This is a genomic window from Faecalibacterium sp. OM04-11BH (assembly GCF_003482185.1).
GTDB lineage: Bacteria > Bacillota > Clostridia > Oscillospirales > Ruminococcaceae > Faecalibacterium > Faecalibacterium tardum.
The window spans coordinates 57,351-115,021 of sequence record NZ_QULS01000007.1 but is presented as its reverse complement, the minus strand read 5'-3'; the positions used below and the strand labels follow the sequence as shown (position 1 = coordinate 115,021).

At 58.4% G+C, this 57,671-nt stretch carries 48 protein-coding genes and 1 tRNA gene (2 of these 49 cut by a window edge); 30 read left to right on the top strand and 19 right to left on the bottom strand.

The window, feature by feature from the left end; all coding sequences use genetic code 11:
• The 3 genes from DXB44_RS08115 to DXB44_RS08105 form a co-directional block, all read left to right on the top strand.
• A protein-coding gene (locus DXB44_RS08115; protein ID WP_118658363.1) for an amino acid permease crosses the window boundary here: on the top strand, positions 1 to 928 show its 3' portion. Its footprint begins 515 nt before the window's first position; only the last 928 of its 1,443 coding nucleotides appear in the window; its start codon lies off the left edge, out of view; it ends in the stop codon at positions 926 to 928.
• 71 nt (positions 929 to 999) lie between these two features.
• Entirely contained in the window at positions 1,000 to 2,316 is a 1,317-nt protein-coding gene (locus DXB44_RS08110) for a M18 family aminopeptidase (protein WP_015537756.1), read from the top strand.
• 180 nt (positions 2,317 to 2,496) lie between these two features.
• Positions 2,497 to 2,967, top strand: a complete 471-nt coding sequence (locus tag DXB44_RS08105) for a hypothetical protein (RefSeq protein ID WP_118658362.1) — start codon at positions 2,497 to 2,499, stop codon at positions 2,965 to 2,967.
• 82 nt (positions 2,968 to 3,049) lie between these two features.
• Here DXB44_RS08105 and DXB44_RS08100 read toward each other — a convergent pair whose 3' ends face one another.
• From DXB44_RS08100 to DXB44_RS08090, 3 genes are all read right to left on the bottom strand, one after another.
• Positions 3,050 to 5,362 (bottom strand): ATP-binding protein, encoded by a 2,313-nt coding sequence (locus DXB44_RS08100; protein WP_243111088.1) that lies wholly within the window; start codon positions 5,360 to 5,362, stop codon positions 3,050 to 3,052.
• Positions 5,363 to 5,387: 25 nt separating this feature from the next.
• Positions 5,388 to 7,175: an extracellular solute-binding protein gene (locus DXB44_RS08095; protein WP_118658361.1), complete on the bottom strand. Its 1,788-nt coding sequence runs from the start codon at positions 7,173 to 7,175 to the stop codon at positions 5,388 to 5,390.
• A gap of 313 nt (positions 7,176 to 7,488) precedes the next feature.
• Positions 7,489 to 8,610 carry an AI-2E family transporter gene (locus DXB44_RS08090; protein ID WP_118658360.1) on the bottom strand — a complete coding sequence of 374 codons (1,122 nt, stop codon included), beginning with the start codon at positions 8,608 to 8,610 and terminating at the stop codon, positions 7,489 to 7,491.
• 241 nt (positions 8,611 to 8,851) lie between these two features.
• Between DXB44_RS08090 and DXB44_RS08085 the strand changes: the two genes are divergently transcribed.
• Positions 8,852 to 10,195, top strand: coding sequence for an MATE family efflux transporter (locus DXB44_RS08085; protein ID WP_118658359.1), 1,344 nt, complete (start codon positions 8,852 to 8,854; stop codon positions 10,193 to 10,195).
• A 113-nt stretch (positions 10,196 to 10,308) separates the two neighbouring features.
• Entirely contained in the window at positions 10,309 to 11,346 is a 1,038-nt protein-coding gene (locus tag DXB44_RS08080) for a P1 family peptidase (RefSeq protein ID WP_055185400.1), read from the top strand.
• 102 nt (positions 11,347 to 11,448) lie between these two features.
• Here DXB44_RS08080 and DXB44_RS08075 read toward each other — a convergent pair whose 3' ends face one another.
• A complete protein-coding gene (locus tag DXB44_RS08075; RefSeq protein WP_118658358.1) occupies positions 11,449 to 12,792 on the bottom strand; it encodes a D-alanyl-D-alanine carboxypeptidase in 1,344 nt (447 codons plus the stop codon).
• Positions 12,793 to 12,972: 180 nt separating this feature from the next.
• On the opposite strand from DXB44_RS08075, the gene DXB44_RS08070 reads away from it, so the two are divergent.
• The 3 genes from DXB44_RS08070 to DXB44_RS08060 are packed head-to-tail and all read left to right on the top strand — an operon-like array spanning position 12,973 to position 15,833.
• Positions 12,973 to 13,662, top strand: coding sequence for a metallophosphoesterase (locus tag DXB44_RS08070; RefSeq protein ID WP_118658357.1), 690 nt, complete (start codon positions 12,973 to 12,975; stop codon positions 13,660 to 13,662).
• 11 nt (positions 13,663 to 13,673) lie between these two features.
• Positions 13,674 to 14,708, top strand: coding sequence for a glycosyltransferase (locus tag DXB44_RS08065; protein WP_118658356.1), 1,035 nt, complete (start codon positions 13,674 to 13,676; stop codon positions 14,706 to 14,708).
• A gap of 15 nt (positions 14,709 to 14,723) precedes the next feature.
• Positions 14,724 to 15,833: an acyltransferase gene (locus tag DXB44_RS08060; protein ID WP_118658355.1), complete on the top strand. Its 1,110-nt coding sequence runs from the start codon at positions 14,724 to 14,726 to the stop codon at positions 15,831 to 15,833.
• A 204-nt stretch (positions 15,834 to 16,037) separates the two neighbouring features.
• On the opposite strand, the gene recG is transcribed toward DXB44_RS08060, so the two are convergent.
• Positions 16,038 to 18,098: an ATP-dependent DNA helicase RecG gene (gene recG, locus DXB44_RS08055; protein ID WP_118658354.1), complete on the bottom strand. Its 2,061-nt coding sequence runs from the start codon at positions 18,096 to 18,098 to the stop codon at positions 16,038 to 16,040.
• 125 nt (positions 18,099 to 18,223) lie between these two features.
• On the opposite strand from recG, the gene DXB44_RS08050 reads away from it, so the two are divergent.
• Complete coding sequence (locus tag DXB44_RS08050) at positions 18,224 to 18,742, top strand: GNAT family N-acetyltransferase (protein WP_118658353.1); 519 nt, start codon at positions 18,224 to 18,226, stop codon at positions 18,740 to 18,742.
• Positions 18,743 to 18,943: 201 nt separating this feature from the next.
• On the opposite strand, the gene DXB44_RS08045 is transcribed toward DXB44_RS08050, so the two are convergent.
• Together DXB44_RS08045 and DXB44_RS08040 are read right to left on the bottom strand one after the other, a co-directional pair.
• The gene (locus DXB44_RS08045; RefSeq protein WP_118658352.1) at positions 18,944 to 19,792 is read right to left on the bottom strand and encodes a sugar phosphate isomerase/epimerase family protein; all 849 of its coding nucleotides are present in this window, start codon (positions 19,790 to 19,792) and stop codon (positions 18,944 to 18,946) included.
• Between the two features lie 171 nt (positions 19,793 to 19,963).
• Positions 19,964 to 20,038, bottom strand: a tRNA-Thr gene (locus DXB44_RS08040).
• 235 nt (positions 20,039 to 20,273) lie between these two features.
• Here DXB44_RS08040 and fucO point away from each other — a divergent pair.
• The 3 genes from fucO to DXB44_RS08025 all read left to right on the top strand — a co-directional run bounded on the left by fucO (position 20,274) and on the right by DXB44_RS08025 (position 24,159).
• Complete coding sequence (gene fucO / locus DXB44_RS08035) at positions 20,274 to 21,422, top strand: lactaldehyde reductase (RefSeq protein ID WP_005922374.1); 1,149 nt, start codon at positions 20,274 to 20,276, stop codon at positions 21,420 to 21,422.
• 228 nt (positions 21,423 to 21,650) lie between these two features.
• Entirely contained in the window at positions 21,651 to 22,958 is a 1,308-nt protein-coding gene (locus DXB44_RS08030) for a putative ABC transporter permease (RefSeq protein ID WP_118658351.1), read from the top strand.
• 241 nt (positions 22,959 to 23,199) lie between these two features.
• Positions 23,200 to 24,159, top strand: a complete 960-nt coding sequence (locus DXB44_RS08025; protein WP_118658350.1) for a calcium/sodium antiporter — start codon at positions 23,200 to 23,202, stop codon at positions 24,157 to 24,159.
• A 459-nt stretch (positions 24,160 to 24,618) separates the two neighbouring features.
• Here DXB44_RS08025 and DXB44_RS08020 read toward each other — a convergent pair whose 3' ends face one another.
• From DXB44_RS08020 to DXB44_RS08005, 4 genes are all read right to left on the bottom strand, one after another.
• Positions 24,619 to 26,064, bottom strand: coding sequence for an alpha/beta hydrolase-fold protein (locus DXB44_RS08020; protein ID WP_158581883.1), 1,446 nt, complete (start codon positions 26,062 to 26,064; stop codon positions 24,619 to 24,621).
• 421 nt (positions 26,065 to 26,485) lie between these two features.
• On the bottom strand, positions 26,486 to 28,411 hold the full coding sequence (bilR, locus tag DXB44_RS08015; RefSeq protein ID WP_118658348.1) for a bilirubin reductase, long form: 1,926 nt from the start codon (positions 28,409 to 28,411) through the stop codon (positions 26,486 to 26,488).
• Between the two features lie 30 nt (positions 28,412 to 28,441).
• Positions 28,442 to 29,197 carry an alpha/beta fold hydrolase gene (locus tag DXB44_RS08010; RefSeq protein WP_097779899.1) on the bottom strand — a complete coding sequence of 252 codons (756 nt, stop codon included), beginning with the start codon at positions 29,195 to 29,197 and terminating at the stop codon, positions 28,442 to 28,444.
• Between the two features lie 3 nt (positions 29,198 to 29,200).
• Positions 29,201 to 30,589 (bottom strand): glycoside-pentoside-hexuronide (GPH):cation symporter, encoded by a 1,389-nt coding sequence (locus tag DXB44_RS08005; protein ID WP_118658347.1) that lies wholly within the window; start codon positions 30,587 to 30,589, stop codon positions 29,201 to 29,203.
• A gap of 214 nt (positions 30,590 to 30,803) precedes the next feature.
• Between DXB44_RS08005 and DXB44_RS08000 the strand changes: the two genes are divergently transcribed.
• A complete protein-coding gene (locus DXB44_RS08000; RefSeq protein ID WP_242983446.1) occupies positions 30,804 to 31,634 on the top strand; it encodes an AraC family transcriptional regulator in 831 nt (276 codons plus the stop codon).
• A 95-nt stretch (positions 31,635 to 31,729) separates the two neighbouring features.
• On the opposite strand, the gene DXB44_RS07995 is transcribed toward DXB44_RS08000, so the two are convergent.
• The 5 genes from DXB44_RS07995 to yfcE all read right to left on the bottom strand — a co-directional run bounded on the left by DXB44_RS07995 (position 31,730) and on the right by yfcE (position 36,333).
• Complete coding sequence (locus DXB44_RS07995) at positions 31,730 to 31,858, bottom strand: hypothetical protein (RefSeq protein ID WP_015538181.1); 129 nt, start codon at positions 31,856 to 31,858, stop codon at positions 31,730 to 31,732.
• A 13-nt stretch (positions 31,859 to 31,871) separates the two neighbouring features.
• On the bottom strand, positions 31,872 to 33,002 hold the full coding sequence (locus DXB44_RS07990) for a sodium ion-translocating decarboxylase subunit beta (protein WP_015538182.1): 1,131 nt from the start codon (positions 33,000 to 33,002) through the stop codon (positions 31,872 to 31,874).
• Between the two features lie 449 nt (positions 33,003 to 33,451).
• Positions 33,452 to 34,384, bottom strand: coding sequence for a carbohydrate kinase family protein (locus DXB44_RS07980; RefSeq protein ID WP_118658344.1), 933 nt, complete (start codon positions 34,382 to 34,384; stop codon positions 33,452 to 33,454).
• 175 nt (positions 34,385 to 34,559) lie between these two features.
• Positions 34,560 to 35,513, bottom strand: a complete 954-nt coding sequence (gene pyk / locus DXB44_RS07975) for a pyruvate kinase (RefSeq protein WP_097779905.1) — start codon at positions 35,511 to 35,513, stop codon at positions 34,560 to 34,562.
• Positions 35,514 to 35,787: 274 nt separating this feature from the next.
• Positions 35,788 to 36,333 carry a phosphodiesterase gene (yfcE, locus tag DXB44_RS07970; protein WP_118658343.1) on the bottom strand — a complete coding sequence of 182 codons (546 nt, stop codon included), beginning with the start codon at positions 36,331 to 36,333 and terminating at the stop codon, positions 35,788 to 35,790.
• A gap of 346 nt (positions 36,334 to 36,679) precedes the next feature.
• On the opposite strand from yfcE, the gene DXB44_RS07965 reads away from it, so the two are divergent.
• The 15 genes from DXB44_RS07965 to gpmI all read left to right on the top strand — a co-directional run bounded on the left by DXB44_RS07965 (position 36,680) and on the right by gpmI (position 53,353).
• Positions 36,680 to 38,014 (top strand): MATE family efflux transporter, encoded by a 1,335-nt coding sequence (locus tag DXB44_RS07965; RefSeq protein WP_118658342.1) that lies wholly within the window; start codon positions 36,680 to 36,682, stop codon positions 38,012 to 38,014.
• Between the two features lie 131 nt (positions 38,015 to 38,145).
• Positions 38,146 to 39,537, top strand: a complete 1,392-nt coding sequence (locus DXB44_RS07960) for a sodium:alanine symporter family protein (RefSeq protein ID WP_055185379.1) — start codon at positions 38,146 to 38,148, stop codon at positions 39,535 to 39,537.
• A gap of 90 nt (positions 39,538 to 39,627) precedes the next feature.
• Positions 39,628 to 40,869: an aminopeptidase gene (locus tag DXB44_RS07955; RefSeq protein ID WP_118658341.1), complete on the top strand. Its 1,242-nt coding sequence runs from the start codon at positions 39,628 to 39,630 to the stop codon at positions 40,867 to 40,869.
• Between the two features lie 147 nt (positions 40,870 to 41,016).
• Positions 41,017 to 41,502 (top strand): ribosome maturation factor RimP, encoded by a 486-nt coding sequence (gene rimP, locus DXB44_RS07950; RefSeq protein WP_005922338.1) that lies wholly within the window; start codon positions 41,017 to 41,019, stop codon positions 41,500 to 41,502.
• A 56-nt stretch (positions 41,503 to 41,558) separates the two neighbouring features.
• Positions 41,559 to 42,665 carry a transcription termination factor NusA gene (gene nusA / locus DXB44_RS07945; RefSeq protein WP_118658340.1) on the top strand — a complete coding sequence of 369 codons (1,107 nt, stop codon included), beginning with the start codon at positions 41,559 to 41,561 and terminating at the stop codon, positions 42,663 to 42,665.
• 33 nt (positions 42,666 to 42,698) lie between these two features.
• Positions 42,699 to 42,998, top strand: coding sequence for a YlxR family protein (locus tag DXB44_RS07940; protein ID WP_118658339.1), 300 nt, complete (start codon positions 42,699 to 42,701; stop codon positions 42,996 to 42,998).
• On the top strand, positions 42,982 to 43,359 hold the full coding sequence (locus DXB44_RS07935; RefSeq protein WP_005922333.1) for a hypothetical protein: 378 nt from the start codon (positions 42,982 to 42,984) through the stop codon (positions 43,357 to 43,359). Before DXB44_RS07940 ends, DXB44_RS07935 begins: the two co-directional genes overlap by 17 nt.
• Positions 43,356 to 45,833: a translation initiation factor IF-2 gene (gene infB / locus DXB44_RS07930; protein ID WP_118658338.1), complete on the top strand. Its 2,478-nt coding sequence runs from the start codon at positions 43,356 to 43,358 to the stop codon at positions 45,831 to 45,833. Before DXB44_RS07935 ends, infB begins: the two co-directional genes overlap by 4 nt.
• 205 nt (positions 45,834 to 46,038) lie before the next feature.
• Positions 46,039 to 46,431 carry a 30S ribosome-binding factor RbfA gene (gene rbfA, locus DXB44_RS07925; protein WP_015538188.1) on the top strand — a complete coding sequence of 131 codons (393 nt, stop codon included), beginning with the start codon at positions 46,039 to 46,041 and terminating at the stop codon, positions 46,429 to 46,431.
• A gap of 17 nt (positions 46,432 to 46,448) precedes the next feature.
• Positions 46,449 to 47,438: a bifunctional oligoribonuclease/PAP phosphatase NrnA gene (locus DXB44_RS07920; protein ID WP_118658337.1), complete on the top strand. Its 990-nt coding sequence runs from the start codon at positions 46,449 to 46,451 to the stop codon at positions 47,436 to 47,438.
• Complete coding sequence (truB, locus tag DXB44_RS07915; protein WP_118658336.1) at positions 47,438 to 48,322, top strand: tRNA pseudouridine(55) synthase TruB; 885 nt, start codon at positions 47,438 to 47,440, stop codon at positions 48,320 to 48,322. The genes DXB44_RS07920 and truB overlap by 1 nt, the downstream gene beginning before the upstream one ends.
• 21 nt (positions 48,323 to 48,343) lie before the next feature.
• Positions 48,344 to 49,261 (top strand): riboflavin biosynthesis protein RibF, encoded by a 918-nt coding sequence (gene ribF, locus DXB44_RS07910; RefSeq protein ID WP_118658335.1) that lies wholly within the window; start codon positions 48,344 to 48,346, stop codon positions 49,259 to 49,261.
• 299 nt (positions 49,262 to 49,560) lie between these two features.
• A complete protein-coding gene (locus DXB44_RS07905) occupies positions 49,561 to 50,769 on the top strand; it encodes a phosphoglycerate kinase (RefSeq protein ID WP_055185372.1) in 1,209 nt (402 codons plus the stop codon).
• 103 nt (positions 50,770 to 50,872) lie between these two features.
• Entirely contained in the window at positions 50,873 to 51,643 is a 771-nt protein-coding gene (gene tpiA, locus DXB44_RS07900; RefSeq protein ID WP_097779917.1) for a triose-phosphate isomerase, read from the top strand.
• Positions 51,644 to 51,826: 183 nt separating this feature from the next.
• Complete coding sequence (gene gpmI / locus DXB44_RS07895) at positions 51,827 to 53,353, top strand: 2,3-bisphosphoglycerate-independent phosphoglycerate mutase (RefSeq protein WP_118658334.1); 1,527 nt, start codon at positions 51,827 to 51,829, stop codon at positions 53,351 to 53,353.
• Between the two features lie 93 nt (positions 53,354 to 53,446).
• On the opposite strand, the gene DXB44_RS07890 is transcribed toward gpmI, so the two are convergent.
• The 3 genes from DXB44_RS07890 to aroF all read right to left on the bottom strand — a co-directional run bounded on the left by DXB44_RS07890 (position 53,447) and on the right by aroF (position 56,224).
• On the bottom strand, positions 53,447 to 54,529 hold the full coding sequence (locus DXB44_RS07890; RefSeq protein WP_118658333.1) for an FAD:protein FMN transferase: 1,083 nt from the start codon (positions 54,527 to 54,529) through the stop codon (positions 53,447 to 53,449).
• On the bottom strand, positions 54,526 to 54,948 hold the full coding sequence (locus DXB44_RS07885) for a DUF3783 domain-containing protein (protein WP_118658332.1): 423 nt from the start codon (positions 54,946 to 54,948) through the stop codon (positions 54,526 to 54,528). Before DXB44_RS07885 ends, DXB44_RS07890 begins: the two co-directional genes overlap by 4 nt.
• A 262-nt stretch (positions 54,949 to 55,210) precedes the next feature.
• Entirely contained in the window at positions 55,211 to 56,224 is a 1,014-nt protein-coding gene (aroF, locus tag DXB44_RS07880; protein ID WP_015538196.1) for a 3-deoxy-7-phosphoheptulonate synthase, read from the bottom strand.
• A 208-nt stretch (positions 56,225 to 56,432) separates the two neighbouring features.
• Here aroF and ybaK point away from each other — a divergent pair, with 208 nt between their 5' ends.
• Positions 56,433 to 56,915, top strand: a complete 483-nt coding sequence (gene ybaK / locus DXB44_RS07875) for a Cys-tRNA(Pro) deacylase (protein WP_005922304.1) — start codon at positions 56,433 to 56,435, stop codon at positions 56,913 to 56,915.
• A gap of 463 nt (positions 56,916 to 57,378) precedes the next feature.
• Positions 57,379 to 57,671, top strand: partial view of a 5-(carboxyamino)imidazole ribonucleotide mutase gene (gene purE / locus DXB44_RS07870; protein WP_097779922.1) — the 5' portion only. The gene runs 208 nt beyond the window's last position; the window shows 293 of its 501 coding nt (coding positions 1-293); it begins with the start codon at positions 57,379 to 57,381; the stop codon falls past the right edge of the window.

The following is a 57,671-nucleotide window of genomic DNA, read 5'->3' as shown; positions in this document are numbered from 1 at the left end:
CATTGTGATGATGTTTGCTGCCCCGGCCATCAACCCCACGGCAGAGTACGTCCACGCAAACCTGAGCTTCAGCAGCCTCATCCCCAACTTCAACGTCACCTACTTTACTTCTCTGTCCATTCTGGTGTTCGCTGTGGGCGGCTGCGAGAAGATCTCTCCCTACGTCAATAAGGTCGAGAACCCCAGCAAGGGCTTCCCCCGCGGCATGATTGCGCTGGCCGTCATGGTGGTCACCTGCGCCATTCTGGGCACGCTGGCCATGAGCCGTATGTTCGACCCCGCCGTCATCAACGCCAGCGCAGAGAGCTTCAACGCCTATGTCGCCAACAGTTCCTACTGGGCTTTCCAGAAGCTGGGTCAGTACTACCATGTGGGCGATCTGTTCATGGTCATCTACGCCCTGTGCAACGTCATCAGCCAGCTCGCCGTGCTGATTTTGAGCATCGACGCACCGCTGCGTATGCTGCTGGATAACGAGCACACCAAGCAGTTCATCCCGCAGGCTCTGCACAAGGTCAACGCCCACGGCGTGCACAGCAACGGCATCAAGATGGTGGCTGTGCTGTCCGGCTCCATCATTCTGGCACAGTCCTTCGTGCCCGGTGCTGCTGCCGTTCTGCGCCAGCTGACCAAGCTGAACTCTGTGTGTATGCCCATGCGCTACCTGTGGGTGTTTGCCGCCTACATTGCCCTGCGCAATGCCTACGATACCATCCCTGCCGAGTACCGCTTTGTCAAGAATCAGGCCGTGGCCAAGTTCTTCGGCGGCTGGTGCTTTGCCGTTACCGCCGTGTGCTGCGTGCTGGGTATGTATGATAAGGACCCCTTCACCTTTGCACTGAACGTTATCACCCCCGTGGTGCTGACCGTGCTGGGATTCATTCTGCCCGCCCTTGCAAAGCGCGAGCAGACCGCTGCAAAAAAGTAACCTGAATATGCTTAAAAGGGGCCGGTCAGCACTGACCGGCTCTTTTCTCAGGAAATTAGGAGGTTTATTTTATGATCGCATCCGAAGTCCGTGAAATGCTGTCCTTCATCGACGGCAACCCCACCGCATACCACACCACCGCCGCTGTGCGGGATATCCTGTTGAAGGCAGGCTTTGCCGAGCTGCTGGAAAGCCGCAAGTGGGCGCTGGAACCCGGCAAGGACTACTTTGTCTGCCGCAACGGTTCCAGCATCATCGCCTTCCGCATGGGCGACCAGCTGGAAAATTACAGCTTCAACGTTGCCGCCGCCCATACGGATTCTCCCTGCTTCCGCATCAAGGAGAACGCCGAGATCCACATGGGGCAGAACTACACCAAGCTGAACACCGAGGGCTACGGCGGTATGATCTGCGCCACATGGATGGATCGTCCGCTGTCTGTGGCGGGTCGTGTGCTGGTGCAGGAGAACGGCGCTATCGTATCCCGTCTGGTGGCACTGGACCGCGACCTGCTGATGATCCCCAGTGTAGCCATCCACATGAACCGCGAGGTCAACGATAAGGCTTCCTTCAACAAGCAGGTGGATATGCTGCCTGTGCTGGGCGGTGCCTGCGAGGAGGGCGCGCTGAAAAAGCTGATCGCAGAGGAGCTGCAGGTGTCCGAGGAGCAGATCCTTGGCAGCGATTTGTTCCTCTATGTGCGGGAAAAGGCCACCGTCTGGGGCTGCAACGAGGAGTTCATCTCCTGCGGCCGTCTGGACGACCAGCAGTGCGTCTACGGCATCCTGAAAGGTCTGCTGACTGCCAAGAACGCCCGCTCCATCGGCGTGGCAGCCTTCTTTGATAACGAGGAAGTGGGCTCCGGCACCAAGCAGGGCGCAGCTTCCACCTTTCTGTACGATGTGCTGCACCGCATTGCCCAGAGCCTTGGCGGCAACGACGAGGACTTCCACCGCGCGGTGGCTTCCAGCTTTATGGTCAGCGCCGACAACGCCCACGCCGTGCACCCCAACCACCCGGAGCACACCGATGTGAACAACTGCACCTACATGAACAAGGGCGTGGTCATCAAGACCCACGCAGGTCAGAAGTACACCAGCGACGGCATGAGCGTTGCCGCCGCCCGGGAGCTGGCTGCCCGTGCCGGTGTGCCGCTGCAATACTTTGCAAACCGCTCCGATAAGGTGGGCGGCAGCACGCTGGGCAATCTGGCCATGGCACAGGTGTCCATGAACTGTGTGGACATCGGTCTGCCGCAGCTGGCGATGCACTCCTGCTACGAGACCGCCGGCGCAGAGGATACCCTCTCGCTCATCAAACTGATGCAGGAGCTGTACAGCAGCCACTTTGAAGAGACTGCATTCGGCACCCTTTCCATCAGCAAGTAAACGGATAAAAGCCTAAAAAGGACTGCTGTGCGCTGCTATGCACGGCAGTCCTTTTTGCGTAAAAGCTGATTTTCCGTGGCTGGTTAAGCCCGGATATAGAATTCCGACAGTGGTTGTGGTAAAATAAGGCATCCGGGAGCGCCGGGCGCTCCGCTGCAACATCAAAAATGGAGGTTTTCTATGAAAAAGACCTATCGCTCGCTCTTTTGCCTGCTTGCGGTGCTGCTGCTCAGTGTCAGCGCACTGCCCACTGCTTCGGCGCTGTTTTCCAAGAAGCTCTACTATTATGGTGTAGTAGAGGGCGTCAGCCGCACCGTAGAGGGCAAGGTGGAGTCCATTGTGGTTTCTGCGGAAGAGCAGGAGAGCTATGAGATGATCATCACCGACAGCACCGTTTGGCAGGACCATGACGAAAAGACCACCTTCGACCCCGCTACCCTTGCGGTAGGCGAGCAGATCTGCGTGGTGCACGACCCGGCTGTGATGATGTCGCTGCCGCCGCAGTCGGTGGCGTATACCGTCATCCGCAACTTCCCCGCAGGTACGGATCTGGAACAGGAAGCACGGGATGCCGCCTGCCCGGTGAAAAAGTTCTTCGCCGACACCCGCAAGGCCATTTCGGACTGGTTCTACCAGACCATGCCCATCTGAGGGGAATGCTCCTTCTATAACGCAAAAAACTGCTGCCCCGTACCGGATGCCAAAGCGTCCGGGCAAAGGGGCAGCAGTTTTTTTATGCAAGGTTATGCGGTGTTTTGCGGCAAAAGCGCTGTATACCGCTATTTATTTTCGGGGGGGGGGTAACGCGGAAGCGCTTTACCACCTGTTCCAGTGCGCTGATGTCCACAGGCTTGGACAGGTGTTCGTCCATGCCGGCCTCCTTGCTCTTTTGCATATCCTCAAGGAAGGCGTTGGCGGTCATGGCAAGGATGGGGATGGTGCGTCCCAGCGGGTTTTCGCCGCTGCGGATGCGGCGGGTGGCTTCCAAGCCATCCATCACCGGCATCTGTATATCCATCAGGATCATGTCATAGTCGCCGGGCTTTACGCTGGCAAAGGCATCCACGATCTCCTGACCGTTGGGGCAGATGGTACAGCTTGCTCCTTTTGTTTCCAGCAGCATTTGCAGAATCTCGGCGTTGATGGCGTTATCCTCGGCACAGAGAAACTTCATGCCGGACAGGGGAGAAGTGGTCTCTTCTTCCTCCGGGAGCGCCTGCGCCTTTTGCACCGTGTCCGCTTCGGTGTCAATGGGGAATTCCAGCACCACCTCAAAGCGGGTGCCCTTGCCGGTGGCGCTCTCCACGCTGATGGAGCCGCCCATCAGGTCTATGACGCTTTTGGTAATAGCCATACCCAGACCCGTGCCCTGCACCTTGTTGGTGCCGGAGCGCTCCTCACGGGTAAAGGGGTCAAAGAGGGTCTTTTGGTAGTCCGCGCTCATGCCGATGCCGTCATCCTGCACCACAAAGCGGTACCGGGCGTAGTGCTCGTTCCGGGGCAGCTCTTCCACCTCGAACCGGATATGCCCGCCGGTGGGCGTATACTTGACTGCGTTGGAGAGGATGTTCATCAGCACCTGATTCAAACGGTTGGGGTCGGCCAGCACGTTTTCGTGCTGCAAATGGGTCTCCACCGTAAAGGTCTGACTGCGCTGACCTGCCTGCTGCCGGATGATGCTGTCCAGCTGACTGATCTGCTGGGGCAGGTTCATTTTTTCCATATTCAGGGTGGTCTTGCCGCTCTCGATGCGGCTCATATCCAGAATATTGTTGATGATGCCCAGCAGCAGCTGACCGGAGCTTTCCAGCTTGCCCAGATGCTCGGCCAGCTTTTCCGGCTCGTGCAGCTCGTTTTTCATCAGGGTGGTAATGCCGATGATGGCGTTCATGGGGGTGCGGATATCGTGGCTCATGTTGGAAAGGAAGTCCGTTTTGGCTTTGCTGGCACGCTCGGCGGATTGCAGCGCCTCTGCGGCAGCATCCTGCGCCCGCCGCATCTCGTCGTTTGCCTGCGTCAGCTGGATGTTATACTGCTCCAGACGGAGGTTCGTCTCTTTTTCGGCCCGCAGCTCCCGTTGCTGCTTTTCCCGCAAAAGGAACCAGCCAGCAATGACTGCCATGATCGAAAACACCGTTGCAAAGCCTACAATAACGACCATGACGATATTGACCAGCTTCTGCGTATTCACGGCCACATATTTTGCCGGAACAAGGAACGCCAGCGTCCACTGGGCGTTTTCCATCTGCTTCAGGGCGTAGTAATACTCGGTCCCGTCCAGCACGGCGTTGGAATAACAGGAGCCTGTGCGGGCAAGCCGCTCCTTTGCTGCTGCAAAGGAAGAACCGTGCAGATAGGACATCTGGGAGAGCACGGTGTATACGTTATGCCCCTTCAGCAGCTCTGTATCATTGGCGTTAAACAGCTTGAAGCCGTTGTTGTCCAGTACATAGACGCTGTTGTTATTTTCGTAGGCGTCGCAGCGGAAATAATCGTTCAGCTGGGTCATACTCTGGGCGATGCCAAAGTAGCGCAGGGTGATCTCGCCGGTCTCGCTTTGCAGTGTGATGGGGGTGGGGAGCTGTTTCAGGAACACCATCCGGGAGTCGTCCTCGGTCAGCGCGTTGGAAACATAGCTGACCCGCTCCGGTGCGCTTTCCAGATAGGTTATTCCTCGCAGCAGACCCGTGCGGCCATGCGCGGTATAATAATGTCCGGCAGAGTCCACGGCGATCAGGTCGATCTGTTTTTCATGGTAATTGGAAAGCTCCGACAGCTTTTTCAGATAGCGGTAGAGATCGGTATCAGTCTCCAGCGGAGTGTAGTACAAATAATTGCATTGTACATTCACCTCGTCCCAGTGGGTGTCGATCACATCCTCCAGACTATGGAACATCTGGTGGGTGACCTCTTCCATCTGGCTCAGCCGCTCGTGGTAGACAAGGTTCTGGATGTAGGTCTGGCTCATGACAAAAAGGGTCAGGATCAACACGATGATGACAAAGCCGAAGCCCACAAACAGCTTTTTATAGATTTTGTTGTTCACATCCAGTATCTCCTGTCCGTTTTATTCAACTCCATGCGGTGTCTGCCCGGCTGATGGTGTTGTAAGCGCCAAAGAAAGCCTTTGCGGCGTCCATGCCCACCACGCCGCTGTCTGTCACCGTTGCTTCGGCAGCCAGTCTGTCGCTCACACCGCAGATGGCAACCTGATAGGTCTTGCCCGCCTCCGGCTGCACCGGGCTTACCAGCACATAGGGGTAGCCCTTGCCGTTGCCGTAGGCATCGTAGCCCGTGGCCAGCAGTTCGTTGATCTGCTGCCCGGTCAGGGTAACGGTCTGGATGGTACGGTTCCAGCCGGTGGGCAGGATGACCGAAAGGTCATAATCCGTAATGCCCTTGGCGTACAGCTTGGCGGCTACGCCGTAGTGGTTCTGCTCGCTGGGGTTGCCGGGGATCCATGTGCTCAGCGAGACCAGCGCAAGGTCGCTGCCGGTAGCCTGTGCAAAGCAGCGCCCCACCAGCATGGCGCAGTCCTCCTGCGAAAGCTCCTCGGTGACGGTGGTGATGGTATCCGGGGTGTTGTTCACCACGCTATCCTGATCCTCGTCCAGCTGACGGATCACATCTTCCATGGTAGCATTGCCCTTGATAAAGTCCAGCATTTTAAGGCCGGTGGTCACGATGGTGTTTTCCCAGCCGGAATAGATAAAGGGCGCGGTGTTGCCCGCGTTCAGGGCGTTGGCAATATCGGCGTAGTAGGTGTCATCTGCCTTTGCGTCCTTGAAGGGCAGCAGGCTGTTTTTCCGCGAGCTTTCGGCAAGCAGGGCACTGGTGCCCGCAACGGTGGAAAGCACGCGCATCACCTTGAGCGCATCTTCCAGCTTCTGGGGGCTCTGTTTCAGCTTTTTGTTCAGACCGTAGAAGCGGTTCACCTTCAGTACAAAAACGTTCTGGGTGCCGTTCTCGGAAAGATAGGGCATCAGGCCGAATTTATCGGCGTTGTCGTCTGCCTCCACGATGCCGGTGGCACTGCCCATCAAAAACAGGGTGTTGCCCTCGGCCATCCGCTGCCGGGTCACGTTGTCGTCAAGAGCATCGCCGGAGTCGTTCAGCATCCCGATGTCCTTCCACTTTTTGACATACGCCATTGCCTGCATCATGCCGGGGGTGTTGCTGACGTTTGCCTTGCCGGACAGATAATCCTTCTGCCACAGTCTGCCGTCCAGTGTGCCAAGGAAATCGGCATCTGCAATGTTGCACAGATACTGGAAACCGTAGCCCGGGTACTGGATCTGCGGCAGGCAGAAATCGACCCCGGCTTCCTTGGCTTTTGCAGCCAGCACTTCCAGCTCAGCGAAAGAATTGGGCAGTTTCCAGCCGTGTTCCCGCAGCAGGGTCTTGTTGTAGGTGATGCCGTAGCAGGTGTAAACCGAGGGCAGCAGATAGATGGCACCGTTATCGAACACATCCTGCAAGCGGGATTCTACATAGTTGTCGGTAAAATCATAGCCGGAAAGGTCCAGCAGCTTGTTGGACACAAGGTCGGTCATGGGATTATAGACCGTAAGGGTGCAAATATCCGGCAGGTCGCCCGCCGCAAACATATTCTGCAAGCAGGTGGTGGTGTTATCGCCGCTGTACGGCACGATCTCAACATTTACTTCCGGGTAAACGCTATGCACCTGCTCAATAAAGGCTTCTACCTCCATATAGGGTGCCATAAAGGTGACGGCTTCGTGCGCATCGTCTTTTTTATCTGTTTCAGCCTTACCGCTGCCGCAGGCGGTCAGCGCTGCCGTGGCAGCTGCAACGCCGCAAGCCTGCAAAAAGGAGCGGCGGGAAATTTTCTTCATCATACAAATACCTTCCTCACATTTCGGAGGGCAGTGCTGCACAGAACCAATGGGGTGCAGTGCTGCCGTAGCTATTTTTACACACCCCACAGGATCCCCCACGCTCGCGGCCTGTCCGCACTGGGCATACGCCGATTTTCCCATAAAATGACAGTCTTATTGTACCATCGTAACAAAAGCGTTTCAAGTTGTTTTTTGAAGGATTTTGCATGGAAAAGGGCGAACAACCGCGTGCTTTGCAGCCGCACGGCATAAAAATACCCCTGATACTGGGGAAAGGGTATCAGGGGAAAGTGGTATTTCCGGGCACGCTGCTTTATTGCAACGGCTCTTTTGCGCGCAGACGCCGACAGGCGTCCTCTTTTACAAGCTCGATGACCACCGCCGTCAGGGGGATGAAGAAAATAATGCCGATGATGCCGAAAAGCTTCCCGCCGATCATGGCGGCAACAAGGGTGTACAGCGGCGAAAGCCCCACGGATTTGCCCACCACACGGGGATAGATGAACTGGTTTTCAACAAACTGCACGGCAAGGTACACGATCAGGCAGCGCACCGCCAGCACAGGGTCTACCAACAGCACAAGGAACACGCTGACCACGCAGGAGATCAGCGCACCCACATAGGGGATGATGGCGCAGATGGCGGTAAGCACCCCGACCAGACTGCCGTAGGGGATCTTGAAAACGGAAAACGCAAGAGCCATCAAAACGCCAAGGATCACCGCCTCGCTGCATTGTCCCGTTAAAAAGTTTGCGAAGGACTGCCGGAACAAGCGGCAGAATTTCAGCACCCCGGCGGCATGGGAGGGCTTCAGGTAGGCGCACACCAGCGTGCGGGCGTGGTGGCTGAGGCTCTCCGTCCCAAGGGACATATAGACGGAGATGATCAGTGCAAACGAGGCGGTGACTACGATGTTCACCGTGGCAGAGACTGCCCCTACCGCATTGACCAGCACTGTATCGATGCTTGCAGTGACCTTGTGCAGCAGCTGCTCCCAGTTGATACCCTCCAGCCAGCTCATCAGCCAGCTCATGTCGGCATCCTGTGCGTTGAGATAGGCGGTCCAGCGGGGGATATTGGCCTCGATCTGCACATACAGGCTGTGGAAGGATTGCACCAGCTCCGGAATCAGCAAAGTCAGCGCCAGCACCAGCACCAGCACAACGCCCAGCAGGGTGATGAAAAAGCTGAGAAGATGGATTACTTTCGCCGAGGGCTGCTTTTTGGCCTTGCCGAACAGGCGGTTCAGCCGCTTTTCCAGCCCGGTCATGGGTACGTTGATAAAAAGCGCCAGAATGCCGCCCGCCAGAATGGGCAGTACCAGATCTATCAGATTTGCGGCAAAGACCAGAACGTCAGAAAGCCGCAGCAGTGCTACAAAAAGCGTTACCCCTACCACGGTAACGAGCAGAGATTGTTTTGTTTTTGGTTCCATAAAAAATCCTTTCCCGGAAGGTTGTGGCAGCAGGCAGCAAAAAAACCGTCTGCGGGCTCTTTTTGGTATTGTAATCGGAAGAAAAGGGCTTGTCAAGATGAGGGGAAAGGGAAACGGGACTTTATAAAAGCAGTTTGCGAGAATGTAGGCGGAAGCTTTTCAGCAAGGGAAAAGCGTGGTATACTTGGCCAGAGCAAATTTAAAAAAGTTGAGAGAAACACAGCTTGAAAGGAAATAGATCATGTCGAAAGATGAATATCTGATCACAGATGCGCCGCTGAAAGCGCTGACGGTTTTTGCAATGCCAATGATCCTGGGCAGCTTTTTTCAGCAGGTCTATAACATGGCAGATTCCATCATAGTCGGTCAGTTTGTCGGCTCCTCGGCACTGGCGGCTGTCGGTGCCTGTGCTGCACTGACCAATGTTTTTATCTGTGTGGCGCTGGGTGCCGGTGTGGGTGCCGGTGTGCTGGTAAGCCGCTATTTTGGCGCTAAAAACTATGGAAAAATGAAAACCATCGTGTCAACGTCCCTGCTCAGCTTTCTGGTTTTGAGCGTTGTCCTTGGCGTTTTTGGCTTTAGCTTTTCCCGTGCTATGATGAGCGGCTTACAGACCCCCGCCGACATTCTGGAGGACGCGGTGCTGTATCTGCGGGTCTATTTTGTGGGTTTCCCGTTTTTGTTCATGTACAACATTCTTTCCACCATGTTTACCTCCATTGGGGAATCCCGGATCCCGCTGGGGCTGCTGATCTTTTCCTCCATCCTGAATATTTTTATGGACCTCTGGATGGTGGCGGGGCTTGGCTTGGGCGTGTTTGGCGCAGCCCTTGCCACGTTGATCGCACAGGGCATTTCTGCGGTGTTTTCGTTTTTGATCTTCCTGCACCGGATGCGGCAGTATAAAAGCCCCTTTAAAAGGTTCGACCGGCAGGAGCTGACTTCCATGCTCCGCATTGCGGTGCCATCGGTCTTGCAGCAGTCCACCGTGTCCATCGGCATGATGATCGTGCAGGCGGTGGTAAACCCCTTCGGCACACAGGCGCTTGCCGGATATGCAGCAACGATGCGGGTAGAAAATGTTTTCTCGCTGATCTTTGTCTCCATCGGCAATGCGGTCTCGCCCTATATCTCCCAGAATCTTGGTGCAAAGAAGATCGACCGCCTCAAAAAAGGCTACCATGCTGCGCTGGTGCTGGACCTGTGCTTTGCGGTCATTGCCTTTGCGGTCATTGAAACCCTGCACACCCAGATCTCCTCGCTGTTCTTGGGCAAGGACGGAACGGCGCTGGCCTATCAGGTGTCCGGTGATTATATGCGGTGGCTGGGTTACTTCTTCATCTTCATGGGCATCAAGATGGCGACTGATGGCGTCCTGCGCGGGCTTGGTATCATGCGCCCATTCCTCATTGCAAATATGGTAAACCTTGCCATTCGTCTGTCCGTTGCCCTGCTTTGTGCACCGCGCTTTGGCATTGCCTTTGTCTGGCTTGCCGTCCCGGCAGGGTGGCTTGCAAACTTTCTGGTCTCCTATGCGGCGCTCAGAAGATCGTGGCCGACGGAGAATGCAGCGGCACCTCAATAATTTTGTGCCGCGCGGCAGCCTTTTTTCTACGCCCGCCCGGGCTTGTTACAGCGGTTTACTTTTGGCAGCGGAAATGCTATGATATCCATAGAAAAAGGCAGGGAGGAGCTACAATGGGCATTGCAGGGAACGAATGGGGTTTTCAGGTGGGCACGCTGCCCAAAGGTGCACGGGATAAGATCAGCGATGTGCCGGGGGTGACGGTAGGGCACTGCACCTTGGCAGACGGCGTGGTGCAGACCGGCGTAACGGCGCTGCTGCCGCACCAAGGGGACGTGTTCCACGAAAAAGTGCTGGCGGCCAGCTATGTCATCAATGGCTTTGGCAAGACCACAGGCCTTGTGCAGATCGACGAGCTGGGCACGCTGGAAACGCCCATCCTGTTTACCAACACCCTCAGCGTGGGTACGGCACAGACCGCGCTGGTAAAGTATATGCTGGAGAAAAACCCCGACATCTGCGAGACCACCGGCAGCGTGAACCCGGTGGTCTGCGAGTGCAACGACTGTGGCCTGAACGATATCCGGGGGCTTCATGTGACCGAGCAGCACGTTTTTGCCGCGCTGGCAGACTGCAAGGCAGATTTTGCCGAGGGTGCCGTAGGTGCCGGGCGGGGAATGCGCTGCCACGGGCTGAAAGGCGGCATCGGTTCCGCCTCCCGGGTGGTGGAACTGGACGGAAAACCCTACACCATGGGCGCACTGGTACTCTCCAACCATGCGCTGTTCGATGACCTCATCGTGGCGGGCACGCCTATCCACACCCTGCTGAATAACAGCATCCCGCCCCACGAGGATAAAGGCTCCATCATCACGGTGCTGGCTACGGATATCCCCCTGAGCGAGCGGCAGCTGCGGCGGCTGTGCCGCCGGGCGCTGGTGGGGCTTTCCCGTACCGGCTCTTACTGCGGCAACGGCAGCGGCGAGATCGTCATCGCCTTCACCACCGCCAACCGGGTGCCGCACTATTCAGAGAAAGCCCTGCTGCCCATGACCCTGCTCCACGATGATGCCATCAACCCTTTGTTCCGGGCGGTGGCAGAGTGCGTGGAGGAAAGTGTTCTCAGCAGCCTGCTCCATGCCGAGACGGTTACCGGCAACCACGGCCAAACCTTCCGCAGCCTGACGGAACTTTTAAAAAATCGCGCCTGAAGCGCTGCAATACAGAAAAAAGCCCCGCATCGGACAGGCGCTTTGTGTCTTTGACCAGAACGGTCAGAGCACGGCGGTGTCCGGTGCGGGGCTTTATCTTACTTAATAGCGGCGGTGGATCTTTTTGGTGGGCTTGCGGCGGTTCCAGTTGGCGCACAGCAGCCACAGCCCGTAGATCAGGGCGGCGATCAAACTGAGCACCAGCACCACCTTCAGGTACAGGCTGGTCAGGAACTCCTTCACCTTGTCCACCCCGAACAGTAGCGGGTTGCGGGCTACGTCCTGCCCGGCGATCAGATCCACCACGCCGATGGTCTCGCCTGCCAGCTTCAGCTCCACCGTGCCCACCACGTCGCCCTGCTGGATGGGGGCGCAGACGTAGTCCGGCAGGTGGAAGTATTTCTGAGTGACGGTGCCGTCGCTGGTGGAGGGCAGCAGGGTCATCATGCTGTCGTTGGGGTACAGCTGCAAAGTGTCGGTGTCGGAGGAATACTTGACCGGGATCTCCGCAATGGTCAGGTCGGTGTCCAGCGCAGCCTGAATGGAAAAGCTGTCAAACACCCAGTCCATCAGTTTGACCGTCTCGAACAGGGCAGGGCGGCGGTTGGCGTAACCAAGGGTATCGCAGCTGTCAGGGCTGTCCATCACACAGAAGATATAGGTGGCACCGTCCTTGTTGCCCCACGAAACATAGCTCTGGGTGCCGGTATCGTTTTTAAAGGCGGTCACATTGCACATGCCGCCCTGCATGGCGCTGCGGTAGTAGCTGCCGCCGCTGGCCTTGCTCAGCGCGGCGTTCTGGCTGACCAGCACCGAGGAGGAGCGGTGCTTCTCCTTGGCGGGCATGGTAAAGCTGGGTGCACCGGAGACCTCCACAAAGGCGTCAAAGCTCATCAGGTAACGCAGGATCAGGTACATATCCACGGCGCAGGTGGTGTTGCCGCTGTCGATGCCGCAGGCGTCCGTCCAGCTGCTGGCAGTGGTGCCGATGCGCTGGGACAGGGTGTTCATCTGCGCCACCCAGCCGTCCAGATCGCCGCCGGCAAGGGTGTACGCCACACCCATGGCTGCCTCGTTGGCGTTGCGGGTAAGCATGGCATACATGGCTTCCCGGTAGGTGAAAGTCTCGTTGGAGCGCATATCTGCGTTATTGGTGTTATAAACATAGTCCGAGATGGCAAAGGGCATCTGGAAGGTGCTGTCCAGCTGGTCGGCGTAGTTGGTCAGCAGCACGGCAAGGGTCATATATTTGGTCAGACCGCCGGCAGACACCTGCTTTGTGCTGTCCTTATCATAGACGATGATGTTGGTATCGGTGTTCACGATATAGGCGCTTGCAGCCTGCACCTGATATACCGGGCTGGGGTCGAACATGGCCCCGGCGGGCAGCACAAGGCAGCTGAGCAGAAATACAAATGAAAGAACCAGTGCAAAAATACGTTTCATGTGGACAATTCCTTTAAAAAGCGATAAAATATACGAGATACGGCTGCGCGGTACAGCGCGCCGGAAGATCAATTTTGCAGCAAGTGTGCTGTGTTCTATAATAATAACAGGTTTGCCGGGGTGTTACAAGAGCCTTGCGATGTTTTACACCGTTCTTTCGCCCCGGCAGGGAGGGCAGGAATGGTATATCTTACAGGGGATACCCACGGCGATATCCAGCGCTTCAAGCAGGGCAAACTGCGCTGGCTGGGCAAAAAGGACACTGTGGTGGTGCTGGGAGATTTCGGCTTTGTGTGGGACGGAAGCGCCGCAGAGCGCAAGCGGCTGGACTGGCTGCGCAAGCGCCCCTACACGATTCTGTTTCTGGACGGCAGCCACGAAAATTACGACCTGCTGGCGCAGTACCCGGAGACGGAGCTGTTCGGCGGCAGGGTGCAGAGCCTTGGCGGTAACGTGTACCATGTGTGCCGGGGCAGCGTGCTGGAGCTGGAGGGCAAGACCTATCTCTGCTTCGGCGGCGCGGAAAGTCAGGATAAGGACGACCGGGAGCCGGGCGTGAACTGGTGGAAGCAGGAGATGCCTAGTGACGAGGAGTACGACACCTGCCGCCGCAACTTAGAGAAAGTAGACTACAAGGTAGATTATGTGCTGACCCACGATGCACCAAGCAGATTTTTGGATTTTACCGCCCTTGCTCTTGGCGAGAGCAACCGTCTGCACCTGTTTCTGGACGAGATCTTGCTCAAGTTGACCTACGAAAAATGGTTTTTCGGCTGCTATCACAAGGATGTGCAGCTTTCCACCAAGAGCCGGTGTGTGTTCTGCGATGTCATCCCTATGGGCGAGCGGCGCACCGGGCTGTTCCGCTGACGGGAGGGAATATGGAAGTTACGGTAAAACTTGCCACCCGGGAGGGCGCGGCGCACATCAGCGGCATTCTGGCGGGCTTTATCCTGCTGGCAAAGCGCGGGGAACTGACCCTGCTGGTGCAGGACGAGCGGCAGGGCAGTCCCATTGCCCGGGAGGCGCTGCTGGAAACGGAAATTGACGGCCGCACGGTGGTGTTCGACCTGATGGACGGCTACTTTTATAATGACCCGGCGGCGGTGCTGGCGCTGTTCCACCGGGCGGATGTGGTGTTCAAACGTTCTTTTTCAGCCGAGAAGAACCGGCAGTTCCCGGGCGATATCTCCGCAAAGCTGCGGCCATTGGGGCTGAACTACTACGTTACCTGTCCGGGCTCACCGCTGGAAGCGGAGCGCAGCGCAAAGAGCCGCCTGAAGCAGTGGGCGCTTTCCACCCGCTGCTACCCGCAGGACTTTGAAGCCCGGCTGACCCGGGTGCGCAAAAAGCCGCGCATCCTCTTCCTGACCCGTCTGTGGGACCCGGAGGAACCGGCGGTGCAGCAATACCCGGAGTTACAGGCAGAGTGGCGGCAGGTGAATGCAGACCGCATCGAGCTGCTGCACCGGCTGCAAAGTGCCTTCCCGGCGCAGTTCACCGGCGGCGTGTCGGACAACGCCTGCGCCCGGCGGCTGTGCCCGGAGCTGATTTTGCCGGACAAGCTGACCGGCAAACGCGCCTACCTGCACCGGATGCAGCACACGGAAGTTTGCGTGGCATCTATCGGACTGCACGGCTCTACCGGCTGGAAGCTGGGTGAGTATGTGGCGGCGGGGCGCGCTATCGTCACCGAGCCGCTGCGGTATACCCTGCCGGGCGGCTTTGAAGAAGGAAAAAACTATAAAACGTATACCTCCCCGGCAGAGTGTGAGGAGCAGCTGCGGCAGCTGCTGGCAGACCCGGCGGCGATACTGGCTATGGCACAGCACAATGCGGCGTACTATCAAGCATGGCTGCGGCCGGAGCAGCAGGTGCGGCAGGCTTTGCGGCAGCTGGAAACAGGGGAAATGTAAGGGGGAAAATGGGGTATGGAAGAGCAGAAACGGCATAGTGGCTTTGAGACGATGCGCATCCTCAGTATGGTGATGATCGTGCTGATGCACGGCATCGGGCACGGCGGGCTGGGCAGTGCTGCACCGCAGGGGTCGGTGGCATTCTGGATCTACTGGCTGTTGTTTATTCTGGCGCGTGTGTCCACCAACTGTTTTGTAATGCTTTCCGGCTATTACCTGTCGGAGCGTAAGGCGTCTGTCCACGCCGGACGGCTGTTCCGCATTGGGGCACAGGTGTGGTTTTACTCCATGCTCACCTTCTGCGTTGCGGTCAAGGCCGGGGCAGTCCCGCTCTCGGCAGTCAAATTGCTCCGCGCGCTGCTGCCCCTTACCTCCAACGGCTACTGGTTCGCCTCGGCCTATTTTCTGATGTACCTCTCAGTGCCGGTGCTGAACACGGTGGTGCAAAGCCTTGACCGGCGGCAGTACAAAACGCTGCTGCTGGTGGCGCTGCTGCTGCAAAGCGTGTGGGGCACGCTGTTCTACTGGGCAACGGATGCGACCTTTGTAAATAACGGGTACAGCTTTATCTGGTTCTATATCCTGTATTTTATGGCAGCCTATTTCCGCAAATACCGGGTGACCGTGCCCAGCGGGCTGTGTTTGCTGGCGTATCTGGCAGCTTCGGCGGCGGGGCTGTTCAACCGGATGCTGGCGCTGCGAGTGGAAAGCACTTTGCACCTGAACGGTTTTGTGAATACCATCAATGGCTATCAGGCACTGGATACGGTCATCGCCTCGGCAGCACTGTTTCTGCTGTTCCAGAATATCCGCATCCGCTCGGACTACTGGCGGCGCTGGGTCTTTCGGCTGGCACCGCTGTCCTTCGGGGTGTATCTGCTGCACGACAGCGATTTTACCCGGGCACTGCTGTGGCAGTGGGTAGATCTGCCACGGTTCGGCGGGGCGCTGCTGCCCTCGCTGGCGTACCTGACCGGTGCGGTGCTGCTGGTTGCCGCTGCGGGCTACGCGGTGGATGCCGTGTATCAGCGGCTCTACCGCCTGCTGCACCTGCCCGCACTGGAAACAAAGCTGGACGCCCTGACAGCCCGCATCCTGCAAAACATTGTCGGGAGCGAAGAATAATATTCTATCGTGGGTCGGAAGCCTGAGCGCTTCTGACCCGCTTTTTTATGCGTGAAGTTGTAGTAATGGATGCCGTTTGCCGTCACGACCCCTTCCGTGAAAAAAGCGTATATCGCGGCCCGCAGGCCGCGATATACGCGAACTAAAAAATATTTTTTCCGCTGAAGTTGCGCAAAGCAAAGCGGAGCGCATTCAAAAACGTCCTCAGTTCATCGGCCCGGCCTTGTCGAACATCTGCTGCACCTGCGCGGCCAGCAAAGCGTGGGCCGGGCTTTCCAGCAGCGGGTCAGCAGCAAGCAATGTAGCGGCCTCGCTCTGAGCGGCGTGCAGGGTGCGGGTGTCGTTCATCAGGTCGGCAATCTGTAAGGTGGGCAGACCATGCTGGCGGCTGCCGAAAAAGTCGCCGGGGCCGCGGGTCTCCAGGTCGTACTGTGCCACGGCAAAGCCGTCGGTGGTGGAGCAGAGAAATTTCAGCCGCTTCTGCACGGCTTCGCTGGTGTTGTCGCTGACAAGGAAGCACCAGCTCTCGGCAGCGCCGCGTCCCACCCGCCCGCGCAGCTGGTGCAGGGCGCTCAAGCCGTAGCGCTCGGCGTTTTCAATCACCATCACGCTGGCATTGGGCACGTCCACACCCACCTCGATGACGGTGGTGGACACCAGTGCGTCCAACCGCCCGGCCTTGAAATCCTCCATGACGGCGGCTTTTTCCTTGGGTTTCAGCTTGCCGTGCATCAGCCCCACCCGGCGGTCGGGCAGCAGCGTCTTGGCGATGTCCTCGTAGTAGGTCTTGACGGCGTTCAGCCCGCCGTCCGGCACATCCTCAATGGCAGGGCAGACCAGATACACCTGCCGTCCCTTGTCGATCTCGCTGTCCAGAAAGCGATACAGGTCTCGCCGCCGCTTGCCGGTGATGCACCGGGTCTTGACCGGGGTGCGCCCGGGGGGCAGCTCGTCCAGAATGGAGATGTCCAAGTCGCCGTAGATCAAAAGCCCCAGCGTGCGGGGAATGGGGGTGGCGCTCATGACCAGCAGGTGCGGGTTCGCGGCTTTTTCGGCCAGTGCACCGCGCTGGCGCACCCCAAAGCGGTGCTGCTCGTCAATGACCGCCAGACCCAGCCGGGCAAACTCCACCCCTTCGCTCATCAGGGCGTGGGTGCCCACCACAAGGTCGGCTTCATCCTTGCGGATGGCAGCCAGCGTGGTGCGGCGGGCGGCGGCCTTCATGCCGCCGGTCAGCAGGGCGACCCGCATCCCGAAGGGGGCAAGCAGCCGGTTGAGCCCCTCGGCGTGCTGCGCGGCCAGAATTTCGGTAGGGGCCAGCAGCGCGGCCTGATATCCCGCCCGGATGCACGCCCAGATGGCGGCAGCAGCTACCAGCGTTTTGCCACTGCCTACATCGCCCTGCAACAGGCGGTTCATGGCGGTTTCGCCCGCCATATCGTTTAAAATCTCCTCCACTGCGCGGCGCTGCGCCCCGGTGGGGGCAAAGGGCAGGCTCTGCCAGAAAGGGGCTGGGTCGGCGCGGCGCATGGGTGCCCCGGTGGCCGCAGCGCCCCGGCTGCGCATCCGCCCGATGCCTAATTGCAGCACCAAAAGCTCCTCGTAGATGAGCCGCCGCCGCGCCGCTGCGGCCTGTTCCTCGGTGGCAGGGCAGTGGATGGCGCGTACCGCCTCGGCCTTGGGCAGCAGACGGTATTTTTGTAGCATTTCCGGCGGCAGCGGGTCGGGCAGCAGCTCCGCATGGGGCAAAAGCTGCCGGATGCAGCGGGAGATGACGCTGCTGGGCAGTCCCTCGGTCTGGGGGTAAACGGCTTCAAAGGGTGCGGCCTGAATCTGCTCGGCGGTGCGCACCTGTGGGTTGACCATCTGGCGGCGCAGCATCCCGCCGGTAACGATGCCCTGAAAATAGTATTCCTGCCCCAGCTGCAATTTCTGGGTGGCGTAGGGGTTATTGAACCATGTGATCTCCAGACTGGCTACATCGTCCCCGGCGGTGATGCGCTCCATCCGCCGCCCACCCGGCAAAATGCGCCCGCCGGGCTTTGCGAATACCTCGGCCTTTACCACGCATTCGGTGTCGGCGGGAGCTTCCGCAATGGAGTAGGGCTTGGAAAAGTCGATGTACCGCCGGGGGTAGTGGCACAGCAGGTCTGCCAGCGTCACGATGCCCAGTTTTTCGAACCGCTCTGCGGTTTTTGGGCCGACCCCCTTCAGGTAGCGCACCGGGGTGTCCGGCGTTAAGGTAGTGCGGTTTTCGGTGGGCATGGCGTTTCAACTCCCTTCCAAGCGTAGTATAGCCATTGTAACACGGACGGGGAACAGATGCAAATATTTTGCCCTTGCGCGGCAGCTGTGGTATACTGACATTACAAAAAGGGAGGAGAGATACTGTGGAGATACGCAACGCAACTATGGACGATTTACAGGCCATTGCCGCCGTGGAGGCGGCGTGTTTTCCGGCAGCGGAGGCTGCCACAGCGGAAGAATTTGCCGGGCGGCTGGCACACTATGCTGATCATTTCTGGCTGCTGTTTGAGCAGGGGGAGTTGGTGGCCTTTGTGGACGGCTTTTGCACCGATATGCCCGACCTGACCGATGAGATGTACGCAGATGCCGCCCTGCATGATGAAAATGGCGCATGGCAGATGATCTTTGGGGTGAACACCCTCCCGCGCTGTCGCCGCCGGGGCTATGCCGGGCTGCTGCTGCAAAGAGCCATCGCAGATGCCCACACACAGGGACGCAAGGGGCTGGTGCTGACCTGCAAGGAGAAACTTTTGCACTATTACGCAAAGTTCGGCTTTGTGAACGAGGGCGTTTCCGCTTCCACCCACGGCGGGGTGGTGTGGTACCAGATGCGGCTGGACAGCTCTTATGGGAATACCCTGCCATCAGCTTCCGAAAATTGACAAACAATTCTTGATGCCTCGGCGAAGGCATCCTGCATCACCGGCGGTGTGCTGAGTGTGGACGGCTTGGCAAGGGTCTGACTACCTGCTGACATAGAATAACAAAAAAGTCTGAACTGAGGCATCCGCCACCGGTTCAGACTTTTTTATACCATAAAACCACAGACGGTTGCGGACAGCAGCGTGCAGTTTAAGCTACTGTCAGCACTCGTCGTACTGCTTTTGCAGATAGTGCAGGCATTGGACGGCGTTTTCCGGGGTGGTGTTCTCCAAGGTGGCGAACACATAGGGCTTCTGTTCCTTGGCAAACCGCAGAATGGTGCGGTAGTCGCCCATGCCACCCTGTCCGGCACCGGTGGCAGCCAGCTGACCGCCGGCGTCCTGCCGCAAAAAGTCCTTGAAGTGGATCATGGCAACATCCTTGCCCAGCAGCTCGATGGCTTCGGCAAACACTTCCTCCCGGCGGTCCACGTTTTCCATGTTCAAAAGGTTCACCGGGTCCAGCAAAATCTGCAGATTGGGGCTGCCAATCTCATCCAGCACGGTGCGGGCGCGGCGGGCGTCATACACGATATGCTTGACCACCGGCTCAATGGCAATGGTCACGCCGTACTGCTCGGCGCAGCGCACCACCGGCTTGAAGTTTTTGATAAAGGTGGCAAGGGCGGCATCGCTGCGGCACTCCGGGCAGAACTTGTACTCCGCGTTGGGTGCTCCGGTCTCGGTGCCCACCATGCCACAGCCCAGCAGGCTGGCAAAGCGGATATGTGCGTAGTACTTTTCCTGAATGGCGTGCAGAGCATCCGTATCCGGGTGCGCCAGATTCAGGTAGTTGCCCAGCACCGCAATGTCCAGCTCGTTTTTGGCAAACAGGCGGCGCAGATAGGCCGCGTAGCCGGGGGTGAGAGCAGAGGGGGTGTTGGGCACCTCCTTCAGGGATTTGCTCAGTGCCAGATGCACGCAGGAAAAGCCCTTCTTGCGTACCAGCGGCAGCACCTGCTCAATGGGCAGCTTTTCCGCGTCGTGCAGACGCAGACCGAATTGGATCATGCTTGGTTCCTCCTTTGGTTTGGGTGCATTTTTACCATTATACACCAAAACTGTCTGCGGGGGAACACCCCAAGCCCCTTTAGAAGCTGCTTTAAAGCGCGAAATGTTGTCCAAAGTGTTGTCCACATAGCAAAAGCCGCCCGGATTCCAACGAATCTAAGCGGCTTTTCTTGGAGCTGGTGACAGGAGTTGAACCTGCAACCCACTGATTACAAATCAGTTGCGCTGCCATTGCGCCACACCAGCAAAGGTTACTAGGATAGTATAACACAGGCACGGCCATTTGGCAAGGATTGTTTTTTTGCAGGGGATAATAATGCCGGAAAACGGACAAAAATGATAGAAAACAATACACAAGTATAAAAATATACTACAAATTTAAACAATTTTACATTGCAAATTTTTTGACGATGTGCTATGCTGAAACGTAGAGAAACGCCGCCGGAAAGGCGGCTGCAAACAGATTTGGAGGATTTGTATTATGGCTGACCGCATTGTTCTGAATACCATCTCCTACCACGGCCACGGTGCCATCGAGAACATCGTTCCCGAGCTGACCGCCCGTGGCTACAAGAAGGCTTTCGTCTGCTCCGACCCCGACCTGATCAAGTTCGGCGTTACCAAAAAGGTCACCGACCTGCTGGATGCCGCAAACTTTGCCTACGCTGTTTACAGCGAGATCAAGCCCAACCCCACCATCGCCAACGTACAGGACGGCGTGGCTGCCTTCAAGGCTGCCGAGGCTGACTGCATCGTGACCATTGGCGGTGGCTCCTCCATGGATACCGCAAAGGCCATCGGCATCATCATCAATAACCCCGAGTTTGCGGACGTCCGCTCTCTGGAAGGCGTTGCCCCCACCAAGAAGCACGCGGTGTTCACCATTGCAGTGCCCACCACTGCCGGTACTGCTGCTGAGGTCACCATCAACTACGTCATCACCGATGTGGAGAAGAAGCGCAAGTTCGTCTGCGTGGATACCAACGATATCCCCGAGATCGCTGTGGTCGACCCCGATATGATGTCCTCCATGCCCAAGGGTCTGACCGCTGCCACCGGTATGGATGCGCTGACCCACGCCATCGAGGGCTACATCACCAAGGGTCATTGCGTCATTTCCGATATGTTCCATCTGGAAGCCATCAAGCTCATCAGCCAGAGCCTGCGCGGCGCTGTGCAGAATACCCCGGAGGGCCGCGAGGGCATGGCTCTGGGTCAGTACATTGCCGGTATGGGCTTCTCCAACGTGGGTCTGGGCATCGTGCACTCCATGGCACACGGCCTGTCTGCCCTGTATGACACCCCGCACGGTGTGGCCTGCGCCATCCTGCTGCCGGTGGGTCTGGAGTACAACAAGAGCGTTGCCGGCGAACGTTACCGTGCCGTGGGCAAGGCCATGGGCGTTATGGGCATCGACGAGATGAACGACGTGGAAGCCGCTGATGCTACCATCGCCGCCGTCAAGCAGCTGAGCGCAGACGTGGGCATCCCCGCAAACCTGCACGGCATCCTGAAGGAAGAGGACATCCAGTTCCTCGCCGAGTCCGCTTTTGCAGACGCCTGCCGTCCCGGCAACCCCCGCGACACCAGCGTGGAGGAGATCGTGGAGCTGTATAAGAGCCAGCTGTAAGCTGTAAAAAATGACCTTGAGAGCCGCTGCACCGTGCTTGTGCAGCGGCTTTTTTAACGGAAAAATGTTTTTAATTGCATTATTCCGGGCAGACTGCGGTCTGCCCGGAATGATGCGTTCGTAAAATGAAAACGCACGCCAATTGTAACATTTTTCTGCCGTCCTCTTGTGCAAACCAGCGCAAGCGAGTACAATTAGAGCATAAAAACAGAAGGCGAGGAAAGCGCGATGACACTGAACTTCTACACGCTGGGCGTGCTGTATCTGATCTATTCCTTCCTTGGGTGGGTAGGGGAGACCGTGGTGGCTACCTTCCGGGGCAAGCGGTTTGCAAACCGCGGCATGGCGGCGGGGCCGTTCTGCTTTGTGTATGGTACCACGGCCATCCTGATGGCAGTGGGCTTTGCAGATATGCGCACAAAGCCGGTGGTGCTGTTCGTGGCCTGTATGCTTACGGCTACCGTGGTGGAGTGGTTCACGGCAAAGCTGCTGGAGCGGCTGCACAACCGCAAATGGTGGGACTACTCGGATAAAAAGTTCAACCTGAATGGTTACGTCTGCCTGCAGTACTCGGTGCTTTGGGGTGCGCTGGGCATGGTGACCGTGCTTTGGGGCAACGGGCTGCTGCTGCGGCTGTGCGCCCTTGTGCCGGACTGGCTGCTGCATCCGCTGGTGTGGGTCGCGCTGGGCATCGCGGCGCTGGACCAGCTGGGCTCGGCGGTGCTGGTGGGGCGGTACGCGGCGCAGCACCCGGTGCTGGAGCAGCTGAACCAGAAACTGGAGGCGCGCTCCGACACCCTGCGCCGCCGCATTGCCATGTATGTGGAAAAGCGCATCCAGCGCGCCTACCCGGAGGCCGCCCGGCAGCAGCCCACGGCAGTGCAGAAGGGGAAAGCCGACTTCCTCAGCGCGGCAGACCTGCTGTGGCTGTTTGTCATCGGGGCGTTTCTGGGCGATCTGGTGGAGACCGTGTTCTGCCGTCTGACCGCCGGGGTGTGGATGAGCCGTTCCAGTCTGGTATGGGGGCCTTTCAGCGTGGTGTGGGGGCTGGCGCTGGCCATGGCTACTGTGCTGCTGCGGCAGAATCAGGATAAAAGCGACCGCTATCTCTTTGTTTTCGGCACGGTGCTGGGCGGCGTATATGAATATGTGTGCAGCGCCGTTACAGAGCTATTGTTCGGTACCGTGTTCTGGGATTACAGCAAGTTCAAGTTCAATCTGGGCGGGCGCATCAACCTGCTGTACTGCTTTTTCTGGGGCATTGCGGCGGTGATGTGGATGCGCTACGGCTACCCGCTGGTGCTGAAGCTGATGAAAAAGGTGCGCAGCCATATCCGTCCGTGGATGACAGCAGCGCTGGCGGTGTTCATGGCGGTGAATATGCTTACCAGCGCGCTGGCACTGGCGCGGTACGATGCCCGCACCAGCGGCGAAGCGCCCAACGGACAGCTGGAAGTGTTCCTTGACGAGCATTTCGACAACGCCCGCATGGAGCATATTTACCCCAACGCCAAAAAAGTGACCAAGGCAGAATAAATCCCATATTTCCCCTTGCGTTTTTGCCGGAAAACAGGTATAATATTCTCTGGATAAAAGGGAGTAAGGGGCGTACCTTAGTTAAAAAACGGGTGCGCTGTGCTGCAGCGACACCCCCGGCAGAAATGCCCGATGCAGTACCGGATGCTTGAGACTTTTATCACATTTTCCCGTTTTGGGCAGGATGTGATAAGGGTCTTTTTTTGTGCCTCTGCCGCTATTATTAAAAAGGAGAGATATTATGCTGATCCCTGTTCTGTTATTTATCGTGGGTCTGCTGTGCCTGATCAAGGGCGGCGACTGGTTTGTGGACGGTGCCACCGGCATCGCCCGCCGCTTCCATGTGCCGGAGCTGCTCATCGGTGCCACGGTAGTGTCCATCGGTACCACCCTGCCGGAGGTCATGGTGTCCACCACCTCTGCCCTCACCGGTCACGGCGAGATCGCCTACGGCAACGCCATCGGCTCGGTCATCTGCAATTCTGCACTGATCGCCGCCATCACCATTGCGGTGCGCCCGGGCAAGGTTGACCCCAAGAGCCTGCGCACCCCGGTGGCCTTCTTCTTTGTGGCTGCCGCTTTCTATGCCGGCGTGGCCTACACCACTGGCTCCTTCACCCGCCCGGTGGGTCTGATCCTGCTGGCCATGTTCGTGGCTTACATCGTGTGCAACGTGCTGGCTATGAAAAACGCCACCGCCCCGGAAGAGGAGGAGCAGGCTGAGGAAGGCTCCTTTGCCAAGGAGCTGGGTCTGCTGGCCATCGGCGCAGTGCTCATTGCTGTGGGCGCTGACCTGCTGGTGGACAACGGCACCCTCATCGCACAGGCACTGGGCGTGCCGGAGTCGGTCATTGCGCTGACCTTTGTGGCACTGGGCACCTCGCTGCCGGAGCTGGTCACCGCCATCACCTCGCTGGCAAAGGGTCACGGTGCGCTGTCGCTGGGCAACGTCATCGGTGCAAACGTGTTCAATCTGGTGCTGGTCAGCGGCGTGTCCGTCACGCTGGCACCCTTCAGCATCCCGCAGAACTCCACCATCGCAGGCATGAACGCCTCGCTGGTGATGGATATCCCGGTCATGTTTGCCGTGATGCTGCTGCTCACCCTGCCCGCTCTGATCAAGGGCAAGCTGAGCCGCCCGCAGGGCATTGCACTGCTGTGCATCTATGCCGCCTTCTGCGCCGTGCAGTTCAGCATCTGATCTGTTGTAAACGTAAAATATTTAAGGCTGCTGCACAAAGCACTGTGCAGCAGCCTTTTTATGTAGGACGATTTGGAACGGCCGCCGCGTGCGCTTTGGCCATATTCAGCGGAAAAGATATTTTTGATTTTGGAGTTCTGAAAAACCTGCGGGCTTTTCAGAACTCCTTTTTCACAGGAGGGATATAGAGGTAAAGGACAGCCGCGCGGCGGGGGCGCTGCAGAACGAAAGTCAACTTTTGAAGATCGACCCGGAGCAAGAGCCTTCACCCCTTCCGGGGAAGGGAATGCCTTTTGTGGAAAAAGGAGTTTCCCTGTTGACGGGGGATATTGCAAAAGGCCGCAAAACCCGGAACTTTTCTGCGGCACTATGGCTCGAAAAGTTCCGGGTTTTATACAACATATATCAGAGTATCGTTTGGCGACGGTTCTGCATTTATTTATGCGAACTGCACACAGCTTACTTCCACAGGAAGTTCTCAGCGGCGTTTGCAAAGATCAGCTGCCAGCACTCCCAGTCGTGGGCTGCGGGTACCTGCAGGTAGCTGTAATCCAGACCCAGCTCGCTCAGGTTCTCACCGAAGGTCTTGACGGCTGCCAGACCAAAGTCCCAGTTACCTGCGGCCAGCATAATCTTAGGCTTCACGGTCAGAGAGGACAGATGGTTGCGCACGCTCTGGCTGGTGATGCCCTCGACACCGCCGGAAGCGCCATTCACATTTGCATGACTCCAGATGCCGTAATAGCTAAACAGTTCGGTGTGGTGCATCAGCATATTGCTGGTGGTAGCGCCGCCCATGGACAGACCCGCATATGCACGGCCCTCGGCGGTGGTGCTGACGTTGTAGTGGCTCTCAACGTAGGGCATGATGTAATCGATCTGATCGGTCTCAATCTCGGAATACTTCCATTTGTACTGCTGATTGTTCATGGTAACAACAATAAACGGCTCGGTCTTGCCTTCTGCGATCAGGTTATCCAGGATATTTGCCACAGTGCCCTCATTCATCCAGCGCAGCTCATTGCCGTAGGTATCGCCGGAAGCACCATGGGACAGGTACAGCACCTTATAAGGCTCGGTGCGGTCTGCATCGTAGCCAGCCGGCAGATACACAGCCAGACCATGCTCGGTGCCGTCTGCACCCGTGTAAGATACGGTCTGCACGGTACCACGCTTGTTTGCATCGGCCTGCGGCAGTTCCACAGAGCGGTCTGCCCAGGTGCTGGTGCCCTGCTTGTCGGCATCATACGGAACATAGACCATGCTGGACAAGCTGCGGATGCCGGTAGCTTCGTTGATCATCGTCGGATTGCTGGGGTCGTCCAGACGGGCGATCTGGTCGCCGTTTTCAGCGGTCACGCGGAAGTTATAAACGAATGCACCACTGGACAGCGGCATCTGTACACCCCAACGACCATCGGCAAACTTTTCCAGCTCCACATAGTAGGTGGTGTCGCCGTTGCCGCCTGCAGGAGCCAGACCTGCCGTGTAGTTGTACGGCGCAGTAGCCAGCGAAGCGTCAATAGCGCCCGCCTTGCCGCCGGCAGGATCAAACAGCATAAAGCAGTCGCTGTACAGTTCCACCTTGGTCAGCGGATTCTCTGCCGTATTGATGGTCAGACCAGCTTTTGAGGTGTAGCTCTTCTGCTCCTTGTAAACAAAAGTAACAGTGTAGCCTGTGGGCGAGTTTTCGTCCTTCTCGACCGTAACACCCGGGGCGTACTTGGCATAGATGCTCTTGTTGAACAGCTTGATTTTGACGTTCTCTGCCCAGTCTGCAACAGCAGAAGCCGAGATGCAGTTTTCTTCCGCTGCCGGAGTTGCAGCCACAGCGGCGGTTGCTCCGCTCAGTGCCATGGACAGCACCAGTGCGGAGGCAATGGTGGTTTTGAGGATACGTTTCATGTTTTTTCTCCTTTCCAGATTTAACGATGTTCTTTTAAGCATCTGATATGGTTTGCGGCATTCTCCTCTCTGTCTGAAATGATATCGGTTCAAGATCTTGAATGTTCCGAAATTTTTCTGTTTTTTACCTGCACCCGTTCAAAAGCACAATGCACAATTCTACTTGTCATTATGAATGTATTTTGTTCATTTTTTTACCTTGTCGTGGAACTAATATATCACATTTTATCCGCCGTTTACGTTGCCTTTTGTGATTTGATTCTTGCAAATTGTGACATGCTGTCCTTGCCGTAACCAAAAACAAAACAATATCTGCTTGTTGCCATTGTAGGAGCAACACTGGCTCCCCGAGGGGTAAAAAAAGTGGGTCAGAAGCGCCCACAGGCGTTTCTGACCCACAAATAGAACGATATTTTTTGTTTTACAGCTGGCAGGCGGTATCGTAACCGGTGCGGATGGCGTTGGAAATATCCGCAGCCTTACCGGCGGCATCGCCGATGGAATACACCGGGATGCCGGCAGCTTCCAGCGCAGCAGCGTCAAATGCGTTGGAGCGTGCGCCCATGGCCAGCACGATGTAATCACAGGGGATGGTCACCTCTGCGCCGTCCTTGTTCTCGCAGACGACGGCGTCCATGCGGAACTCCTTGACCTTGTGGCTGGGGTACTGCTCCACGCCGTAGGTCTTGTAGTTTTCCAGCAGGGTGGGCAGAATGGTGGTACTCTCGCCTGCGGCGATCTTGTCCATCATTTCGATAACGGACACCTTGCAGCCGCGGGCAGCCAGATACTCTGCGGTCTCGCAGCCCACCATGCCGCCGCCGATGACGGCAACCGTGCCATATACCTGCTGCTCGCCCGCCAGAACCTTCCACGCGTCGGCAACGTTCACGCTGTCGATGCCGGGGATGCGGGGTGCGGCGCTGTGTGCGCCCACAGCGTTGATGACGGCCTCAAAGCCGGCATCCTTCAGCTGCTCTGCGGTGCGGGTCTGACCCATGCACAGGTGCACACCGGCGTTGCAGACCGCGTGGATCAGATCCTGTGCGGCACGGCGCATCTCCTCCTTGCGGGGAGGTACGCAGGCAATGTTCAGCTGACCGCCCAGAGTGGTGGTCTTTTCAAACAGGGTCACGTCATGGCCGCGCAGGGCTGCCACACGGGCAGCTTCCAGACCGGCAGGGCCGCCGCCGAGGACGGCGATCTTCTTTTTCTGTGCTGCGGGCTGGATGCTGCGGGTGTTCTCGTAGCCATTCTCCGCGTTCAGCACGCAGGAGAGGAACTGGCGGTTCTGGATGGCATCGGTGCAGCCCTTGTTGCAGCTGATGCAGCGGCGGATATCGCAGGCCTTCCCGGCAGCGATCTTGGTGCCCCAGTCGGGGTCTGCCAGCAACGGACGGCCCATGGCAACAATGTCGGCCATGCCGCTCTCGATGACACGCGCAGCCATGTCGGCGTCCACGATACGACCCACGGCGCTGACCGGCACATTGACGGCCTTTTTGATGTCCCCGGCGATCTTGACGAAGAAGCCGTAGGGCTGCACGCCCATGGGAGGAATGGTGTCGGCCATATTGCCGGTGTGGTTGGCCTGGGCAACGTGGAACATATCCACGCCGTCCTCCACCAGCCACTGGGCAAACTGCACGGCGTCGGCTTCGTCAATGCCGCCCTTACCGCGCTGCGGGGTGACGATGGACAGCTTGTAGTCGATGACCATATCCGGCACAGCCTTGCGGATGGCGCGGGTCAGCATGCGGGCAAAGCGGACGCGGTTCTCCAGACTGCCGCCGAACTTGTCGGTGCGGTGGTTCATGCGGGTGGAGCACAGGCAACCGTTCAGGCGGTCACCGTGGATCTGGATGACATCCACACCGGCCTTCTGGGCACGCACTGCGCAGGCGCACATCTTGTCGATGATGGCCATCAGCATCTCCTCGGTGACCTCATCGGTGAAGAACATCATGTCATGATGCAGGCGTTGACGCATTTCGTCAAACTTCTTCTGCATAAACAGGCTGTTGATGGCGTCCACATCGTACTCCGGGTGGAAGATCTGGATGCCCAGCTTGGTGCCGTAGGCGTGTACGCTGTCGGCCAGTGCCTTGAAGGCAGGAATCTGGCTGTCGTCAAACAGCTTGGGGGTGGGAGAAAAGCTGTTGATGGGTGCCACATCGCCCATAACGATGTAGCCCACGCCGCCCTTTGCCAGACGGGTGTAGAAGCCCATGTCCTGCTCACTGATCATGCCGTTTTTCTCGTAGCCGGTGGTCAGCGGGGGGAACATGATGCGGTTTTTAAAGGTCTGTCCGCCCACCTCGATGGGCTGCAGAATTACGTTTTCCATACAAAAGCCTCCTTGCAGATACGCGTTGCTTTACAGATTTGCTTTGATGAATGCTGCGGTCTTTTTCTCCACGGTGGCACGGGCTGCCAGCGTGGCAAAGTTGTGGCCGCCGCCCGCAATGGTGTCCACCTCGGGTGCGGTGTACACCTGTGCGTAACGGCTGCAGGTGCCCTCGTCCACCAGACGGTCATCATCGGCGCGCAGCAGCAGCACCGGGCCGTTGTAGCCCTTGGCCTCGGTAAAGGGGTCGGGGTGCTTGGCCATCTCGTAGTTAAAGGCCATCTTGTAGCACAGACCCTCCATGTCGGTGTAGTCCTTGCCGGTCTGCACAACGCCGTCGGCGCGCTGTGCGCAGCCAAACCACATCCCGGCGCCCGGGCACAGCAAAATCAGGCCGTGGGGCTGGATGACCGGTGCGCAGGAAGCGGCAATGTAGCCGCCCATGCTCTGGCCGGAGAGGAACAGCTTTTCGCTGTCCACATAGGGCTGCTCAGCGGCCCATGCAAAGATATCCTGTGCATCGGTGTGCAGGCCGTCGAAGCTCATATCCTCGAACTCGCCGTCGCTCTCGCCGTTGCCGTAGAAATCGAACCGGGCGCTGCCGATGCCCTGCGCTGCCAGAGCGCGGGACAGGTGGGTGTACATGGACTTGTAGCCGCTGCAGCTGCCGGCAAAGCCGTGCAGATGCACCACAAAGGGTACCTTGCCCTCGGTGTCGGGCAGGGTCACGATGCCGCGCAGGGTGTGGCCATTGCGGTTTTTAAAATGAACCTGTAAGATCTTCATGGTTTACTTGCTCTCCTTTGCGGCGCGGCGAGCCTTCAGCTCGGTCAGCATCTCGGCAGTCTTCTGCTTGGTCAGGGGGTAGACGAAGAACAGGATGGCAACTGCAATGCCGTAGCCCAGGAAGTAGACGCCGGTGTAGCTCTTCCAGATAGCGTTTACAACGCCTGCGGTCTGCACAGCGCCAGCGGTAACGTTGTAGCCGATGGCACCCAGCACAAAGCTGGACAGGCTGCCGGAAATGGCGCTTGCAAGCTTGCGGAAGAAGGAGTAGGTGGAGTAGACGATGCCCTCGTTGCGCTCGCCGGTCTGCAGCTCATGGTAGTCGATGGCGTCGTTGACCATAGCCCAGATCAGCACCTGCATACCGGAAGCGCCCAGATAGCAGATACCGTTGATGACGATGAAGGCCACGGGGTTGTGGACGGGGAAGAAGAACAGGATGCCAAACACGACGGCGGCAAAGCCGGCGCCCATGCAGCACCACTCCTTCTTGCCGAACTTGTTGGCAAGAGGCTGGGTGATGGCAAAGGACAGCACAGCGTACAGCACGCTCAGCATGCCGGAGACAGCCTGAATTTTAACGTTGCCGAAGAAGTCCTTATACAGGTAGGTGTTCAGACCGTTGACCACGGAAGCACCGATCATGCCGGTCAGGCTGAAGAACATAACGCCCAGCAGAGCCTTATTGTGAGAGATCTCCTTGAGCACGTGCAGGTAGTTCAGCTTTTCGCCCTGCGGACGCTCAGGCACTTCCACGCGCTCCTTGCACCACACGCAGGTGATCTGCAGGCACAGCAGACCCAGCAGAGCGCAGATGCAGGCCAGCATCAGGAAGCGGCCGGCCACGGGCTTGTTGTCCACATACAGGAACAGGGGGCCGATCATGACCATGACGGTCATGAAGATGGTGCCGCCAAGGCTGCGGTAGCGGGACAGTGCGGTGCGCTGGCTGACATCATCGGTCATCACGCTGGACAGGGTGCCGAAGGGCACGTTGACGCAGGTGTACAGCGCCTCGTACAGAACGTAGGTGACGAACATGTAGGCCAGACGCAGGCCGTAGTTGATGTTGCCCACATTGACAAAGCCGAGGATGCACAGCACTGCCATGGGGAAGGAGAAGGCGCGGATCCAAGGGATGAACTTGCCGCCCTTGGTGGCCTTGCGGGAGTCCACGATCGCGCCGATGATGGGGTCGTTCACGGCGTCCCAGATCTTGGTGACCAGCAGCAGGATACCCACATGGAAGGGGTTGACCTGCAGGATCAGGGTGTAGAAGATCGACAGATACATGGCGCGGTACTGCTCGGTGAAGCAGCAGCCCAGATCGCCCAGAGTATAGCCGATCTTGTCCTTCATGGAGAAGGGTCGGACGGTCTTTTTCTGGTCCATTGTGTTTTATCCTCCTTAAAAACAGTGAAACCACGAGACTTTTCGTACAAGTCTCTTTTCTACGCTTGCATTATACGTTAAATTTCCATCAATGCATATCCAAAAAATGATTGAAAACTATTGTAAATTGATGTATTATGCAATTATAACAGTTGTACTTTTCTGTTGTGTACAACAAACTGTTACACATGACAGTTTCACGGAGGCTTTTTTGGTGAACTATACAGTCAAGCGTTATTTTTTTGAGCAGAGCGCCGTCCGGGAATTTTATTCCGGCGCGTATTATGATTTGTTTCTGGTCATGCGGGGCAGCGGCGTATTCCGGTGCAGTGAGGTGGTGCTGCCTGCACAGCAGCAGAACCTCATCATCTTCAAGCCCGGTCAGGGCGGCAGGCTGGAATACGCCGGTGCTTACGGCCCGCTGGAACTTATTCGGGTGCAGCTGTCTCCCCAGACGCTGGCGCAGCTTTCGGACGCAGACACCGACCTTGAAAAAAGCTTCAACGTGGTGCCTTTCCGGCAGGTAGCCGTCCGCCCGGACAGCCAGATCTATATGCTGCTGAAAAACCTTGCCCGAAAGCTGCTGATGCTCCCGCAGGAGCGCACCCAGTTCGGCGCAGCGGTATTTGAGCACGGTATTCTGCAAATGTTCGTGGTGCTGGCGCTGCGCGCCTGCATCCATGCGGAGTTCCACACCGCATCGGTCAGCCGCCACCACCTGATGCTGGACGAGGTGTTTTTGTTTATTCAGGCGCACCTTACCGAGGAGCTGACGCTGGAGCGGCTGGAAAAGGAGTTTTTCGTCTCCCGGGAACATATTGCCCGGGAATTTAAACGCCAGACCGGGCAGACGGTGCACCGCTATATCGTAAAGGCGCGGTTAGACCGCTGCTGCACCCTCATCGAGCAGGGGCTGCCCATCACCGAGGTGTACAAGACCAGCGGCTTTGGCGGTTACAACCACTTTTTCCGCGCCTTTAAAAAGGAGTACGGCATGACCCCCAAGGAGTACTTCCATACCACCCGGCAGGACGCCCGGGGATGAAGCCGGCAAAAGCAGCGCCGTCTGCGCCTGTGAAAAAAGCCGCCCGGGAAGATCCGCAGATCCTCCCGGGCGGCTTGCTTATCCTATTTTTTCTTTTACTTGCGGCGGGTGAGGCAGTTCAGCGCCATCACAACCAGCACGAGAAAGCCGATGACCAGCAGGATACCGGTCATGCCGATGAGCATCATGGGCAGGGTGGTCATCCAGGAAGAAAGATGAAGCATAAAGGCACCTCCGTTAAGCCATCAGGGAAAGGATCAGTCCGCCGGCAAGGACGGATGCGATCTGCCCGGAAACGTTGACGCTGATGGAATACATCAGCAGGAAATTCTGGTTGTCCTCGGCCAGACCCATCTTGTTGACCACGCGTCCGCTCATGGGGAAGGCCGAAATGCCTGCCGCGCCGATCATGGGGTTCAGCTTTTTGCCCTCGGGCAGGAAGAGGTTCAGCAGCTTGGCGAACAGCACGCCGCCAGCGGTATCAAAGATAAAGGCCACAAGACCCAGCGCCATGATGAGCAGAGTATCCGGCCGGACGAACTTGTCGGCGGTCATCTGTCCGGCTACGGTCAGACCCAGCAGCAGGGTGATGAGGTTTGCCAGTACGTTCTGGGCGGTCTCGCTCAGGGAGTTCAGCACCCCGCATTCCCGCAGCAGGTTGCCGAACATCAAAAAGCCCACCAGCGCCACGCTGGCCGGGGCTACCAGACCGGCGACCACCGTGACCACAACGGGGAACAGGATCTTGGTCAGCTGGGTGACATTGCCTTTTTCGTAGGGCATACGGATGCGGCGTTCCTTCTGGGTGGTCAGCAGACGGATGACCGGCGGCTGCACGATGGGCACCAGCGCCATGTAGCTGTAAGCTGCCACCATAATAGCGCCCAGATACTGGGACTTCAGGGTGTTTGCCACAAAAATGGCGGTGGGGCCGTCCGCTGCGCCGATGACCGCAATGGACGCGGCGTCCTTCATATCAAAGAAGAACCCGGCAAGAAACAGGGTGAAAAAGATGCCAAACTGTGCCGCTGCGCCAAACAGCATGAGCCACGGCTTTTCCAGCAGCGGGCCAAAATCGATCATGGCACCGATGCCGATGAACAGCAGCAGCGGGAACAGCTCGTTGGACATGCCTGCCTCGAACAGGGCAGAGATGGGGCCAACGGTGTCTCCCTGCGTGATGGCACCGGATGCGGGAAGATTGACCAGAATGGCACCGAACCCCATGGGCAGCAGCAGACTGGGCTCCATCTTTTTGACGATGGCAAGGTAAATGAGCAGGGCACCGATGCCCCACATGACCACCATCTGCCATGTCAGCGCTCCGAAGTTTGAAAAGAGCGCGGCGAATGTGTTCCAGAAATTCATATTGTTTTTCTGCCTCCTTTTGTTCTGATGCTGCGGCAAGAAAAAAAGACCCTTGCCACAGCGTAAGATCTGTGACAAAAGTCTCAAGCGAACACATGACATCGGGCATTGCTGCCGTGATGACGCTGCCATGCAGCGGCCTGCCGGAAAAAGCCTTGACCGGCGGGCTGCCCTTTACTCCCCTTTATCATTTTTATTGATACCAGAAACTGCCGCTTCTGTCAAGGGGGAAGGTGCGGTTTTTATAAAAATCAACTTTTGCAGCTTGACCCGGAGCAAAAGCCTTCACCCCTTGGGGGGAAGGTGGCTGCGAGCGCAGTGAGCAGACGGATGAGGGGGAGTTTCCCGCAAACTGCTGCTTGCCTGCGCCCTCATCAGTCACCTGCGGTGACAGCTTCCCCCGACCGGGGGAAGCCTTTTTTCGGAAAATTGATTTCCATTTAAAATCGTCAGTCCACCACCGGTACATCCAGCCCGAACTCCTGCGGGCGGAAGCGGGGACAGACGTTCTCGGTGATGCAGATGACCGAAGCGGCAAGACGGCTGCCGATCTCGCAGGATTCTGCCAGCGTTTTGCCGTAGGTCAGGCCGATGACCGTGCCGGCAAAGAAGGCGTCCCCCGCGCCGGTGGTGTCCATGACGTCCACCTTTTTGGCGGGTACGATGCCGCAGTCACCGTCTGCACAGGCGTATACCGCGCCCTGCCCGCCCATGGTCACCACCATGCTGGGAATGTTGGCGCTGCGCACGTTGCCCGTGAGCACCCGGCACATCTCATCCGGGGAGAGGTGGTCGTAGTCGTCCGAGAACAGCAGCCCGGCCTCCTGCTGGTTGCATACAAAACAATCGATCTGCTGCAAAAAATCCCGCCGCTCCATGGCGATGCTCATGTTGGAGACTGCGGCAAACACCTTTTTGCCGCACTTTTTAGCGTAGCGCAGGGTCTGCTTCACCGTCTCCTTTTCAAGGTCCAGCTCCAGTGCAATGGAATCGCAGTCTGCAAAAATGGCGTCGCCCTGTTCTTGCAGAAGGCCGGTCAGCGGGGTGGTGTCCGGCCGTTTGGAGATGGCGGCGTGCACATCGCCATCGTTGTCAAAAATGGCCAGCCATGTGCCCATGCCGTCCGGCACTTTCTGGATAAAGCGGGTGTTGACCTTGTGCCTTGCCAGCTTGTCGATGACGTCCTGTCCCATGCCGGTGTCGTCCACCAGACCCACAAAGGTGGGGCGCAGCTCTACGTTGGCGATATCCTCCACCACGTTGCGGCTCACGCCGCCGTGTACCTGCTCGATGCGTCCGGCGTTGCGCCCGCCGGGGATATAGGTGGAAAGGGGATAGCCCTTGATGTCCACAAAAACAGCTCCGATGACTACGATGCCCATAAACGATAAACCTTTCTGACTTCAGTTGATTTTACCTGTATTATACAGGAAGCAGACAAAAGATGCTATCCTTTTGCGGAAAAATATCTCTCGGTCACGCCCCCTTTCCGTGAAAAAGGGCTTCCGAAAAGTCCGCAGACTTTTCGGAAGCCCAAATAAAAAATAATTCTTTCTCTTACATCGCCGTGCGGGCGGTGCGCACCAGATACTCCATGGCCTGCACCGGGTACTGCCCGGCGGCGGTCTCGCCGGTGAGCATCAGGCTGGATGCGCCGTCCAGTACGGCGTTGTAGATGTCGCTCACCTCGGCGCGGGTGGGCACAGCCCGGGTGTGCATGCTGTCCAGCATCTGGGTCACTACCATAAAGGGTACTCCGGCTGCCCGGCAGGCGGCAGAGAGCTGCTTCTGGCAGCGGGGCAGCTCCCACAGGGGCATGGCGTTGCCAAGGTCGCCCCGGGCAATGACCACCTCGTCTACCAGCGGCAAAAACTCCGGCAGTGCCTGCACGCCCGCAAGGTTTTCAATTTTGGCAAGAATTTTCAGCTGCGGCGCACCGGCCTTTGCCAGCGCCTGCCGCAGGCTGCGGATATCCGCAGCGCCGCGCACAAAGGGCAGCATGACCCCGGTAACGCCGCAATCGGCGGCGATAGCGAGGTTCTCCTTGTCCTCGGTGGTCAGGGTGGGCATCTGGATATCCGCCCCCGGCGCTGCCAGACTTTTGCGGCTTTGCAGCACCCCGCCCCGCACTACGGTGCACACGAGTGCTTCCGGCTCTGCGGTGTCCACCCGTGCCAGCAGCTTGCCGTCATCCAGCAGCAGCTCCTGCCCGGGCTGAACGCCCTGCACCAGCGCGGCAGGGCAGGGGATGCCCTGCGCGCCCAGACACACGGTCTGCCCGGCGGTCAGGGACAGCGGCTGCGGCAGACGGCCGATGCGCAATTCCGGCCCCTGCAAATCGATGAGCAGCTTTTTGACCCCGGCTTTGCGCAGCAGCGCCAGCCAGTCCTCGTGCGCTGCCAGCGGGCCATGAGAAAGGTTCATACGGATGCCGGTCATACCGGCTTCCACCATCTGCTGCAAAAGCTTTACATCGGCACAGGCAGGGCCGATGGTTCCGTAAAAATCCATAATTCCTCCTGCAATTCGCGTTTTCTTTCTATTGTAGCATGACGGCGCTGCAAAAGATAGTCCGGCTGCGCATAAAAAAAAACACCGGAAGCTGATGCAAAGCCTCCGGTGCCTTTTTATGATGCCTTATGGGGTTTACTGCTACACATTGCACCGCCTGCGTTCAGTACAAAGCTTACAGCTCCCTCTATTTTTAAAGGTTGTACTTAGTTTACAGCATTTCGGGCATTTCGTCAAGGGCTTTTGCAGGCAAAAAAGGAATATCACAACATTATCACAACTGCAGCTGGTGGTAGCACGCACCCTCCATGGTCTTCCAACAGGCGGTGCTTCCCTCCAAGGTCATGTAGCTGTGGGCGGTGTTTTCCTTGGGAATGCTCACGGAGCCGGGGTTCAGGTAAAGGCTCCCCTGTCCAAAGGTTGTCCATGCGGGCACATGGGTGTGACCGTGGAGCAAAATATCCCCCGGGGCAAGGGGCGGCAGATGATTCAGGTTGAACACATGGCCGTGGGTGACGTAGACCAGCCGCTGCCCCACCGGCAGCACGGCGTAATCCGCCAGCACCGGGAAATTGAGCACCATCTGGTCTACCTCGGCGTCGCAGTTGCCGCGCACACACAGCAGCTTGGGCGCAAGGCTGTTTAGCAGCGGAATCACCTTTTTGGGGGCGTAATCCCGGGGCAGGTCGTTGCGGGGGCCGTGATAGAGCAGGTCTCCCAGAAACAGCAGGCGGTCGGCCTGCTCCCGTTCAAAGGCCTGCTGCAGCTGCTGCGCATAATAATAGGAGCCGTGCAGGTCTGATGCAATCATCCATTTCATATATAATGCCCTCCCTCAGAGCCGGTTTGCCTTATTGTAGCGCCTGCTGTAAAAATGGTCAAGTGATTACAAAAGTCATACTTTTACACCAAAACCCCTTGACACAGCGCAGAGGATATGGTATTCTGCTAGGGTTGCAGTGCGCAAGTGCGCAGGCTGCATATCGCGGACAGCTGCCGCGATCATAAAAACTGTGTGGATTTTTACAGCAGAATTGCTACTTTTCGCCACACAATGACCTTCCAAGGGTCATTGTGTGGCTTTTTTGTGCGCCGGAAACCGGCTGCAAGTCGATGCTGTGCCCGCCATATTTTTACTTTTTACAGATAGCAGGTGAAATTTTTCAATGAACGAAACTTTTATGAAGGAGAAGCCGGTGCTGCCGCTGCTGCTTTCGATGGCACTGCCCAACGTGATCTCCATGCTGGTGAATAGCCTCTACAACATCGTGGACAGCCTGTTTGTGGCACGCATCAGCGAGGACGCCATGACTGCTTTAAGTCTGGTGTTTCCCATCCAGAACTTTTCCAACGCCATTGCCATCGGCTTTGGCATCGGCATCAACGCCATGATCGCGCTATATCTGGGCGCGGGCGACCGCGAAAAGGCCGAGATAGCCGCCACCCACGGCTTTGTGCTCAGCCTTGTGCACGGCGTGGTGATGATGGCGGTCAGCATTGCCATCATGCCCGGCTTTCTGCGCCGCTTTACGCAGGACGAGGCGCTGATTGCCGCCGGCATCACCTATTCCACCATCGTGTTCCTGTTTTTGGTCGTGAACATGGTCTCGCTGGCCTTTGAAAAGATCTTTCAGGCGGTGGGCCGCATGAAGGTGTCCATGGTCGCCCTGATCACCGGCTGCGTGTGCAATATTCTGCTGGACCCGGTGCTCATCTTCGGGCTTGGGCCGGTGCCTGCCATGGGCATTGCAGGCGCGGCACTGGCTACCGGCATCGGTCAGGTGCTCAGCGTGGTAGTCTACCTTGTGGTCTACCTGCGCACCGAGCTGCCGGTGCGGCTGCGCCGCAGCTGCCTGCACCCGGACATGGTGCTGGACGGCAGACTGTACGCCATCGGCATTCCGGCCATCCTGAATCTGGCGCTGCCTTCACTGCTGGTCACCTTCCTTAACGGATTGCTGGCGGCTTTTTCTCAGAGCTATGTGGTGGTGCTGGGCATCTATTATAAATTGCAGACCTTTTTGTATCTGCCCGCCAACGGCTTCGTGCAGGGCATGCGCCCCCTTATCGGCTATAACTACGGTGCGCGGGAGCACGCCCGGGTGAAAAAATTGTTCCAGCTGACCCTGCTCATGAGCGCTGCCATCATGGCGGCGGGCACTGTCATCTGTCAGGTTGCTTCCGGGCAGCTGATGGGGCTGTTCACCCAGAACTCCGAAACCATCGCCGCCGGGCGGACTGCCTTGCGCATCATCAGCATCGGCTTTGTCATCTCGGCGGTCTCCACCACCGCTTCCGGTGCACTGGAGGGGCTGGGCAAGGGCGCAGAATCGCTGGTCATTGCCCTGTGCCGGTACGTCGTTTTCATCATGCCGCTGGCTGCACTGCTGTGTAACTGGCTGGGCGCAGATGGCGCATGGCACGCCTTCTGGCTTACCGAGGTGCTGGCAGCGGTGGTCTCCGGCATCGTTTACCGCAGGGCGGTCACACATAAAAAATAAGAATTTCTGATAGGGGCGTTTCATAACGTCCCTATTTTTCATTGACACTACGGGAAAAGTACGGTAAAATAATTTTCGTGTTTTGACAAAAACTGTCAGTGCGCAAGATATTACAGAGGATGTGGAAGTATATGATCGAGACCATTGCCGCCGTCAATCAGGCGGTGAACAGCTTTATCTGGGGCATCCCCGCCATGGTGTGCATCATTGGCGTGGGGCTGCTGCTCAGTGTCCGCACGGGCTTTTTGCAGATTCGTAAATTCCCCTACGCCATCCGCACCACCGTGGGCCGGATGTTCCGCAAGCGGGACGCCTCGGACGGTGCCATGACCCCTTTTCAGGCGGTGTGCACCGCGCTGGCGGGCACGGTGGGCACCGGCAACATTGCCGGTGTGGCGGGTGCTATTGCCATCGGCGGCCCGGGTGCCGTGTTCTGGATGTGGTGCTCTGCGCTGCTGGGTATGTGCACCAAGTTTGCCGAGGTAACGCTGGCCGTGCATTTCCGGGAGCGCAGCGACACCGGCGAGTGGGTGGGCGGCCCGATGTACTATATTAAAAACGGCCTTGGCCGCCGCTGGCAGTTTCTGGCCGTGCTGTACGCGCTGTTCGGCGTGCTGACCGTGTTCGGCACCGGCAACGCAACGCAGGTAAATACCATCGTGGCGGCGGTGGATACCGCCCTGCTGGAATACGGGCTGGTGGGCGGCAGCTTTCTGCCCACCCTCAACCTCATTGTGGGCATCCTTGTGGCGGTGCTGGTGGCACTGGTGCTGCTGGGCGGCATCAAGCGCATTGGCAGCGTAAGCGAGAAGCTGGTGCCCTTTATGGCGCTGTTCTACATTGTGCTGTCGGTGGGCGTGGTGGTGCTCAACTTCTCCCGCCTGCCCTACGTGCTGGAATCCATCGTGGCGGGCGCGTTCAACCCTGCTGCCTTTACCGGCGGCACCATCGGCAGTCTGTTCGTCAGTATGCAAAAGGGCGTTTCCCGCGGCATCTTTTCCAACGAGGCCGGTCTTGGCACCGGTTCTATAGCCCATGCCTGCGCCGACACCAAAAAGCCGGTCAAGCAGGGAATGTTTGGTATTTTTGAGGTGTTTGCCGATACCATCGTCATCTGCACCCTGACCGCGCTGGTCATCCTGTGCAGCGGCACCCAGGTCAGCTACGGCGCAGCGGCGGGTGCTGAGCTGACCATCTCCGGCTTTACCACCACCTACGGCGGCTGGGCGTCTATCTTTACTGCCGTGGCGCTGTGCTGCTTTGCCTTTTCCACTATTATCGGCTGGGGTCTGTACGGCTCCCGCTTTCTGGTGTTCCTGTGCAAGAGCAACAAGGTGGCGCGCCCCTTCTTTGTGGTGTATGCTCTGGTAGCCATTCTGGGCGCTACCATGGACCTTGGTCTGCTGTGGAGCATCGCCGACACCTTCAACGGCCTGATGAGCATTCCCAACCTCATTGCATTGCTGCTGCTTTCCGGCACGGTGGTGCAGATGACCCGCGCCTTTTTTGAATCAGAAGGGTGAGCGGCAGCGCTGCCCATAGTGGACAGAAACGCAGGAACGCGGTATACTGAGAAAAAACAACGGTGGCTATGCACCACAGGAGGTTCTAACGTGGAAAACTTTAACGAATTGCTGCAAAAGTATGCAGATTTTATCGTCCGGGTGGGTGTGAACCCGCAGCCGGGACAGACCCTGATCATCAACTGCCCGCTGGAGGGTGCCCCGCTGGCACGGCTGTGCGTGCGCAGCGCCTACGAGGCCGGTGCGCGGGACGTGCAGGTGAACTGGCAGGATGACGCCGTTACCCGCATCCGCATGGAGCTGGGCAGCGAGGGCGCCCTGACCGACCACAAGGGCTGGCAGCTGCGCCGCTATCTGGACTACGCCGAGAGCGAGGGCGGTGTGTGCGTGCTGCACCTCATCGCGGACGACCCGGAACTGTTTGCCGGGCTGGACGGTGCCAAGATCAGCCGGGTGAACAGCGCGAACCGCAGCTTTATGCAGCCGTGGCGGGAGTACACCATGAACGACCGGGTGCAGTGGTCCATCGCCGCTCTGCCCGCAGAGCCGTGGGCAAAGAAGATGTTCCCGGAGCTGGACACTGCCGCCGCCATTGAAGCACAGTGGAAGCTGATCTTTGATACCTGCCGTGTGACCGGCGGCGACCCGGTAGGGGAGTGGCAGAAGCATCTGGACCGCCTGAACGAGCTGGGCGCAAAGATGAACGCCCTGAATCTGGAAAGCGTGCATTTTGAAAGCGCCAACGGCACCGACCTGACTGTGGGTCTGGCGGAACAGGCCGTGTGGGAGAGCGCCGGCAGCAAAAACGAGAAGGGTGTGCCCTTCCTGCCCAACATCCCCACCGAGGAGGTGTTCACCGCGCCCCATAAGGATAAGGTGGACGGCATCGTTTACGGCACAAAGCCCTACGTCTTTAACGGTCAGCTCATCAAGAATTTCCATGTCACCTTTAAGGATGGCAAGGTGGTGGAGCACGGCGCCGACGAGGGCGCAGATCTGCTGGGTCAGCTGCTGGACACCGACGAGGGCGCACGCCACATCGGTGAGGTGGCACTGGTGCCCGCTTCCAGCCCCATCAACCGCAGCGGCAAGCTGTTCTACAACACCCTGTTTGACGAGAACGCTGCCTGCCACATCGCCTTTGGCGACAGCTACCCCGGCACCACCGTGGGCGGCACCGGTCTTTCCAAGGAAGAGCTGGCAGCCCGCGGCATGAACCACTCCTCCCTGCACGAGGACGTGATGATCGGTGCAGAGGACAGCCGCATCACCGGTAAATGCCGCGATGGCCGCACCGTGCCGCTGTTTGAAAACGGCGTCTGGGTGCTGTAAAAAGCCCCAAAGGGTGCGCAACTGCAAAAAAATTGCGAAAATGCTTGCATAAATCGCAAGAGTATGCTATATTCTAGTAGTACGATATAGTTTAACCTGAAACGTGGGCCGCAAGGTCCGCGTTTCTTGTTTGTTTGGAGGTTTTTTATGGCGAAGCAGTCTGGCGGCAACACCGCGCAGAGAGTGGAAGCGCTTGTCCGTCCCACGGTGGAAGGCATGGGTCTGCGCCTGTGGGATGTGGTTTTTGAGAAGGAAGGGCCGGACTGGTATCTTCGCATCCTCATCGACCGGGACGGCACCATGGATACTGACACCTGTGCAGAGGTGTCCCACGCACTGGACCCCATTCTGGATGAGGCAGACCCCATCGACCAGAGCTATTATCTGGAAGTGGGCAGCCCCGGCCTTGGCCGCAAGCTGACCCGCCCGGAGCACTACGAGGCACTGAAGGGCCAGAAGGTGCGGGCAAAGCTCATCCGCCCCAACGCCGACGGCGTGCGGGAGCTGTCCGGCATCCTGACCGGCCGCGAGGGCAGCACCGTGACGCTGGAAACCGAGAACGGCCCCGTGACCTTTGAGGTGAATGCAGCCTCCGGCGTGCAGCTGTGCGACGACGAGGATCTGTTCAACTGAGAAGAACCGTCTCTGAGAGAGAAAAGAGAACAAAATATATAGGAGGAACCCGAAAAATGACAGCAGAGAATAAGGACTTTTTTGAAGCGCTCTCCATGCTGGAGCATGAGCGCGGCATCACCGCAGAGTACCTGATCGAAAAGATCAAGGCGGCTATCATCATTGCCGTCAAGAAGAACTATGAGGTCGAGGAGGATCACATCCGGGTGGAGATCGACCCCGACACCGGCCGCTTTGATGTGGCACTGATTCAGGACATCGTGGCAGACGAGGACTGGTACGACGAGCACGCCGAGATCGGTGTGACCGAAGCACGCAAGATCCGCAGCAGCTACGAGGTGGGCGACCGCATCATCACCCCGCTCAAGACCCGCGATTTTGGCCGTATTGCCGCCCAGACCGCAAAGCACGTCATCCGTCAGGGCATCCGCGAGGCCGAGCGCAACCAGCAGCTCAGCGAGATCCAGTCCCGCGCACACGATATCGTGCAGGCCACCGTTACCCGCGTGGATACCGAGAAGGGCATCGTTGCGCTGGATCTGGGCAAGGGCGGCGAGGCTGTTCTGCCCCGCAACGAGCAGGTGCCCGGCGAGGTGTACACCGAGGGTGAGACCCTGCAGGTCTACATCGTGGATGTGGTCAGCACCGAGCGCGGCCCCCGCGTGATGATCAGCCGCACCCATCCCGGCCTTGTCAAGCGCCTGTTTGAGCTGGAAGTGCCCGAGATCTTTGACGGCACTGTGGAGGTAAAGGCCATCAGCCGCGAGGCCGGTGCCCGCACCAAGATGGCTGTCTGGTCCAAGGACCCCAACGTCAACCCTGTCTCCGCCTGCATCGGCGAGCACGGCGCCCGCGTGGCCGCTGTTGTGGAAAAGCTGGGCGGCGAGAAGATCGATATCGTCAAGTGGAGCGAGGATATCTCGGAGTTCATCTCCGCAGCCCTGAGCCCCGCCAAGGTGGTCAAGGTAGAGCTGCTGCCCGGCGAGACCCGCTCCTGCCGCGTCACCGTGCCCGACCAGCAGCTGAGCCTTGCCATTGGCAACAAGGGTCAGAACGCCCGCCTGTGCGCCCGCCTGACCGGCTACAACATTGATATCCGTCCCGAGAGCGGCTACTACGGCGAGGACGAGGAGCCCAAGAAGGACGCAGCAGACGCTGAATAAGCCCGGCACCATCTGCCGAAGGAGGGAAACCGGATGGCACAAAAAAAGATCCCTGCCCGCCAGTGCATCGGCTGCATGACCAGCCGCCCCAAAAAGGAACTGGTGCGCGTGGTGCGCGCACCCAGCGGGGAGATCAGCATCGATCTGGTAGGCAAAAAGCCGGGGCGCGGCGCATATCTCTGCCCGAACTCGGACTGCCTGACCAAGGCAAAAAAGAAAAAGGCGCTGGAGCGCTGCTTTGAGCAGCCGGTTCCCGCCGAGGTATACGACGCGCTGGCTGTACAGCTGGCCGCAGCCACAAAGGAGGCCGCAGCCGATGGCAAAAAAGAATAACGCCCCCGCAAAACCCAAGCTGCCCCCGGAGGAAGCGCTGTATCAGGCCGTGAGTCTGTGCCGCAAGGCCGGTGCGCTGACCATGGGCTTTGATGCCGTAGAGGAAGCCTGCGTCAAAAGCAAGGCATGGCTGGTGATGACCGCATCGGACATCAGCCCTAAGACTTTGCAGCGTTTGAACTACGCCGTAGGGGACTTGGTGGACGTGTTCACCATGCCGCTGACACAGGATAAGCTGGCCGATATCAGCCACAAGCCCGTGGCTGTTTACGCGGTGACCGACCGCAACCTCGCAAAGCTCTGCTTCGACCGTCTGTCGGACTGCGGAGCAATCAAAAATGAGGAGGATATGAGCGAATGATCGTAAAATATAAAGTGAGTGACTTTGCAAAGGATCTGAACCTTTCTGCAAAGAAGGTGCTGGACGAGCTGGCCGCTATGGGCAGCACCGGCAAGAAGAACAGCTCCAATCTGGAGGAGAACGAGCTGAACTACCTGCTGGAAAAGTTCAGCAAGGCAGGCAGCGTGGCAAATCTGGACGAGTTTTTGAACAGCGCCAAGGCTCCCAAAGAGGAGCCCAAGGCCGAGAAGAAGGCTGACCAGAAGGTCGAAAAGAAGGCTGAGAAGAAGCCCGAGGCTCCCAAGGCTGACAAAAAGCCCCAGCAGCCCGCCGCAAAGGCCGAGCAGCCCAAGGCAAATAATAACAATAACGGCAAGCACGGCGACAAGAAGCCCGAGCAGCACAAGAAGCGCGAGGAAAAGACCGTTTCCTTCAGCGAGCTGGCACGCGAGACCGGCGCAAAGGCTACTGCTGCCCCCGCACAGGCTGTTTCTGTCCGCCGTGAGGACAATCAGGTCACCGTGGATACCCGCACGGTGGATATGAACGTGGATCGCTTTGATGCCCGTTACGATGATCTGGCCTCGACCAAGAACACCGAGAACCGCCGCAAGCCCACTCCGCAGGGCAACAAGCAGAAGTTCACCCAGCGCGGCCAGCGCCAGCGCCAGCAGTTCCAGAAGGGCAAGCGCGAGACCGAGTTCGAGCGCCTGCAGCGCATCCAGCTGGAGAAGGCACGCAACGCCCAGCTGAAGGTGATGATCCCTGACGAGATCACCGTGGGCGAGTTGGCTGCCCGCCTGAAGCAGCAGGCTGGCAAGGTCATTGCCAAGTTCATGCAGATGGGCGAGATGCACGCCATCAACGACGTGATCGATTTCGATACCGCAGCTCTGCTGGCAGAGGAGTTCCACGCAAAGGTCGAGCATGAGGTGCACGTTACCATCGAGGAACGCCTGTTCACGCAGGAAGAGGATGCACAGGAGGATCTGGTGGAGCGTCCCCCGGTGGTCTGTGTCATGGGTCACGTTGACCACGGCAAGACCAGTATTCTGGATGCCATCCGTAAGACCAACGTCACCGCAGGCGAGGCCGGCGGCATCACGCAGGCCATCGGTGCATATCAGGTCAAGATCAACGACAGCCTCATCACCTTCCTGGATACCCCGGGCCACGAGGCGTTCACCTCCATGCGTGCCCGCGGTGCCAACATGACCGATATTGCAGTTCTGGTGGTTGCTGCCGACGACGGCATCATGCCCCAGACCATCGAGTCCATCAATCATGCCAAAGCTGCAAATGTCAAGATTATCGTGGCAATGAACAAGATGGATAAGCCCACCGCAAACCCCGAGCGCGTGATGGAAGGCCTGACCAAGTACGGCATCATCACCGAGGACTGGGGCGGCGATGTGGCCTGCATCCCGGTGTCTGCCCTGACCGGCATGGGCATCAACGACCTGCTGGAGCGCATTGCTCTGGAAGCTGAGGTCATGGAGCTGAAGGCCAACCCCAACCGCCGCGCCAAGGGTGCGGTCGTCGAGGCCCGTCTGGACAAGGGCCAGGGCCCCATTGCCACCATTCTGGTGCAGAACGGCACCCTGCACTCCGGTGATGTCATCATCGCCGGTACCGCCGTGGGCCGTGTGCGTACCATGCGCAACGACAAGGGTCAGCTGCTGACCGATGCCGGCCCCTCCACCCCTGTGGAGATCACCGGCCTGACCGCCGTGCCCGAGGCCGGCGACCTGTTCGAGGCTGTTGAGGACGAGCGTCTGGCCCGTGAGCTGGCCGAACAGCGCGTTGCTGCCGCCAAGGAGAAGCAGTTCTCCTCCTTCCAGAAGGTCACGCTGGATAACCTGTTCAGCCAGATGGCACAGAACGACATGAAGGAACTGGCCATCGTGGTCAAGGCTGACGTGCAGGGCTCTGCCGAGGCTGTGAAGCAGAGTCTGGAGAAGATCTCCAACGATGAGGTGCGTGTGCGCGTCATCCACGCCGGTGTCGGCGCCATCAGCAAGTCTGACGTGGATCTGGCCGATGCCTCCAACGCCATCATCATCGGCTTCAACGTCCGCCCGGACAACGTGGCCAAGGAAGAAGCCGCTGCCACCAAGGTGGAAATGCGTATGTACCGCGTCATTTACGACGCCATCAACGATGTCACCGACGCTATGAAGGGTATGCTGGCACCCAAGTTCCGCGAGGTCGCTCTGGGTGAGCTGCAGGTGCGTCAGGTGTACAAGATCTCCAACGTGGGCACCGTTGCAGGCTGCCGCGTGACCAGCGGCAAGATCACCCGCGACAGCAAGGTGCGCGTGGTGCGTGACGGCATCGTCATTGCCGAGGACGAGATCGCATCCCTGAAGCGCTTTAAGGATGACGCCAAGGAAGTGGCCGAGGGCTACGAGTGCGGCGTGACCCTGGAGAAGTTTGCGGACGTCAAGGAAGGCGACGTGTACGAGGCCTTCAAGATGGAAGAGTACCACGACTAAGCAAAAACCGAATATATAACAGCTTCCCGGCAGAAAAGGCTTCCCCCGGACGGGGGAAGCTGTCGAACGAAGTGAGACTGATGAGGGCGTATCTTTCGCAGGTGTGGAGCGTGCGCCCTCATCCGTCGTTTTGGCAGACAAATGCCGCCTTGCCCCGGCCGGGGCAAGGCTTTGGGAAGCTGCCGGACAGAATTTGGAGAAAACTATGTCTCAGAAAAATATGGGCCGTCTTGCGCAGGATATGAAGCGCGAGGTCATTGCCATCATCGGCCGGCTGAAGGACCCGCGGCTGGAGGGCGGTCTGCTGACCGTCACCCGTCTGGACGTGACGCCGGATCTGGATGTGGCAAAAGTGTATGTAAGCGTGATGGGCCGCGCAGACGGCCCCAAGCCCGCTATTGAAGCGCTGAACCGTGCCGCAGGCCATGTGCGCACCGAGGTCAGCAAAAAAATGCACATCCGCAAGGCACCCCGCTTCATCTTTGTGGAGGATGACGGTGCCGCCTACGCCGCCCACATCAACGAGCTGCTGCGCAGCCTGAACGTGAACGGCGAGGAAGAAGCACAGCCTGCCGATACCGAACAGACCGAGGACTGACTGCCTTTGCGGAAAGGATGGATCATTGGATGACAGAACAACTGGATGTGCAGCAGATGGCGCAGCGCCTGCTGACTGCGGACAACATTTTGATTCTGTGCCACAAAAACCCGGACGGTGACACCATCGGCTGCGGCAGCGCCCTGTACTATGCGCTCAAAGCGCTGGAAAAAACAACGGCGGTGCTCTGCTCCGATGCCATTCCGTCCCGCTATGCCTTTACAAACCCACGGCTGTTCAAGGGCGAGTTCGAGCCCCGCACTGTGATCGCGGTGGATGTGGCCGGTTTGCAGCTGTTTGGCGAAAATAACGGTGTGCCGCAGTTTGTGCGCCATGTGGACCTGTGCATTGACCACCACGCGGGCAACAACGGCTATGCCGATTTTACCCTTCTGGATGCCGGTGCCGCTGCGGCAGCAGAGCTGCTGTATCAGGTCATCGTGGAGATGGGGGTGACTATCACCCCCCACATTGCCGACTGCCTGTACACCGGCATTGCCACCGACACCGGCTGCTTCAGGTTCTCCTCCACCACAGCCAACACCCACAAGGTGGCTGCAAAGCTTATTGAAGCCGGTTGTCATGTGGAGGAGCTGAACACCCTGCTCTTCGACACCAAGCCCCGTGCCCGCATGGAGGCCGAGCGCATCGCCCGCAACCATCTGGAGTACTATCTGGACGGTCGCTGCGCCCTGATCTACCTGACAAGGGACGAGATCCGGCAGAGCGGGGTAGACCCCGCAGATCTGGAGGAGCTGACCAGCCTACCCATCAGCATCGAGGGGGTCAAGGTGGGTCTGACCCTGCGCCAGCAGCCCGGCGGCAGCTACCGCATCAGCGTGCGCACCGCAAAGGGCGTGGATGCCTGCGCTATTGCCCGGCGTCTGGGCGGTGGCGGCCACACCCGCGCAGCGGGATGTGAGCTGCTGGGCGACCTTGAAAACGCCAAAAATGCGATCCTTGCAGAGGTGGAAGCCGAGCTGGACGCACCGCAGGAGGAAGCATGATGCAGGGCATCCTGATCGTAGACAAGCCCATGGACTGGACCAGCTTTGACGTGGTGGCAAAGCTGCGCGGCGTGCTGGGCACCCGCAAGCTGGGACACAGCGGTACGCTGGACCCCATGGCCACCGGTGTGCTGCCGGTGTTCTGCGGCGGTGCCAGCAAGGCGGTGGATCTGCAGCTGAACCACGACAAGACCTACCGCGCCACCCTGCGCCTGGGCGCACGCACCGATACCGGCGATAGCACCGGCACGGTGCTGGAAACTGCCCCTGTCACCGCCGGGGAAAAGGAACTGCTGGCTGTACTGCCGCAGTTTATCGGCCCGCAGATGCAGGTACCGCCCATGTACTCCGCAGTCAAGATCAACGGCCAGCCGCTGTATAAGCTGGCGCGTGAGGGCGTGACCGTGGAGCGCAAGGCGCGCCCTATTGAAATTTACGGTATCGAGTACGGCGGCAGTCCGGCAGAAAACGAGTATGTACTGACGGTGCGCTGCTCCAAGGGCACCTATATCCGCACCCTGCTGGAGGACATCGCCGCCGCCATGGGGCAGAAGGGCACCATGAGCGCTCTGCGCCGCATTGCTGCCGGTCTGTACACCGAAGCAGATGCCCACACGCTGGAAGAAATTCTTGCCGCAAAGGAGCAGGGGAGCGCTGCACTGGAAGCACTGATGCTGCCGGTGGAAAGCGTGTTCACCCCGCTGCCGCTGCTGATGGTGGAGCCGTGGGTGGAGCAGCACCTGTACAACGGCTGTCCCACCAGCCGCTACCCCGCAGCAGACGGACGCTACCGGGTGCGCAATGCCGCCGGGCAGTTCCTTGGCCTTGCCAACATCACCGGCGGGGTGCTCCGGGTGGAAAAACTGTTCGTGGAACGTAATTGAGCAATAAAGGAAACAAGACCCATGCAGATCATTTCTCAGTTTGCCCCGCTGCCGCTGGCACAGCCTGAAAAAGGCACCGCCGTGGCAATGGGCTACTTTGACGGCATCCATATCGGCCACCGGGCGGTGATCGAAGGGGCGGTACAATGGGCAAAGACCCATGATGCAGCTCCGGCGGTGTTCACCTTCCGCCTGCCGGTGGAAAATAAAATGAAGGGCAAGCGCCTGCTCTCCACCGAGGATAAGCACGCTTTGATCCACAGCCTTGGGGTGGAGTATTACCTCACCCCGGACTTTGAGGCGATCAAGGCGCTGAGCCCGGAGGAGTTTGTGCGCGGCATTGTGGAAAACTGCCACGCCCGGGCGCTGTTCTGCGGCGAAAACTTCACCTTTGGTGCAAAGGCTGCCGGTACGCCGGAGCTGCTGCGCACCCTCTGCGCCCCTCTTGGGGTAGAAGTAGTGGTGGTGCCCATGGCACAGTTTGAGGAAAAGCCGGTGTCCTCCACCCGCATCCGCACTGCGCTGGAGGGCGGGGATATCCCCGCCGCCAACGCCATGCTGGGCATGCCCTATGCCATCCGCTTTGCGGTGCAGCACGGGGCAGGGCTGGGGCACACCCTCGGGGTGCCCACCATCAACCAGCTGTACCCGCAGGGTTTCCAGATGCCCCGCAGCGGCATTTATATCACCCGCACCTGCATCAACGGGGTGTGGTATCCTTCGGCCACCGGTCTGGGCAGCCGCCCTACTGTGAACGATGACGCCACCAAGGTGACCTGCGAGACCTTTATCCCGGGCTTTTCCGGCAACCTGTACGGCACCGACCCGGTGGTGGAGTTCTACGCTTACCTGAGCCCCAGCAAAAAGTTTGATACGCTGGACCAGCTGCGGGATTGCATCAACGATGCCGCCCGCCGCGCACAGGAGTATTTTGCATAACGCCTGAATAGCGGAAAAAATTATTTTTATTTGGGGTCGAGAAACGCCTGTGGGCGTTTTTCGACCCCTTTTGTCGTGAAGGAAAACAGTATTTCCGGCGTCTGCGGGCAGAAAAAACCACACTTCGGGCAAAATAGACACATTTCCGTGCAACAATGGCAAATGTTTGTTAAACAATTATCTATCTCATATCCTTGCAATGCACGCAGTTTTTGTTTATAATAGTAGCTGTACGGGGCAAAGCCCCGATTGTGAGCGAGACTCTGGTTCAGAATTATAATTTGAGAGGAGTTTTTACCATGGGTTTAGGTAAGAAGACGATCGACGATCAGAACTACTGCGGCAAGAAGGTGCTTGTCCGCTGCGATTTCAACGTCCCGATGAAGGACGGTGTCATCACCAACGAGAACCGCATCAACGCAGCACTGCCCACCATCCAGAAGCTGGTCAACGATGGCGCTAAGGTCATCCTGTGCAGCCATCTGGGCAAGCCCAAGAACGGCCCCGAGGCTAAGTTCAGCCTGGCTCCCGTTGCTGTGGCTCTGAGCGCAAAGCTGGGCAAGACCGTTGTGTTTGCTGACGACGACAACGTTGTGGGCGAGAACGCAAAGGCTGCTGTGGCTGCCATGAACAACGGCGACGTCGTTTTGCTGCAGAACACCCGTTTCCGCAAGGAAGAGACCAAGAACATGCCCGAGTTCAGCGAGGAGCTGGCTTCTCTGGCTGACGCTTATGTGGACGACGCCTTCGGCAGCTGCCACCGTGCACACTGCTCCACCGCAGGTGTCACCGACTACATCAAGGATACCGCTGTCGGCTACCTGATGGAGAAGGAAATCAAGTATCTGGGCAACGCCGTCAACGACCCCGTCCGTCCCTTCACCGCTATTCTGGGCGGCGCTAAGGTCGCTGATAAGCTGAACGTCATCTCCAACCTGCTGGAGAAGGTCGATACCCTGATCATCGGCGGCGGCATGGCTTACACCTTCGTCAAGGCTCAGGGCTACGAAGTGGGCAAGAGCCTGTGCGACGACACCAAGCTGGACTACTGCAAGGAAATGATGGCTAAGGCCAAGGAGAAGGGCGTCAAGCTGCTGCTGCCTGTGGATGCTGTCTGCATCAAGGACTTCCCCGATCCCATCGACGCTCCTGTGGACGTCACCGTGGTGCCTGTCACCGCTATCCCTGCTGACATGGAGGGCTGCGACATCGGCCCCGAGACCATGAAGCTGTTTGCTGACGCTGTCAAGGCTTCCAAGACCGTTGTCTGGAACGGCCCCATGGGCGTGTTCGAGAACCCCACTCTGGCAGCTGGTACTCTGGCTGTTGCCAAGGCTATGGCTGAGAGCGATGCTACCACCGTCATCGGCGGCGGCGACAGCGCAGCAGCTGTGCAGCAGATGGGTCTGGGCGACAAGATGACCCACATCTCCACCGGCGGCGGCGCTTCTCTGGAGTATCTGGAGGGCAAGGAGCTGCCCGGCATCGCAGTTATCCAGAACGCATAATTTTTCCGGCATCACAATGGGTGCGGCGGCATTTACGCCGCCGCATCTTTTCTTTTTGTGCAGGCAATTTGTAAATATTTACGAAGGTAAGGAGAAAATAACAATGGATAAGGCAAAGCGCAAGGCTATTATCGCTGGCAACTGGAAGATGAACAAGACCGCCTCCGAGGCTGCTGTTCTGGTGGACGAGCTGATCCCCGCTGTGAAGGACGCTACCTGCGAGGTGGTCATCTGCACCCCGTTTACCGATCTGGTCACCGCTGTGGCTAAGACCAAGGGCACCAACATCCATGTTGGCGCCGAGAACGTCCACTTTGAGAAGTCCGGTGCTTTCACCGGCGAGATCAGCGCCGATATGCTGGTGGATCTGGGCGTGGAGTACGTCATCGTCGGCCACTCTGAGCGCCGTCAGTACTTTGCAGAGACCGACCAGACCGTCAACAAGCGCGCGCTGGCTGCCCTGAACGCCGGCCTGAAGGTCATCCTGTGCGTGGGCGAGAGCCTGCAGCAGCGCGAGGAGGGCGTTACCGAGGAGCTGGTTCGTATGCAGACCAAGATCGCTCTGCGTGACGTGACCGCCGAGCAGATGGCAAACGTTGTCATCGCCTACGAGCCTGTCTGGGCCATCGGCACCGGCAAGACCGCTACCGCTGATCAGGCAGAGGAAGTCTGCGCTCAGATCCGCAAGGTGGTGGGCGAGCTGTACGGCGAGGCTGTGGCAGAGGCTACCACCGTGCAGTACGGCGGCAGCATGAACGCCAAGAACTGCGAGGAGCTGCTGAGCAAGAAGGACGTGGACGGCGGCCTGATCGGCGGCGCATCCCTGAAGGCTCCCGACTTTGCAGTCATCGTCAATGCAGCCACCAAGGGCTGAGCAACTGCCTTTTCTTAATTAGCTGTTTCAGCGCCCGGCTGCGCCGTTTTTTCAGCGCTGAGCCGGGCGCTGATCTGTTTTTACAGCAGCCGCTCGGGTGTTATGCACCCGCAGGCTGTACCCGCGGGCAGGGCGCTTAGCCTTGCCCGCAACGCGTGATAAATTCAAAGGAGATTCAATTTTATGGCAAAGAAACCTGTTCTTCTGTGCATCATGGATGGCTTCGGCTGGGTGCCGAACGAGACCTTCGGCAACGCCGTTGTGGCTGCCAAGACCCCCCATCTGGATGCTCTGATGGCAAAGTACCCCATGACTACCATCGATGCTTCCGGCATGGCTGTCGGTTTGCCCGACGGCCAGATGGGCAACTCCGAGGTCGGCCACACCAACATGGGCGCAGGCCGCATCGTGTACCAGCAGCTGACCCTCATCACCAAGTCCATCCATGACGGTGAGATGCTCAAGAACCCTGTGCTGGTCAAGAACATGAAGGCTGCTATTGAGGCCGGTAAGGCCATCCACCTGATGGGTCTGGTGGGCACCGGCGGCGTGCACAGCCATGCCGACCACTGGTTTGGCGTGCTGGAAATGGCAAAGCATCTGGGTGCAAAGGAAGTTTACCTGCACTGCATCACCGACGGCCGCGACACCGACCCCCACTCCGGCAAGGGTTTCCTTGCTGACCTGCAGGCCAAGCTGGATGAGCTGGGCGTGGGCAAGATCGCCAGCGTTTCCGGCCGTTACTACGCTATGGACCGTGATAACAACTGGGACCGCGAGGAGAAGGCCTACGCTGCCTTTGTCTACGGCGAGGGTGAGCATGCTGCCAACGCTGCCGAGGCCATCGAGGCTTCCTATGCTGCAGACAAGACCGATGAGTTTGTGCTGCCCTGCGTCACCTGCGAGGGTGGCCGTGTGCAGGATGGTGATACCGTTATCTTCATGAACTTCCGCCCCGACCGTGCCCGCCAGATGACCCGCATCTTCTGCGACGATGCCTTTACCGGCTTCGAGCGCCGCGGCGGCCGCAAGCAGGTGAACTACGTCTGCATGGCTGAGTACGATGCTACCATGCCCAACTGCGAGGTTGCTTATCCCCCGGTGGAGCTGAAGAACGTTCTGGGCGAGTATCTGTCTGCCCACGGCAAGACCCAGCTGCGCATTGCCGAGACCGAGAAGTACGCTCACGTCACCTTCTTCTTCAACGGCGGTGTGGAGGCTCCCTACGAGGGCGAGGACCGCTGCGTCATCCCCAGCCCCAAGGTTGCCACCTACGATCTGAAGCCCGAGATGAGCGCCCCTGAGGTCGCTGCCGAGTGCGTCAAGCGCATCGAGAGCGGCAAGTACGATGTGGTGATCCTGAACTTCGCAAACTGCGATATGGTCGGCCACACCGGCGTGTTCGATGCTGCTGTCAAGGCCGTTGAGGCTGTGGATACCTGCGTGGATCAGGTGGTCACTGCTGTGCTGAACGCCGGCGGCTGCGCTTTCATCACCGCTGACCACGGCAACGCCGAAAAGATGATGAACCCGGACGGCACCCCCTTCACCGCCCACACCACCAACGTTGTGCCCTTTGTGGCAGTTGGCTGCGGTGATGTGAAGCTGCGCGAGGGCGGCTGCCTGGCCGACATTGCACCCACCATGCTGCCCTATATCGGCCTGCCCGTTCCCGCCGAGATGACCGGCAAGAGCATCATCGTGGAGTGATGCCTGTGCGGCTGAGTGCATGAACAACTAGCATAGAAAAAGCGAGCCATCGTGCGGTTTTCCGCGCGGTGGCTCGCTTTTTGCATATAGTGTTTACTTTTTCAGGTGGCTGTCCCAGCCGCTGGAGGTGGTGGCCTGCTTATCGGGCGTGCACCACATGGCCTCTACGTCGTCCAGCGATTCCACTAGCTTCTGCCCCTCTTCCAGCGGCATACAGAACAGGGCGGTGGTCAGGCAGTCTGCCATGCCGGAGTCCGGGCACAGCACGGTGACGCCGTTGTAGTAGGCAGCGGGCCACAGGGTATCCGGGTCGATAATGTGATGATAGCGCTTGCCGTCCACCACAAAGTAGCGCTGGTAGTCACCGCTGGTCACCAGCGCAAGGTCGCTCATGTTGATGGGCGAGCCGAAGATGGAGTTGGTGTTGGTATACACCTCCGAGGCGTTCCACGGGTTCTCCACACCGCCTGTCCACTGGCTGCCGTCCGGCTTTGTGCCGATGGCGCGCAGGTTGCCGCCTACGCTCACCAGTGCGCTGGTCAGGCCCCGGGCTTCGGCGGCGCGGCAGACCATCTCCACGGCGTACCCTTTGCCCACACTGCCCACGTCCAGCGACATCTCCGGGTCGGACAGGTAGACCGTTTTGGCATCCTCGTCGATGACAAGGTCGTTGATATTGCAGTGCCGGGCAGCGGCTTCCAGCTCCTCCTGTGTGGGCAGGGTGTTGTCGGCGTCAGAGGCGTTCTGTTCGGCAGCTTCGCGGTAATCGTGCCAGATGCCCAGCACGCTGCCCATGGCAATGTTGATCTTGCCGCCGGTCAGTTCGTACATCTGCTGTGCCAGCTCCAGCATGGAGAGGATGCGATTATCTACCTGTACCGGGGCTTTGCCGGCGTTTTCGTTGATGGTCTTAACGTTCACAACGCCGTCGTAGTCGTTGTAGATATCGTAGAGCTGGTTGTAGACGATCAGATCCTGATGCAGCGCCTGCATCTGGGTGTTGAACGCTTCCTCGCTCTCGCAGTAGGCGATGACCTGCGTCACCGTGTCGAACACATCATAAAAGATGGTGGTGTACCGGGTCAGCTCCTTTTTGGGCTTGCAGCCGACCAGCAGGCCAAGGCTCAGCACTGCCGCCAGCAGTGCAGCGGTTATGCGGGTGATGCGGCTCTTCATACGGTCTGGCTCTCCTTTGCGGCGGTAAAGGCGGCGTGCTCCTCCTGCAAATGCGCCAGCAGGTCTGCAAACATCCAGTTGCGGTTTGCGGGGGTGACCACCGCCTTGAGCGGGATGGTCACCTGTGCCTGCCGCATCAGGTCCAGCAGGGTGTCCACGTCCTTATCACGGAAGTTTGCCAGCACCAGCGCCGGGGGATAGGCGCCCGGCTCCAGCACCAGTGTTCTGGGGGCTTTTACCTCCACCTCGCCCAGCAGCTGGGCAACGGTCTTGCCCGCATCGGCGGGGGAAACGAGCAGCAGCTTCATGCCAAAGGCGGGTGCCATGCCCTCCAGCTTGCCCCGGTCGGCGGGGGAAAGGTTCCAGCCCAGCGCCAGCGGCACTCCGGCGTTCTGGTTGCGTGCAATGTGTGCTTTCATCTTTAAAACCTCTTTCGGCAGCGTTTTTTCAAAATACACCATAGTATACCATAAAACCCGTGAAAAGAAAATGAAAACCCGCCGGTGCACAGAAATCGGGGGTATTTAAGGTAAAATGCTGCTTGCCTGCGCCCTCATCCGTCTGCTTGCTTCGCGCGCAGCCACCTTCCCCCGACCGGGGGAAGGCTTCCGGCAAAAAAAGGACTGCTGAACCCGGTCGGCACAGCAGTCCCTGCGTATAACAATATTCTTTCGGGCAGGCTCAGTTCATTTTTTTGCCGAAGAACTCCACCTCTTTGCCGATGAACTGCATCAGCGCATCGAACTGATCCGGGGTCAGGCTCTGTGCGCCGTCGCACTTGGCCTTGGCGGGGTTGTTGTGCACCTCGATCATCAGACCGTCGGCACCAGCGGCGACCGCAGCTTTCGCCAGCTCCGGCACCATCCATGCGTGGCCGCAGGCGTGGCTGGGGTCCACCACCACCGGCAGGTGGGTCATCTTGTGCAGCATGACCACACCGGCAAGATCCAGCGTGTTGCGCATACTGGTCTCAAAGGTGCGGATGCCGCGCTCGCACAGGATGACGTTCTCGTTGCCCTCTGCCATGATGTACTCGGCGCTCATCACGAACTCTTCCAGCGTGTTGGCAAGGCCGCGCTTGAGCAGCACCGGCTTTTTCTGGCGGCCAACAGCCTTGAGCAGCTCAAAGTTCTGCATATTGCGGGCACCCACCTGGATCAGGTCCACGTTTTCAAACAGTGGCAGGTGCTCGGTGTTCATGATCTCAGTCACAATGGGCGAACCGGTGGCGCGGCGCGCCAGCTTGAGCAGATCCAGACCCTCGCTGCGCATACCCTGAAAGGAGTAGGGGGAGGTGCGAGGCTTGAAGGCACCGCCGCGCAGCAGGGAAGCGCCTGCCGCCTTTACCCGCTGGGCGCAGTAGGTGATCTGCTCCTCGCTTTCAATGCTGCACGGCCCGGCGATGACCGCAAAGTTGCCGCCGCCGATCTTGACACCCTCTACGTCGATAACGCTGTCGTCCGGGTGGAATTTGCGGTTGGCTTTTTTGTAGGGCTCGGACACGCGGCGGCAGGTCTCCACCACCGGATTTGCCAGCACCCAGCTTTCCGCAATGGCCTTGGTGTCGCCGATCAGACCCAGAATATGGGTGTCGCTGCCCTTGGAATCGTTGATCTGCAGCCCCATATCTTCCAGCTCGTGGCAGAACTCGCGCACCTGTACGTCGGGTGCATCCTGTTTGAGTACGATGATCATAGTATTTTGTCTCCTTTGCCTTTTTCTATCCTGTGAAACGGCGAGGGAGACCGGCTCCTTTGCCGCAGCTTGCAGTGTCAAACTTCAGTGCTCTGAAGTGTGTGACGCTATGATATCACTTCACGAAACTGAAGTCAAGAGAAATTTTGAATTTTTTCCGAAAAAGTGGTAGAATAGAAACAGAGCAAATGTAAAAGAGGGAATAACAATGGGAAAAGAAGCTAAAACCAACGCAATGCGCATTCTGGAACGGGAAAAGGTGGCCTATACCGCCCACGAGTACCCCCACGAGGAGGGGGTGGCTGTGGACGGCGTGACCGTAGCCGCCAGCATAGGCGAGGACCCCGCCTGCGTTTACAAGACGCTGGTAACGCAGGGTAGCAGCAAAAACTATTTTGTGTTCGTCATTCCGGTGGCGGCAGAGCTGGACTTAAAGGCCGCAGCCCGCAGCGTGGGCGAAAAGAGTGTGGCAATGATCCATGTGGCGGATATCAATAAGGTGACCGGCTATGTGCGGGGCGGCTGCAGCCCGGTGGGCATGAAAAAGCAGTACCGCACCGTCTTTGACGAAAGCGTGCTGACCCAGCAGAAGGTCTACGTTTCCGGCGGGCGCATCGGCACGCAGGTGTGCTGCGCCCCGGCGGATCTGATCCGCGCTGCACGCGCCGCCACCGCAAAGATCATTTTTTAAAAATCCGGCGCGATATCTGGGATACATCAACACAGCCTTTACATAAAATATACCTGCCGCATAAGTCATACTTAAAAAGAAAAAGGATGGCGAAACTGCACAAAACTTTCGAAAGTTTTTTGACGGCATGGGAACACAAGGGAGAATTTGCCCAAACGCTCTTTGCAAAGCGGTTTTTTTGCCGTAAACTGTATCTAGTACAGGGACGATGCCCCAAAAAACGGGCTTGCATCGCCGCCTGAAAAAACGCTTGCACAGGAAACTGCGGAGGGAAACTTCAATGATGCTGCTGGTGCCGGGTCGCATGGAATGGGGTCACATTCACTGCAATCAGGGGCATGGTGCAACCTTGTGCAAAATGCGCGGACAGAAAAACTGGAAATAAAGGCCGTGGTACAGGTGTACCGCAGCCTTTTTTGTTTGTCGGTCTTGTTGGACAGTTGAGAAAGAGAGGCTTTGGAAAATGGTTCGTAAAGTGGCAGTGATCATGGGTTCGGACAGCGATTGGCCGGTGGTCAAGGGGGCCTGTGCCCAGCTGAAAGCACTGGATATCCCCTTTGAGGCGCACATCCTTTCGGCACACCGCACCCCCGCCGAGGCAGCAGCCTTTGCAAAAAGCGCAAAGGCCAACGGCTTTGGCGTTATCCTGTGCGCGGCAGGCATGGCAGCACATCTGGCAGGTGCTTTTGCCGCCAACACCACCCTGCCGGTCATCGGCATCCCCATGAAGGGCGGCGCGATGGATGGCTTGGACGC

Bases quoted from the DNA above. Each gene is read 5' to 3' on its own strand.
- DXB44_RS08075 (WP_118658358.1), bottom strand. From the start codon at position 12,792: ATGAAACGTATTTTTGCACTGGTTCTTTCATTTGTATTTCTGCTCAGC.
- DXB44_RS08110 (WP_015537756.1), top strand. From the start codon at position 1,000: ATGATCGCATCCGAAGTCCGTGAAATGCTGTCCTTCATCGACGGCAAC.
- bilR (WP_118658348.1), bottom strand. From the start codon at position 28,411: ATGGAAAACGTAATTCTGCAGCCCATCGAGGTGGGCGGACAGACCTTT.
- DXB44_RS08105 (WP_118658362.1), top strand. From the start codon at position 2,497: ATGAAAAAGACCTATCGCTCGCTCTTTTGCCTGCTTGCGGTGCTGCTG.
- rbfA (WP_015538188.1), top strand. From the start codon at position 46,039: ATGTCTCAGAAAAATATGGGCCGTCTTGCGCAGGATATGAAGCGCGAG.
- DXB44_RS08020 (WP_158581883.1), bottom strand. From the start codon at position 26,064: ATGAAACGTATCCTCAAAACCACCATTGCCTCCGCACTGGTGCTGTCC.
- rimP (WP_005922338.1), top strand. From the start codon at position 41,017: ATGGCGAAGCAGTCTGGCGGCAACACCGCGCAGAGAGTGGAAGCGCTT.
- DXB44_RS07940 (WP_118658339.1), top strand. From the start codon at position 42,699: ATGGCACAAAAAAAGATCCCTGCCCGCCAGTGCATCGGCTGCATGACC.
- DXB44_RS08095 (WP_118658361.1), bottom strand. From the start codon at position 7,175: ATGATGAAGAAAATTTCCCGCCGCTCCTTTTTGCAGGCTTGCGGCGTT.
- DXB44_RS08090 (WP_118658360.1), bottom strand. From the start codon at position 8,610: ATGGAACCAAAAACAAAACAATCTCTGCTCGTTACCGTGGTAGGGGTA.
- DXB44_RS07965 (WP_118658342.1), top strand. From the start codon at position 36,680: ATGAACGAAACTTTTATGAAGGAGAAGCCGGTGCTGCCGCTGCTGCTT.
- tpiA (WP_097779917.1), top strand. From the start codon at position 50,873: ATGGATAAGGCAAAGCGCAAGGCTATTATCGCTGGCAACTGGAAGATG.
- DXB44_RS08080 (WP_055185400.1), top strand. From the start codon at position 10,309: ATGGGCATTGCAGGGAACGAATGGGGTTTTCAGGTGGGCACGCTGCCC.
- DXB44_RS07935 (WP_005922333.1), top strand. From the start codon at position 42,982: ATGGCAAAAAAGAATAACGCCCCCGCAAAACCCAAGCTGCCCCCGGAG.
- ribF (WP_118658335.1), top strand. From the start codon at position 48,344: ATGCAGATCATTTCTCAGTTTGCCCCGCTGCCGCTGGCACAGCCTGAA.
- DXB44_RS07995 (WP_015538181.1), bottom strand. From the start codon at position 31,858: ATGCTTCATCTTTCTTCCTGGATGACCACCCTGCCCATGATGCTCATC.
- DXB44_RS07885 (WP_118658332.1), bottom strand. From the start codon at position 54,948: ATGAAAGCACACATTGCACGCAACCAGAACGCCGGAGTGCCGCTGGCG.
- recG (WP_118658354.1), bottom strand. From the start codon at position 18,098: ATGCCCACCGAAAACCGCACTACCTTAACGCCGGACACCCCGGTGCGC.
- DXB44_RS07920 (WP_118658337.1), top strand. From the start codon at position 46,449: ATGGATCATTGGATGACAGAACAACTGGATGTGCAGCAGATGGCGCAG.
- infB (WP_118658338.1), top strand. From the start codon at position 43,356: ATGATCGTAAAATATAAAGTGAGTGACTTTGCAAAGGATCTGAACCTT.
- DXB44_RS07890 (WP_118658333.1), bottom strand. From the start codon at position 54,529: ATGAAGAGCCGCATCACCCGCATAACCGCTGCACTGCTGGCGGCAGTG.
- DXB44_RS08065 (WP_118658356.1), top strand. From the start codon at position 13,674: ATGGAAGTTACGGTAAAACTTGCCACCCGGGAGGGCGCGGCGCACATC.
- gpmI (WP_118658334.1), top strand. From the start codon at position 51,827: ATGGCAAAGAAACCTGTTCTTCTGTGCATCATGGATGGCTTCGGCTGG.
- DXB44_RS08060 (WP_118658355.1), top strand. From the start codon at position 14,724: ATGGAAGAGCAGAAACGGCATAGTGGCTTTGAGACGATGCGCATCCTC.
- fucO (WP_005922374.1), top strand. From the start codon at position 20,274: ATGGCTGACCGCATTGTTCTGAATACCATCTCCTACCACGGCCACGGT.
- DXB44_RS08070 (WP_118658357.1), top strand. From the start codon at position 12,973: ATGGTATATCTTACAGGGGATACCCACGGCGATATCCAGCGCTTCAAG.
- aroF (WP_015538196.1), bottom strand. From the start codon at position 56,224: ATGATCATCGTACTCAAACAGGATGCACCCGACGTACAGGTGCGCGAG.
- truB (WP_118658336.1), top strand. From the start codon at position 47,438: ATGCAGGGCATCCTGATCGTAGACAAGCCCATGGACTGGACCAGCTTT.
- DXB44_RS08085 (WP_118658359.1), top strand. From the start codon at position 8,852: ATGTCGAAAGATGAATATCTGATCACAGATGCGCCGCTGAAAGCGCTG.
- DXB44_RS07905 (WP_055185372.1), top strand. From the start codon at position 49,561: ATGGGTTTAGGTAAGAAGACGATCGACGATCAGAACTACTGCGGCAAG.
- DXB44_RS08030 (WP_118658351.1), top strand. From the start codon at position 21,651: ATGACACTGAACTTCTACACGCTGGGCGTGCTGTATCTGATCTATTCC.
- DXB44_RS08045 (WP_118658352.1), bottom strand. From the start codon at position 19,792: ATGATCCAATTCGGTCTGCGTCTGCACGACGCGGAAAAGCTGCCCATT.
- DXB44_RS07980 (WP_118658344.1), bottom strand. From the start codon at position 34,384: ATGGGCATCGTAGTCATCGGAGCTGTTTTTGTGGACATCAAGGGCTAT.
- yfcE (WP_118658343.1), bottom strand. From the start codon at position 36,333: ATGAAATGGATGATTGCATCAGACCTGCACGGCTCCTATTATTATGCG.
- nusA (WP_118658340.1), top strand. From the start codon at position 41,559: ATGACAGCAGAGAATAAGGACTTTTTTGAAGCGCTCTCCATGCTGGAG.
- DXB44_RS07990 (WP_015538182.1), bottom strand. From the start codon at position 33,002: ATGAATTTCTGGAACACATTCGCCGCGCTCTTTTCAAACTTCGGAGCG.
- ybaK (WP_005922304.1), top strand. From the start codon at position 56,433: ATGGGAAAAGAAGCTAAAACCAACGCAATGCGCATTCTGGAACGGGAA.
- pyk (WP_097779905.1), bottom strand. From the start codon at position 35,513: ATGGATTTTTACGGAACCATCGGCCCTGCCTGTGCCGATGTAAAGCTT.
- DXB44_RS07960 (WP_055185379.1), top strand. From the start codon at position 38,146: ATGATCGAGACCATTGCCGCCGTCAATCAGGCGGTGAACAGCTTTATC.
- DXB44_RS08005 (WP_118658347.1), bottom strand. From the start codon at position 30,589: ATGGACCAGAAAAAGACCGTCCGACCCTTCTCCATGAAGGACAAGATC.
- DXB44_RS08025 (WP_118658350.1), top strand. From the start codon at position 23,200: ATGCTGATCCCTGTTCTGTTATTTATCGTGGGTCTGCTGTGCCTGATC.
- DXB44_RS08010 (WP_097779899.1), bottom strand. From the start codon at position 29,197: ATGAAGATCTTACAGGTTCATTTTAAAAACCGCAATGGCCACACCCTG.